The organism is Halomonas sp. M20, from assembly GCF_020622265.1.
In the GTDB taxonomy this organism is placed as follows: Bacteria; Pseudomonadota; Gammaproteobacteria; order Pseudomonadales; family Halomonadaceae; genus Modicisalibacter.
This window is the reverse complement of the sequence record NZ_JACNMQ010000002.1, coordinates 630,985-688,655: the sequence shown is the minus strand read 5'-3', so window position 1 is coordinate 688,655 and position 57,671 is coordinate 630,985. Positions and strand designations below refer to the sequence as shown.

Sequence of the window (57,671 nt, the reverse complement as noted above, 5' to 3'; positions counted from 1 at the left end):
GGTGTGTAACCATGTCAGCTTCATGGATGCCCTGGTGCTGGGAGGGGCCTGCCCCAGGCCTTTGCGCTTTCTGATGGATCGGCCGATTTATGAGTCACCCTGGCTGAACTGGTTCTTTCGTATCGCCGGGGCCATTCCGGTAGATTCGGATCGACGCGATCCCGGCGGAGTTCGAAGAGCCCTGGATGAGGTGAGTCTGGCCTTGCGCAATGGCGAGGTGGTCATGCTGTTTCCGGAGGGGCGGCTGACCAGGACTGGCGACATTGGTCGTTTTCGTCGCGGTATCGATATCATTTTATCCCGGGACGCGGTGCCGGTGGTGCCGGCGGCTCTGGCCGGCTTGTGGGGCTCCTGGACCTCCAATTGCGGCGGCCCGGCCTTGGGCAAGCCCCCGCGCCGCTTTCGCGCCCGAGTGGTACTGGCCTTCGGCGCCCCGGTGTCCGCGGAGCAGGCGAACAGCAGCGTTCTCGAGTCGAAGGTGCGCGAACTCAAGGAGGCTGCCGAAGAGCAGCTGCTAGGGCATCCTCCACAGGATCATTGTCGACTTGGTGGCTAGGCTCGCGCTCGGCGCACGTGCTGCCAGCAGCGGGCGGAGGTGATCAGGTTATCCTTGACCTGCAGGATTTCCATGCGGGCCGTGCCCAGCTGTAGACAGGCCGGCGCGTCGGGAAAGGACTCCAGGTGTTCGAGAATCAGCCCATTCAGGGTCTTGGGCCCGTTGGTGGGCAGCTGCCAGCCAAGCGCCTTGTTGATCTCTCGTATGTTTGCCGTGCCCTCGATCACATAGCTGCCGTCGTCTTGCAGATAAAAGTCCTGGTGCATGCCGGCGACATCGGTGGTGAATTCGCCGACGATCTCCTCGAGGATGTCCTCCAGGGTTACCAGGCCCTCCACGTCACCATACTCATCCACGACGATGCCGATACGACGCTTGTGCTGCTGAAAGTTGAGCAGCTGGGTGTGCAAGGGCGTGGATTCCGGGATGAAGTAAGGTTCCCGCGCCTCTTGAACGATGGCCGCCTTGGTGACTTCGGATTTCGACAGGAAACGAGCGGCATTGCGCAAATGCAGGATGCCGATGATGTTGTTGATATCGCCTTTGTAAACCGGTACCCGGGTGTGCTGACTGGAGCGGATCTGCGCCAGGATCTCTTCCAGGCCATCGTCGAGATCGATACCCGAGACTTCATGGCGTGGCACCATGATGTCGTTGACGGTGACGTTTTCGAGATCGAGGATCGATAGCAGCATCGCCTGGTGGCGACGAGGGATCATGGCTCCCGCCTCGTGAACCACGGTGCGCAGTTCGTCCCGGGTCAGGTTATCTGCACCGCCTTGAATATTGCGTACGCCCAGCAGGCGCAGCAACCCATTGGAAATGGCGTTGACCAGCCATACTAGCGGGTAAAGAATCTTGAGCAGAGGCTCTAAAGCCAGAGAACTTGGATAGGCGATACGCTCGGGTTTGATCGCGGCATAGGTCTTGGGCGTTACTTCCGCAAAGATCAGCACCACGATGGTGAGCAGCAGAGTGGCCACCGCAGGCCCGGACACTTCACCGAAGAAGTGAATGGCGATGATGGTGGCGATGGAAGCAGCCAGGTTGTTGACGAAGTTGTTGCCTATCAGGATGACGCCGATGAGGCGGTCCGGGCGACTGAGTAGACGCAACACACGCTTTGCCGCCTTCTCGCCGCTTTTAGCCTGATGGCTCAGGCGATAGCGATTGATCGACATCATGCCAGTCTCGGAACTGGAGAAGTAAGCAGAAAGGCAGATGAGTAAAAAAAGTAGTCCGAACAGCAGTCCCAGGGGGATGTCGTCGCTCAAGGTTTGAAAATCCTAAATCGCGTATCAGGCTTGTTTGTAGGGAATCAGCGCCCACGCTGTCAAGACATGGTTTTATCGATAGCGGTGTCAGACGATATCGAACACCACTTGAAGAGCGATCTTGCTACCGAAATAGGCCAGCAGTAAAAGCGCGCAGCCCCCCAGCGTCCAGCGCGCTGCGCGAACACCCCGCCAGCCCAGCAAGTGGTGTCCCGCGAGAAGCAGTGCAAAGATGATCCAGGCGGCAATGGAAAGTACCGTCTTGTGCACCAGGTGCTGGGCGAACATGTTGTCGAGGAAAGCCATACCGCTGATCAACGAGGCGGTGAGCAGCAGCATACCGGCCCAGATAAACTCGAATAGAAGCCGTTCCATGGTGCCCAGGGGTGGCAGTACCTGCACGATTCCTCGGGTACGATGACTGCGCAGCGCCTGATTCTGGCGTGCTAGAAAAAGGGCCAATACCCCGGCAATGATGAATAGTGAAAAGGCCAATGCCGACGTGAGTATGTGCAGCAGAATGCCAGGAGAAGCGTTGACCTGCTGATTGGCGGAAGGAAGTCCGATCAGCAGCATGATGGTAAGAGCCGCCAGTGGAAAGAGGGCTGCAGCAGCACTTAGCACGGGTTTGACGACGCTGACCGCCAGTAGCAGCACGGCAATCAGCCAGCTTAACAATGAGGCACTGGTAAATAAGCCCAGGTCGAGCATATCGGCGTCGCTGAGGCTGACCGCCACGACAACGCCATGGCAAACGACCGCCAGCAGCCCGATACTGCGAACTAGCGCCGGTCGTTGCGGCACCCGCCGCAGCAGCGCCAGCCCCTGCCAGGAGCCGGCGCCAAGATAGAAGACGATAGCGAGTAGTGCGAAAGGAAGCGCCTGCATTGTTAGGCTCTGATATCCTCGACTGGAAAGTAAGCGTAAGAAAAAGAATCGCGTAGCGTAACTATACAGAATCGCCGGGTTAGCGCCCAGTGATTCGACATCAGGATGTAGAGTCACGCTCATGCATGGATGGAGACCGAGAGCATGAGTACGTATAATCATGCCCAGCAATCGTGTGCGACTGCCCGGGGGTAAGGCGTCTGGGAGATTCGATTCAGCGCACCTTGGCAACCAACGCCGGAGAGTTCCATGTTTGAAAATCTGTCAGAGCGTCTATCGCGCACGCTCAAATCGGTGACCGGTCAAGCCAAGCTGACCGAAGACAATATCAAGGATACCCTGCGCGAGGTGCGTCGTGCGCTGCTCGAAGCCGACGTGGCACTGCCGGTGGTCAAGGCGTTCATCGAGCGCGTACGGGAGCGCGCCGTAGGGCAGGAGGTTTCGCGCAGCCTGTCCCCGGGTCAGCAGTTCGTCAAGATCGTCCAGCAGGAGCTGGAAGCGATCATGGGCGAGGCCAATGAAGGACTTACCCTCAAGGGCTCGCCTGCGGTGATTTTGATGGCGGGTCTGCAAGGGGCGGGCAAGACCACCTCCGTGGCCAAGCTGGCGCGCTATCTCAAGGAGCGCGAAAAAAAGAAAGTGCTGGTGGTTTCCGCGGACGTTTATCGTCCTGCAGCCATCGATCAGCTCGAAACCCTGGCCCGGGAAGTCGCCGTCGACTTCTTCCCCTCCAGCAGCGACCAGCGCCCGGTGGCCATCGCCGAAGCCGCGCTCAAGCACGCCAAGATTCAGTTCCATGACGTAGTCATCGTCGACACCGCCGGTCGATTGCATATCGATGGCGACATGATGAACGAGATCCAGGCGTTGCATAAGGCGATCACTCCGCAAGAGACCTTGTTCGTCGTGGATGCCATGACGGGTCAGGATGCCGCCAATACCGCCAAGGCCTTCCACGAAGCGCTGCCCTTGAGCGGCGTGATTCTGACCAAGGCGGACGGCGATGCCCGGGGCGGTGCTGCCTTGTCGGTGCGTCATATTACCGGCAAGCCGATCAAGTTCATGGGCATGGGCGAGAAGGTCGACGCCCTGGAGCCTTTTCACCCGGATCGGGTGGCATCCCGCATCCTGGGTATGGGCGATGTGCTGTCGCTGATCGAAGAGGCCGAGCGCACCGTCGACAAGGACAAGGCGGAAAAGCTTGCCAAGAAGTTCAAGAAGGGCGATGGCTTCGATCTCGAGGATTTTCGCGATCAGTTGCAGCAGCTCAAGAAGATGGGCGGCATGGGCGGCATGATGGCCAAGCTCCCAGGTATGGGGCAGATGGCCGAGGCGGCGCAGAGCGCTGGTGCCGAAAAGGAGTTCGGCAAGCTCGAGTCCCTGATCAATTCGATGACCCCGAAGGAGCGTCGCAAGCCGGATATCATCAATGGCTCACGTAAGCGTCGGATCGCCGCCGGTGCGGGGTTGCAGGTGCCGGATCTCAATCGTCTGCTCAAGCAGCACAAGCAGATGCAGAAGATGATGAAGAAAGTCGGCAAGAAGGGTGGCATGCAGAAGATGATGCGCAGCATGTCCGGCATGATGCCGCCTGGCATGGGTGGAGGGCCTGGCGGCATGGGGGGTCCCGGTGGTATGGGCGGCCCCGGCGGAATGGGTGGCGGCGGTTTCCCTCGGCGCTGATTCTGGATCGCCGTCAGGAAAAGGTTCCCAACGCAGGCGGACTTCCGTAGAATGTCGCGTCTTCATGGCGAGCTGTGGCTTCTTGCAGCTTGCGGCTGCATTCGCAGTGATGAATCTGTCACGTTTAAAACATCGAAATCAACCGAAGGACTGATAACGCAATGGTTACCATTCGTTTGGCACGGGGTGGCGCCAAGAAGCGTCCCTTCTATCATCTGACCGTCAGCGATTCACGCAAGTCTCGCGACGGCCGTTTCATCGAGCGCGTCGGCTTCTTCAATCCGGTCGCTCGTGGTCAGGAAGAGCGTCTGCGGGTCGACTTGGATCGCGTCAGCCACTGGCAAAGCCTGGGTGCTCAGACATCCGAGCGTGTTGCCGAGCTGCTCAAGGAAGCACGCAAGCAGCAGACCGCGGCCCAAGCTACCGCGTAAGAGAATCATCGTCATGTCGGATGACACAGCGATCAAGCCTGAAGGCGTCGTTTCAGATGACCATGTGGTGCTGGGTAAGCTGACCAGCCCCTATGGTGTGAAAGGGTGGTTCAAGGTGTATTCGTACACCAGTCCGATGGAGGGCATCCTCGACTACGCCGATTGGGTGCTTGAACATCGCGGACAAAGAACGACTCGACGATTGATCCAGGGTCGCCGGCAAGGCAAGGGACTGGTCGCCAGTCTGGAGGGAATCGATTCCAAGGAGCAGGCGGAATCCCTGGCGGGTGCGCAGGTGCTATTGCCCAAGCAGACACTGCCGGAACTCTCCCCCGATGATTATTACTGGTATCAGCTGGAAGGTTTGCGGGTAGTGACCCTCGAGGGTCTCGATCTTGGTCGTGTGGACTATTTGTTCGAGACCGGCGCCAACGATGTGTTGGTCGTGAAAGGGGACGCCGATAGCATCGATGACAAGGAACGGCTGCTGCCCTTTCTGCCCGATGGCGTCGTCCGCGAGACGGATCTAGCCGCCGGCAAGATGACAGTGGACTGGGATCCTGACTTCTAAGGATTCGCCGTGTGGATTGGTGTCGTTACCCTGTTTCCAGAGATGTTTGGCGCCCTGACCGAGCACGGTGTTACCGGGCGGGCGGTCAAGCAAGAGTTGCTGACGCTGGACTTCTGGAACCCCCGGGATTTCGCCACGGATCGTCATCGTACGGTGGATGATCGCCCTTATGGGGGCGGCCCGGGCATGCTGATGAAGGTCGATACCTTGCGTGCGGCAATTCACGCTGCCAGGGCCGAAGGAGAGAAGCGCTTCGGTACGTCACCCAAGGTGATTTATCTGTCGCCTCAAGGGCGTCCACTGGATCAGGCAGGCGTACGGCAACTGGCCGTCAGTGGTCCGCTGGTGGTGGTGGCAGGGCGTTATGAAGGCATCGATGAGCGGGTCGTCGAAAGCGAGATCGATGAAGAGTGGTCGATCGGCGACTATGTACTCAGCGGCGGAGAGCTGCCGGCCATGGTGCTGATCGATGCGGCTGCAAGACTGGTCCCCGGCGTATTGGGGCATGAGGCTTCCGCAGTCGAGGACTCGTTTGCCGACGGGTTGCTGGATTGCCCGCATTACACCCGTCCGGAAGTGATCGACGGACGGCAGGTGCCGGAGGTTCTGCTGAGCGGCAATCATGCGGCCATCAGGCGCTGGCGCCTGAAGCAGTCCTTGGGGCGCACCTGGCTCAGGCGTCCTGATTTGTTGAAGAGCCAAACGTTGAACGCTGAACAGCAACGCTTGCTGGAGGAGTTCATCGAAGAGTACGCCGATAAGGCGGAGGGGCGTAGCGACTGACGTCGGACCGACATCGATCCGATTTCTTTGAAGCGCTGCGCGTCACCCATATTGTCGTTCCCGCGTCATTGGGCGCCGGGATCACATGCCAGACGGTACTGCCTTAAAGCGCTATCTTTCGAGAGCAGGCCGCGTGGTCAATATCAGTCAAGGAGTCGTAACATGAGTGGCAAGAACAAGGTGATCCAGGCGCTCGAAGCCGAGCAGATGGAAAAGACCATCCCGACCTTTTCTCCGGGCGACACCGTGGTCGTTCAAGTCAAGGTGGTCGAAGGCAGTCGCGAGCGTCTTCAGGCGTTTGAGGGCGTGGTGATCGGCAAGCGCAGCCGCGGTCTGAACTCCGCTTTCACCGTGCGCAAGATTTCTCATGGTGTAGGCGTCGAGCGTACTTTCCAGACCTACAGCCCCGTGGTAGCCGCCATCGACGTCAAGCGTCGCGGTGACGTACGTCAGGCCAAGCTGTACTACCTTCGCGAGCGCAGCGGCAAGTCTGCACGCATCAAGGAAAAGCTGGGCTGAATTGTCCGGTTATCCGGTGAAACGAAACCCCGCTACCGCGCTTCCTCGCGGTGCGGGGTTTCGCTGTCTCTAGCCAGGGTTTATCACGAGCCTCATGAGCGAGCTACCCCGCGATAGCGGTTTGATCGATGCCTTTTTGGATGCGCTCTGGCTGGAGCGTGGCGCCAGCGAGCATACCCTGACGAGCTACCGCCATGATCTGGAAGCCTGGGGGCGTCATTTGATGACCCTCGAGCGGCAGCTGCTGGTGCCAGGGAGCGATGCCCTGCCGGACTGGTTGAGTGCTCGACGCGAAGAGGGCTACAAGCTGCGCAGCAATGCGCGACTGCTCTCCACGCTGCGCGGTTTCTATCGTTGGCTGCTGGCCCAAGGCACTATCGGCAGTGATCCCCTCAACGAGGTGCGCCTGCCTCGATTCAAGACGACACTCCCTGATACTCTCGATGAAGAGGAAGTGGAACGCCTATTGGCCGCGCCGGATACCGGCACGGCACTGGGGCTTCGCGATCGCGCCATGCTGGAAGTGCTATATGGCTGCGGCCTTCGGGTCACGGAGTTGATCAGCTTGCGTTTGGATAGCGTCAACCTTCGCCAAGGCGTGGTGCGAGTGCTGGGCAAGGGCGACAAGGAGCGGCTGGTGCCCTTGGGCGAAGAGGCCCAGCTCTGGATAGAACGCTATCTGCGCAGCGGGCGCAGCGAACTGATGACGGACATTCGCCGCTTGCCCTTGTTTCCCGGCCGCCAGGATGGCTTCATGACGCGTCAGACGTTCTGGTATCGAATCAAGCATTACGCACAGCTGGCGGCTATTGACAAACCGTTGTCGCCGCATACCTTGCGCCATGCCTTCGCTACCCATCTGCTCAATCATGGCGCCAATCTACGGGTCGTTCAGCTACTGCTTGGACACAGTGACCTGGCGACGACACAGATTTATACTCACGTGGCTCAAGCGCGCTTGGAGGCGCTGCATGCCGAACATCATCCCCGAGGTTGAGTAATGAGACGATTTTGCAAGACGCTGATGGGCGCACTGCTGGTGGTTGCCGGCTTGCACGTGGCCCTGGCCGAGACGGATACCCAAGCACTACAGCAGGGCTTGACCATCAACGGTGAGAAAGCGCCGGTAACGTCCGTCAAACAAACGCCCCTGGAGGGTATTCTGGAAGTTCGCCTCGAGAGCGGCGAGACGCTCTACAGCGATAGCGAAGGCAAGCACTTCGTCGTCGGCGATCTGTTCGTCAATGGCGAACAGGGTCTGGTCAACTTGACCCAGCAGGCCCGGGACAAGGATCGCATTGAGCGCCTGGCCAAGGTGCCACAGAAAGACAAGGTGATTTTTCGTGGCGAAAAGACACCCAAGGCCACTCTCATGATATTTACCGACGTGACCTGCCCTTATTGTCGCAAGCTTCACGAGGAAGTGCCGCGTTTGAACGAGATGGACGTCGCGGTAGAGTACCTTGCGTTTCCGCGCAGCGGCCTGAAATCAGAAGGCGCGCGCCTCATGTCCCAGGTATGGTGTGCCTCCAATCCCTCTGAAGCGATGAGCGCCGTCAAGCGTGGTGAGACCCTGGATCTCGCCGCGGATTGCGACAACCTCGTTGCCGACCAGTATCATCTGGGTCGGGAACTGGGCGTCCAGGGAACCCCGGCCATCGTACTACCCGATGGACGTATGATTCCCGGTTACGTCCCTGCCGATCGGCTGGCGAAAATATTGAATATCGAAGGGTAGATCGGGCGACGCGAAGCATACAAACGCAGGCCATTCAAAAGAACAGCGCAAGCCATACCAGAGAAAGGAGTACGACGTTGAAACCGGTAAGAGTGGGGATCTGTGGGCTAGGTACGGTTGGCGGCGGCACCTTCAATGTGCTGACGCGCAATGCCGAGGACATCGTTCGCCGGACAGGGCGCCCGATCGTCGTTGAGCAGATTGGAGCGCGGCGTGCAAACCCCGACTGCGATACTACCGGGGTCAACGTCACCGATGATATCTTCGAGGTTGCTCGCAACCCTGATATCGAGGTGCTGGTCGAGCTGATTGGCGGTTACGACGTGGCCCGTGAGCTGGTGCTGACCGCCATCGAGCACGGCAAGCATGTGGTCACTGCCAACAAGGCGCTGATTGCGGTCTACGGTAACGAAATATTCGAGGCAGCCCACGAAAAAGGAGTGATCGTTGCTTTTGAGGCCGCTGTGGCCGGCGGTATTCCGGTCATCAAGTCATTGCGTGAAGGCCTGGGTGCCAACCGCATTCAATGGCTGGCGGGCATCATCAACGGTACCGGCAACTATATCCTGACCCACATGCGGGACGAAGGCCGCGCGTTTGAGGACGTGCTCGCCGAGGCTCAGGCCCTGGGCTATGCGGAATCGGACCCCACCTTCGATGTGGAAGGCATCGACGCGGCTCACAAGCTCACCATTCTTGCGTCCATCGCCTACGGTGTGCCATTGCAGTTCGACAAGGCCTACACCGAGGGCATCGCCCGGATTACCGCCGACGACGTCGAACAGGCGGACAACCTTGGCTATATCATCAAGCATCTGGGTATCTCCAAGCGCACCGACAAGGGGCTTGAGTTGCGGGTGCATCCCACGCTGATCCCCAAGCAGCGTCTGCTTGCGAGCGTGCATGGCGTCAAGAACGCCATTGCGATCATGGGCGATGCGGTGGGACCCACCCTTTATTACGGCGCCGGCGCTGGCGCCGAGCCGACTGCCTCGGCGGTAGTGGCGGATCTGCTCGACGTTGCACGTAACATCAATACGGCCCATCACGACCGCGTTCCCTACCTGGCCTTCGGTGGCATCCTCGACGGTGACGAAGAGCTGCCGATCATGCCCATGGAGGACATCGTCACCGCCTATTACCTGCGCCTGCTGGCAGTGGATCGCCCCGGCGTGCTGGCCCGGGTGGCTACGATTCTCTCCGAACAGGAAATATCCATCGAAGCGATCATCCAGAAGGAAGCCACCGAGGGTGAGCTGGTGCCGATCATTCTGTTGACCCATCGCACTCAAGAAAAAAATATGAACGAGGCGATTCGTCAGCTCGAGTCGTTGGTGGACGTAGCGGGCACGGTGACACGGATTCGAGTCGAATCCCTGGACGAACAGGAATAAGTCGCCATGAATACCGGGCTGCAAAGCGGCCATGTCTTGAAGCGGCGCCAGGGATAAGGAACAAGCGGAGCGTCTTTTTCAGGGATGAAAAAGCCGAGCGCCCAGGGAAAGGGTTCATAGCGTCTCCGCGTTTTCTATCCCTGGGATAGTCGCGAAAGACGTTGAAAGGATAAGACAATGCGCTATATCAGCACTCGTGGGCAGGCGCCCGCACTGAGTTTCGAAGAGGTGGTGCTTACCGGCATGGCCAGTGACGGCGGTCTCTATGTGCCGGAAACGGTGCCTCGGTTTTCGGCGGACGAACTTGCCGATATGGCAGGGCTCTCCTACGCCGAGATCGCCTTTCGGGTAATGAAGCCCTTCGTCAATGGCGAGATCGACGACGATACCTTCCGGGATATTGTGCGTGATGCCTATGCCACCTTTAGTCACGCCGCCGTGGTGCCGCTCAATCAGCTCGATACCAATCATTTTCTGCTCGAGCTGTTTCATGGCCCGACCCTTGCCTTCAAGGATGTCGCCCTGCAGCTGCTCGGGCGGATTCTGGATCATTTCCTGAAAAAAAGCGGCGAGCGGGCGGTGATCATGGGAGCTACCTCCGGGGATACCGGCTCCGCGGCCATCGAGGGCTGTCGCCACTGCGACAATCTCGATATCTTCATTTTGCACCCCTACAACCGGGTTTCCGAGGTGCAGCGCCGCCAGATGACCTCGGTGCTCGCCGATAACGTCTTCAATATCGCCATCGAAGGCAACTTCGACGACGCCCAGGCCATGGTCAAGGCCAGCTTCGCGGACCAAACGTTCTTGAAGGGCACTCGGCTGGTGGCGGTCAATTCGATCAACTGGGCGCGCATCATGGCCCAGATCGTCTATTACGTTGCCGCCGGTGTCGCCCTTGGCGCCCCCCAGCGCCAAATGAGTTTCTGCGTTCCCTCGGCCAATTTCGGCAACGTCTTTGCCGGCTACATGGCCTACAAGATGGGGTTGCCGGTCAAGCAGTTCGTCATCGCAACCAATGCCAACGACATTCTGCACCGGACGCTTGCCGACAACGACTTCTCCAAGCGCGATCTCGAAGCGACTCTGGCGCCCTCCATGGATATCGTGGTGTCGTCGAACTTCGAGCGGCTGTTGTTCGACGCCTACGATCAGGACGGTGACGCGGTGCGCGAGCTGCTCGAACGCTTTCAGAGTGAGCCCACGGCCTTGGCCGAGGCGCCCCTGGCCAGATTGCATGAGCTGTTCGTCAGCCACAGCGTCGACGACGAGACGATTCTCGAGGTGATCCGAGAGGCGCACCACCGCACCAAGGAACTGCTCGATCCGCATACCGCGACCGGTTACCGCGCCGCCGAGGTATGCCACGATGACAGGGCAACCCCCATGGTGACCCTGGCGACGGCCCATCCAGCCAAGTTCGCCGAGGCCGTGGTCAAGGCCGGTTTTTCCGGCGTGCTACTGCCGGCGCATATGGACGACCTGCTCGAACGCGAAGAGCGCTATAGCGTGTTGCCGGCGGAGCTCGAAGCGGTGCAAGCGTTTGTAGCCGAAAATCGTCGCTAGAGGCGATCAGTAATACGATGTTGAAGCAGGAGAGCGTGTGACCGTCGAGGTTAGCGAACGTCCATTGGCTGATCTCATCCGCCGGCGCATTCAGCCGCGACAGCGAGACGAGGCGCTCTACCAGCGCGCTTTGGCGTCAGGCCTTTCCGAGTTGCAGGCGCGGGTGCTGGCGGGTCGCCTGAGCGGCTATGCCGGCGAATTGGCGCCGCTTACTGCGCCCAGCCTGCGCAACCTCGAACACCCGGAAAAGCTGGCGGATGCTCGCCGCAGTGCGGAGCGCATCGCTCAGGCGGTTACCGAGGGCGAGCATATCGGCATCCTCACGGATTACGATGTGGACGGCATCACCTCCCATGTGGTGATCCTGCGCACCCTCAACGAGCTGTTTGGCGTGCCCTCCCACAAACTGCATAGTCTGATCGGACATCGCATCAACGATGGCTACGGTATCAGCCTGCCGCTGGTTGAACGGACGCTGGCGCTATCGCCGCGCCCCAGCCTGGTGATCACTGCGGATTGCGGTTCCTCGGACGAGCCACGCATCGCCCGGCTTCGCGAAGCGGGCATCGACGTCGTCGTCACTGATCACCATGCGCTGCCTTTGGAAGGGCCGCCGGTTTCAGCCTACGCCACGGTCAACCCGACACGGAACGACTGCAGCTTCCCCGACCATACCATTGCCGGTTGCATGGTGGCCTGGCTGGTCATGTCATTGACTCGGGCCGTGCTGATCGAACTCGGCGTGCTTTCATCATCAACACCCAAGCTCTCGCCCTGGCTCTCCTATGTGGCGCTCGGCACCGTGGCGGATTGCGTGTCCCTGGGGGGCAGCGCCATCAATCGCGCCGTGGTCACTCAGGGCCTGACGCTGATTAACCGTATGGAAGCCGCCTGCTGGCGGGCGATGGCTGAACGTCTGGGCGCCGATAGCGTACCCTTCGATGCTGAGACCCTGGCCTTTCAGATGGGACCGCGCATCAATGCCCGTTCGCGGCTCGACGACCCCTACGCGGCGCTGCATTTCATGCTCGCCGCCGACGAGGCCAGCGCCCGAACACATCTCGAAGTGCTTGATCAGGACAATCAATCCCGCAAGGCCATCGAGCTGGACATGGTCGACACCGCTCGCACCTTGGCAATGGATGATCTGGCCCAGGGAGAGCAGGTGCTGGTGGTTTTTCTCGAGGACGGGCATGCCGGCGTGCAGGGCATCGTTGCCTCGCGACTGGTGCAGGCTTTCGGTCGACCGGCCTTTGTGCTCACCCCGGCGGCGGCACCGGGTATGTTGACCGGCTCCGGGCGCTCCATTGAAGGATTGCATCTGCGCGATGCCCTGCAACGTGCCCATGAGTTGGGCCCCCAGGCTCTGCCGCGCTTCGGTGGACATCGCGGTGCGGCGGGCATTGGCGTACCAAAGGATGCATTTCATGCCTTTCAGAGTGCGCTGCGTCAGGCGGTCAGTGAGCAGCTTGGCGATCGGGAACTCTACCCGTGTATCTTCACCGACGGCGAATTGCGGGCCCAGCAGTTATCGCTGAATACTCTGGATGAGCTCGAAGGCCTGGCGCCTTACGGGCGGGAATTTGATGCGCCGCTGTTCGAAGGGGAATTCATGGTCGAGAATCTGCGTGTGGTGGGCACCGACGGCACACACCTGATGCTTGAGCTGTCGAATGGCGGTATCAGCTCTCGCGCGATCTGGTTTCGTGCCTTGTCACCAGGTGAGGCACCGCCCTTCGGTTTGGGAGCGCGATTGCATTGCGCCTATAAACTCTCGCGCAATCGCTGGAAAGGGCGGGAGTCGTTGCAGTTGATGATCGAGCATGCCGATATAGTTCAATAATTAGGCCATAGCCCGGGTGTCGCCAGCTCCAGAAGATGCCCGTCCGGGTCACGGAAGTACAGGCTTTCGCCACCCTTGGGCCAATGGGTGCGCCCTTCGATCTCGATGCCTTGAGTTTCCAACTGCTGCTCCCAGGCATCGAGTTGATCCGCAGCGATAGCGAAAGCCATGTGGATGCGTCCACTGCCGTCGTGGGGCGGAATAGTGCCCATATCTTTTGGCAGTACCACTGTTTCCGAGGTGGCGCCTTCGAGAAACAGCAGTAGCACGCTTTTACCGCCGGCATCATAGGCGGTGAAGCGATGATCCGCAGTAAAAGCCTCAAGCCCCATCACCTTCTCGAAGAAACGTCGGGCCTTGCCCATGTCCGTGACATAGAGTGCGGTTTCCAGTACGCCGTCGAGTCGCGGCATCGTGATCCCCCTTGTCTGATTGTCAGTCTGGCTCTCAGGCTAGCAAAATCCCGGGTTCAATGCTTAGTGGGATGGGCTAGTCCTGCCAGAAGCATTCAGTCAGGGGTGTTCACCGATTTTGCTATTCCCTATGAGAGAAAACTTTGTAATAAACACTTCAGCTTTTATGCCGCTTGACCGATAAGTCTGGTTAATAAGGCTTATGTGTAGGAGATCCTGCATGGCGCAGGTACTCGAATGGATGGTTGAGGGTAGTGAAGGCGAATCCGAGCGGCTGGCAACCCTTCATGAATACGGCATTCTCGATACTGAGGCCGAAGAGAGCTTCGATGCAATCACGCGCTTGGCAGCATTGATCTGCGAGGTGCCTATTGCACTCATTTCCCTAGTGGACGAGAAGCGTCAGTGGTTCAAGAGCCAGGTAGGACTTGAGGTACGGGAAACGCCTCGTGATCAGGCTTTTTGCGCCCATACCATCGAGCGTGAAAGTCTTATGGAGGTGATGGATGCTTCGCGCGATCCACGCTTCACGGACAATCCATTGGTCATAGGTGAGCCCCATATCCGCTTTTATGCCGGAGTACCGCTGACCGCCGCCAATGATTGTCGACTCGGCACACTATGCGTCATTGATAACACACCGAGACAACTCGATGACCGGCAGCGTCAGGCTCTGGAAGAGTTGGCATGTCTTGTGACAAGTTTGCTCGAAATAAACGCCGAAAAACGCGTCGCCCAAGCGAACCATGCAATGCTCGACAGCCTGCTTGAGGCGCTACCGGAAGGGGTCGTGGCCAGCAATGCAAGCGGTGAACTCAGCTTGTTCAATCTGCAGGCCAGAACCTGGCACGCGAGCGTCCCTTCCTATTCGACGCCTGAAAAATGGGTCAACCAGTTTAATCTATGCGAAGCGGATGGCGAAACTCCACTAGCCGAAGAGCGAATCCCGCTCAAGCGCGCCTGGAACGGTGAATGGGTACGCAATCAGGAAATCTGCATCAAGACGGTTGATCAAGCGCCCCGCCATGTGATTTGCAACGGGCAGGTTTTTCACTCCCCGAAAGGTGTACGGGCCGGCGCGGTCGTGGCCATGCATGACATTACCGAAAAACGCCAGATAGACCGGACATTGCGTGAAGAGCGTCGGCGGTTGGAGCTGATTCTGCAGGGTACCCAGGCGGGCACCTGGGAGTGGAACGTGCAGACCGGGGTCACTTGCCTCAACGAGCGCTGGGCGGAGATCGTAGGCTACTCCCTGGAAGAGCTTGACCCCACTACAGTGGAGACCTGGATATCACTGGCTCATCCAGAGGACATCGCCTTGGCCTTGCTCATGTGCAAGCGTCATATCAGCGGTGAGCTACCGGCCTACGATATTCAGTACCGTATGAAGCATAAGAATGGACAGTGGGTGTGGGTGCACGATCGGGGGCGCCTGGTCGAATGGGATACCAAAGGCAAGCCTCTTGTCATGGCCGGAACCCATATGGATATTACTGCCCGCAAAAAAGCCGAGCAGGAGAGCGCAGAGGTTCGCACCCACCTTCAAGCAGTGGTCGATGCGGCGACAGAAGTCGCCATCATCGCCACGGATCTCGAGGGGCGAATCACGCTGTTCAATTCCGGTGCCGAAGGGCTATTGGGCTATTTTGCCGAGGAAGTCGTAGGCCATTTCACGGTGCTGGACTTTCATCATGACGACGAGATCAGTCAACGCGCTGCCGAACTCTCAAGAGCGTTAGATGAACCCATCGAAGGCTTTGCAGCACTAACCGTCAATCCGAGCCGAGGTATCAGCGAGCGCCGCGACTGGACCTATGTTTGCCATGATGGAAGCCATCGAAGGATACATCTTGTAGTCAGCGCAATTCACGACGTTGTGGGGAATATCACCGGATATCTAGGCGTCGCTATCGATCGTAGCCAATTGCAGTCGATGGAAGAAGCGTTACAGATCAGCGAATCCCAGTTTCGCGGTGCCTTCGAAACTGCTCGGCAGGGCATGGCCCTTGTATCGTTGGAGGGTAATTTTCTTGAGGTAAATCGTGCCCTCTGCGACATGCTGGATTACTCGCGAGAGGAGTTGCTGACAACCGACTTCCCGACCTTGACTCATCCGGACGATCTGGCCGCGGATTTGGCCTCGGTAGCACAATTGATTGATGGGGATATTGCGAACTATCAGCTGAGCAAGCGTTATATCACGAGTAGTGGCAATACTATCTGGGCGCAGCTGTCGGTATCGCTGGTCCGTGATTCCGCCGGGGAGCCCCAGTATTTCGTGGCTCAAATTCAGGATATCACCGAGCAGCGCAAGCTCGAGCAATTAAAGCGGGAGTTCGTTGCCGTCGTCAGTCATGAACTGCGTACCCCATTGACCTCCATCAAGGGGGCGTTGGATCTGATCAATGCAGGTGCGGTAGGAGTCGCACCCCCGGCCATGGCCGAGATGCTCTCTCTTGCCCAGCGCAATACGCAGCGTTTAGGGCAATTGGTCAACGATCTACTTGACTGGGAAAAGCTCGACGCCGACAAGATGGCCTTCGACATGCAAAGGCACTTGCTGCGTCCACTTCTGGAAGAAGCTGTCGCCATCAATCTTGGCTATGCGGCCCAATACGACGTTCAACTCGAGCTGGTCGGCGAGAGGCAAGCCAGCATCGAGATCGACAGCCTGCGTTTCGGCCAGGTGATGTCCAACCTGCTATCCAACGCCATCAAGTTCTCGTCCAGAGGCGGCCTCGTCCAGGTGTGCTATCGAGTCGAAGATGATCATGTGTGGATCGATGTCATCGATCAGGGCCACGGTATTCCCAGCGAGTTCCATTCCAAGGTTTTCCAGCATTTTGCCCAGGCCAAGGCGGACGATACGCGCCCTCAAAGCGGCACGGGGTTGGGACTGGCAATTACCAAACAATATATCGAGCAGATGAGTGGGTCGATTGGTTTTCGATCGATGGCCGATCAAGGCACCACGTTCTGGTTGTTGTTGCCCTTGGCATCGGATGATCCAGCGCATGCCGCGCAGGCAATGTGTGATCAAGGCGAGAGAAAATAAGCATGGCAAATAATATCGAGAATACCGCTGCACCATTCGCGCAATCTCCTCCTGAGCAGGATTTGGCAGCACCCATCACAGCAACATTTCAACGGGTGCTACATGTGGAAGATGACGAGTCGATCATCGCCATTACACGAGTGGCACTTGAAACTCTAGGTGGGTTGTCGGTGCTGAGCTGCTCCTATGGTGAGCAAGCCATCGAACAGGCGCCGGCCTATGCCCCCGACCTGCTACTCCTGGACGTCATGATGCCGGACATGGACGGACCAACGACACTGATCGAGCTGTCCAAGGTGTTGGACGTCTCCAGGAGGCCGGTGGTGTTCATGACCGCCAAGACGGAAGAAGCCGATCATCAGCGCTATTTCGACCTGAATGCGAGTGCCGTCATCGTCAAGCCGTTCGATCCGGTTGGACTGGCAGCAAGGCTCGGGACGATCTGGGAAGACTTTCAGAAGCAGGAAAATAATCCATGAGGCAGAAAAGTAACCAGCGATTACTACAGCTACGCCAGGAGTATGGTGTGTGGCTGAAAGAGGAGATCGCGTCGCTGCGTGAGAGCGCCCATTGCGATAGGAGTAGTAACGCCTGGGCAGACATACGCTTGCGGCTTCATCGGCTGGCCGGGGCGGCGGGCACCTTCGGCTTCGGGGAGGTGGGCACGGCCTGTCGAACGCTCGAGCGCCAGTTGGAAGAGGCTCTGGTGTCCCGGGATGCAAGTTCCTTTGAAGCGGTCGCTACAAGTCTGCAAGCACTATCTAGCCCGGCAGGGATCGAGTTATCCCCGACCGGCGCCGAAGCCGTGCAAGGGCGCGGAATAGCGGCGGTGTCGCATCTAAAACCTCATAAGCTTGGCCATCATGTCGTCTACATACTAGAAGAAGACAAGGCGCTATCGCAGCAGTTGTGCCATGCGCTCTCGGGCCTTGACTACCGAATCCAGAAGTTTGCGGCGCAAGAATCCTTGGAGCAGGCCTGCGAACAGCAGTGTCCAGATGCCCTGGTGTTACCCCTGCATCTTGCAGGAGCAAGCACGACAGACAAGCCAGCGGATAATATGGCGGATGGCGTGGCGATCGGCGAGGCGATCCAGCAGCGCATGGGGACGTCCATCCCCCTATTCCTGACGGACGTTTCATCGGACTTCGAACTTCAGTTACGCGCCGTGCGTGCCGAGGTTGAAGGCTTCTTCACGCTACCACGAGACAAGATGAGACTCGTCGAGTCATTGGACAATCGCCTGCGTCCGGATCGGCTCGCTTCGCTGCGCATCATGATGGTGGATGATGACGAGGCCCTGCTTGATCATTATCAATCGGTACTCGAGAACGCAGGATTCTCGGTCATGACGCTTGCGCGCCCCAAAGAGGTGCTGAGCGCCATGGAGCGCTTCGTGCCGGACATTCTGGTGCTGGATGTGCGAATGCCGCAGTGCAAAGGGCCTGAGCTTGCTCAGATGGTACGCTATCATCCACGCTGGTTGCAGGTGTCGATCGTCTATCTATCCGCCGGTGGCGATGTGGATGCCCAGCTTTCGGCAATGACCAAGGCAGGAGATGATTTCCTGGTCAAGCCGATCGCCGCGAACGTCCTGGTTGCTTCGATAGCTGCTTGCGCTCGCCGAGCCAGGGCGTTGGCCGGTGCTTTGGCGCGGGATGGGCTGACAGGACTGCTCAAGCATGCGGATATCAAGGAACGACTAGCCTCTTCTCTTGCCCAGGCCAGGCGTAGGCGATTGCCACTGTGCGGGGTCATGCTGGATATCGATTTCTTCAAGCGGGTCAACGACACCCATGGCCACCTGGCCGGCGACGAGGTGATTCGGGTGCTAGCGGATCTCTTGCGCCATCGCTTGCGCGAAACGGACTTGATCGGACGCTATGGTGGTGAAGAGTTTCTAATCGTGCTGCATGATACGACCAGCGCCCAAACCGTCAAGATCATCGACGGATTACGCGAGGACTTCAGCAAACTTGGCTTTGACGCCAACGGCACATCTTTTTCCTGCACGTTCAGCGCCGGGGTGATGGAGGCGGATTCCGTTCATGATACAGATGGCCTGATCAAGGCTGCGGATCGATGCCTTTATCAGGCCAAGAATGAAGGGCGTAATCGGGTAGTTACCGATCTTGCCTGTTGGGATCAGGGGGAGACGGCAATGAACCAAAATGCTCATGCCTGAAAGCCGGCGGTCGCTGGCTTTCAGGCAGGCGATATCGATGCTGGGTGTGATTGTATAGGCCTATTTATCCATATCCTGGTTACGCAGGCCCAACTGATCTCCCCAGAACCACCAGACGATCAGCGCAATCACTGCCAAGCCACCTAGATTGACGAGCCAGCTCATGACATAACCTCCTGGTGTGTTTGCTGGGAGGGTTCTTGCACCGCTCCTTTTTCCTGGGCAGAAGTCTTGAACAGCCGCAGCCGATTGGCGTTGCTGACCACGGTCACGGAAGAGAGCGACATGGCGGCCCCGGCAATCATCGGCGAGAGCAAAGCGCCGGTGAAGGGATACAGGACGCCCGCGGCGATGGGGATGCACAGAGCGTTGTAGCCGAAGGCGCCCCAGAGGTTCTGTTTGATGTTCTTTATCGTGGCCCGACTCAATTCGATGGCATCGGCGATGCCGTGCAAGGAGCCGCGCATCAGCGTGATACCGGCGCTCTCGATGGCCACGTCTGTGCCTTGGCCAATCGCAAACCCCACGTCCGCCCGAGCCAGGGCCGGTGCGTCGTTGATGCCGTCGCCGACCATGCCAACTACTTTGCCGCTGCCTTGGAGGCGTTCGATTTCCGCGTGCTTGTCTTCCGGCATCAACTCTGCCCGGTAGTGGTCGATTCCCACTTCCCGGGCGATGGCGGCGGCGGTATGGGGGTTGTCCCCGGTGAGCATGACGATCTTGAGACCATCTTCCTGCAAGCGCTTGACCGCCGCGACGGTATCAGAACGCAGCGGGTCGCTGACGCCGAAGAGTGCAATCAGACGCTCATCCTTGGCGAGATAGATGACCGTGCGGGCTTGATCTTCAAGACGCCGTGCTACGCCATTGCCGGACTTCAGATCGATTCCCGCTTCACTCAACAGCTTGGCGTTACCCAAGCGCAGAATGTTTCCATCTTGAGTTCGTGCGGTGACGCCGCGCCCGGTGACGCTCTCGAAGGCATCGATGGAAGCGGTGGTTGCGCCTTCCGACTGTGCATGTTCCATCAGTGCGGCCGCCAGAGGATGCTCGGAGCCTTGCTCCAGTGCCGCTACCAGGCCCAGCGCGTCCAGTTTCTCGCCTTCCAGAATTTCGGCATCCGTGACCTGGGGTTTGCCTTCCGTCAGGGTGCCGGTCTTGTCCACCACCAGGGTGGTAAGTCGGCTTGCGGTCTGCAGCGCCTCGCCGCTTCTTACCAGCACGCCCATTTCTGCTGCCTTGCCCACGCCGATCATGGTGGAGATCGGAGTGGCCAAGCCCAAGGCGCAAGGGCAGGCGATGATCAGTACCGTAGTGGCGGTAACCAGCATATGGGTTAGCGCTGGCGCCGGGCCAACGTTGAACCAGATCAGCGCGGTGATCACGGCGATGATCATTACGCTGGGCACGAAGATGGCGGATACCTGATCTGCCAGCTTGCCGATGGGCGGGCGCGAGTTCTGAGCCTTCGCCACCTGTTCGGTGATGCGCCCCAGACGAGTGTCGTCGCCGACATGGGTCGCGCGATACACCAGGCCACCCCGGCCGTTGACCGTGCCGGCGCTGACCTCGCTGCCTTCCTGCTTGGAGACCGGTTCGGGTTCCCCGGTGAGCATGGATTCGTCGATATAGCTCGAGCCTTCGGTCACTTCGCCATCCACCGGTAGCCGCTCTCCAGGGCGCACGCGAAGCTGATCGCCTTGGCGCACTTCGTCAAGCGGGATCTCCTGCTCATGGCCATCGCGAATCACTCGAGCGGTCTTGCTCTGCAGATCCAGCAGGCGCTTCAGTGCATCGCTGGTGCGCCCACGGGCCTTCAGCTCCATGGCCTGACCCAGTAGGATTAAACCAATGACCATGGCCGAGGCTTCAAAGTAGACCCCCTGGGCGACCTCCGGCAGCCAGTCGGAAAACAGCACCACCACCATGGAGTAGAGCCAGGCAGTGCCGGTGCCCAGGGCAATCAAGGTATCCATGTTGGCCTGATGCTGGGTGAACGTCTTCCAGGCATTGACGAAGAAGTGCCGTCCGGGCCCCACCAGCACCCCGAGACTCAGCGCGCCGACCACCAGCCAGAACAGTTTGCCCCAGCCTTGGGGAAGAGGATGGTAGATGAACATCAGCACCATCAGCGGCACACCCAGACCAAGGGCGAGAGCACTACCACGCAGGCGTTTCTTGTACTCCCGGGCATCCTGTTCCTGCTTGGTCTGCTGAGCCTGACGCAGATCCTCGATGGCGCTGGCGCCGTAGCCGACGTCTTCCACCGCCTTGACCAACCGATCGAGAGGGGCGTCGCCACTCACCTCCGCAGTGTGGTTGCCGAAATTGACCTGGGCATGAGTGACCCCCGGTGTCGCCTTGAGCGCCTTCTGCACGGTATTGACGCAGCCCGCGCAGGTCATGCCGGAAATCGCCAGTCGCTGATCGATGCCGGTAGTCTCCGCTGCGTTAGCCGCGGGGGTGGCCTCGACGTCGGTGGAAGATACGGCCTTATCCTCTTCGCTCTCTTCTTCGACACCGGTCGTGTCGCGTTCCCGAGGCGGGTGGCCGGCTTCCTCGAGCAGCGCATCGACACGCTGCTCGTCGAGGCGGCTTGCGATCTCGACCCGCTTGTCATCCGGAAAGCCTGTGACTTCTGCAGTCTCATCCTCGGCTTGCAGGGTACGGCGAATCTTGCTCACGCAGCCCTGGCAGTTGATGCTGGGTACGTAGCGATCCAGCACAGCAGTAGTCATACACCCTCCTTGTGAGGCGCTTTAGTGGAAGCATGCGGAGAAGAGTCGGGAAAGCTTTCTATCAAGCGGCACAGGCTGTGCCCATCCGGGGTGCCATCCGGCATGTCCTGCCAGGTCGTCAGCGCCTGCTCCATACGCTCAGCCAGCGCCTGAAGCTCGATGATGCGCGCTTGAATTTCCGGTAGCCGCTGAGCCAAAAGGTCCCGTACCAGGGGGCAGGGTGAATCGCCGTGATCCGCATGATCGAGAATCTCGCCGATCTCCCGCACGCTGAACCCCAATGTGCGGGCACGCTGGATGAAACGCAGCCGGTTGAGTGAATCACTGTCGTAAAGCTGATAGCCGTTTTCCGGGTCGCGGCTCGGTTGCAACAGTCCTTCACGGGTATAGTGACGCACCGTTTCGGCGGTTACGCCTGCGTTCCTGGCCAGTTCGCTGACCTTCATGATCTATCTCCGCACCAAGCTGACATACCAACAGTGTAAAACCTGTGTGTTACCCAATGGTCAAGATACGGGAGCATGCGCGGTTGTTGAAGACAAGTCGCTGAGGCAAGAATTGAGGCACTACGACTAATTGCTAGTCTCGCAAGTGATTGAAACGTACGTTTGACCTTGACTTGTTCAAGGCGATCAGTCAAAACGCTTAAAGTATCTCGTCATTTGCCGATAATACGATAAGAACCTACGCTTTCATGGGAACAGGACGCGCGCAATGCATAACAAGATCAACAAGCTCACTCTCGCTATCGCGACAGCTGCCACAGCATTTTCATCGCACCTCATGGCCGGGGGCTTCCAGCTCAACGAACAAAGCGTCAGCGGCCAGGGGTATGGCCACGCGGGGCGTAGCTCAAACGTTCAGGATGCCACTATCGTCTTCGGCAACCCGGCGGGCATGTCGTTTCTCGATCGGGCTCAGATAAGTGCTGGTGGCACTTTCCTGGATGTCAGTTCGGATATCGACAATGCGCAGGCCACCCAAACGAGTCCCGCCTTTGGGGGGGCGACATTGCCGGTTCAAGGCACCAACGATGGCGATATGGTGCCGAGCAAATTCATTCCCTATGCCTTCTATGCCCAGCCGATCGATGAGCGGCTGGCCTTCGGTTTCGGTGTTTACGCGCCTTTCGGTTCCAACACGGATTACGAGGACTCCTTTCAAGGACGCAACCAGGGCAACTATACGGAAGTAAGAGTCGTCAGCGCTCAGCCGACGCTCTCCTATCGTTTCAACGATCAGTGGTCCGTCGGTGCTGGTGTCACTTACAACCGGGTCGATGGCGAGCTGCAGCGTCAAGTGCCGCTGGTTACCCCACTGGGCCGAACCGAAGCGGATTCCCGGGTAGAGGGTGACGACGAGGCCTGGGGCTACAATCTCGGTGTTATCTATCGCCCGGTGCCGGAAACCACGCTGGGACTGACCTATCGCTCCAAGGTGGATTACACCCTCGAGGGTGATTTCAAGGCGGACGTAAAAGGGCTGCCGATCAGTGTCAGAGACGACGCGGAACTTGATCTGACCACGCCGGAGACGGTCAATTTCTCCATTACCCAGCAGATGAGCGATAACTTCAAGCTGATGCTGGGCGCATCCTGGTCGCGCTGGAGCCGTTTCGAGCGCATCCTGGTGACCGGCGAAGCGCGTGGAGAAGTGACCAATGAAGAGCAGAGCTATTCGAATGCCTGGGCCTACGCCGTGGGCGGTGAGTATCAGCTCAACCCGGCGTGGGTGCTGCGTGCCGGTCTGAGTATCGACCAGACACCGACCCAGGACGACACCCGCAGCGTACGTATTCCCTCGGATGATCGGCGCATCTTCTCATTGGGAGCCGGCTGGACACCCATTGCCGACCTGACCTTCGATGTTGCCTACTCCTACTTGACCGAGCGGGGCACTTTGATCGAACAGACCAAGACCGACAGCTTCGGCGGCTCGCCTGCGGTTACGTCCAACTACCGCGCGGATTACAAGAACGAAGCCCACGGCTTTGGCGCCCAGGCGACCTATCGCTTCTAACCAGTCGCGGGAACTCACCAATACCCAAACCCGGCCTCAGCCGGGTTTGGCTTGCTTGCCTATCCTATCCTTTAGGCTGTTTCAAGCCGCATCGTTCATGAAGGCCGCTCGCATCAGTTCCCGGGTATAGGGCTCTTGGGGATTGTCGAACAGCGCCTCGGTCGTGCCCTGCTCGACGACCCTCCCTTCCTTCATTACCAGCACGCTGTCCGCCAGGGCGCGCACCACCGCCAGATCGTGACTGATGAATAGGTAGGTCAGGTCGTGCCTGCGCTGCAGTTCGCGCAGCAGTTCGATTACCGTGGCCTGCACCGAGCGATCCAGGGCCGAGGTGGGCTCGTCGAGCAGCAAGAACTCCGGCTTCAATACCAGCGCCCGGGCGATGGCGATGCGCTGGCGCTGACCGCCGGAAAACTCATGCGGGTAGCGCTTGCGCATGGCCGGGTCCAAGGCCACTTCCTTGAGCGCCTCCTGTACGCGCTGATCTCGCTCGGCGCGCTTGAGTTCGGGGTGATGCACCCGCAGGCCTTCGCCAATGATCTCGCCTACGGTCAGCCGCGGTGACAATGAACCGAAGGGGTCCTGGAACACCACCTGCATGCGCTTGCGCAAAGGGCGCATGGCCGCGGGCTCCAAGTGGGCAATGTCACTGTCGTCAAAACGAATCTCGCCGCGGCTCTTGAGCAGGCGCAGAAGCGCTCGGCCCAAGGTCGACTTGCCGGAGCCGGATTCGCCAACGATGCCCAGGGTCTGTCCGCGCTTCAAGGTAATGTCGATGCCACGCACCGCTTCGAAATAGTCGTTGTGCCCGAACCAGCGGCGCTTGGTGGTGAAGCGTACCTGGACATGACTGGCCTCGAGCAGCACGGGGCTATCTTCAGGCACCGGTGCCTTGCTGCCACTGGGCTCCGCGTCGATCAAGGCGCGGGTGTAGGCATGTTTTGGATTGGCGAAAACCTCTTTTGTGGTGCCTTGTTCGAGCAGTTCGCCTTGGCGCATCACGCAGACCCGGTCGGCGAAGTGGCGCACGATGCCCAGATCATGGGTGATGAACAGGATCGCCATGCCATAGCGCTGCTGCAACTCCTTGAGCAGGCTGAGAATCTGCGCCTGCACGGTGACGTCCAGGGCGGTGGTGGGCTCATCCGCGATCAGCAGTTCCGGCTCGCAGGCCAGCGCCATGGCGATCATCACCCGCTGGCGCTGGCCCCCGGAAAGCTCATAAGGATAGCTCTTCACCCGCCGGGCGGGCTCCGGTATGCCCACCTGTTCGAGCAGTTCGACTACCCGCGTTTGCACGCGCTTACCGCGCAGACCCCGGTGCAGGCGCAGCACCTCCGCGATCTGATCGCCGATACGATGCAGCGGATTGAGCGACGTCATGGGCTCCTGGAAGATCGTGGCAATACGGTCACCTCTGAGCGCACGCATGCGCTGGTTGGAGGCCTCGAGCAGGTTCTCGCCGTGAAAGCGGATCGCGCCGCGAATGCCGGCAAGCTCCGGCAGCAAGCGTAGTATGGCGGTGTTGGTCACGGACTTGCCGGAACCGGATTCGCCGACCAGCGCCAGGGTCTCGCCCTCCTTGATGCTCAGGCTGACATTCTTGACCGCTGCCACATCGCCATCCGGCAGATGAAAGTCAACGCACAGATCGTCAATTTCGAGTAGTGATGTCATAACAGAGTCCTAGAGGCGATCGAAAAACCGACGAACGCAGGCATTTTCCGTTTCTTTAACGAGTTTTAGGATCGAGGGCATCACGCAAGCCGTCGCCCAGGAAGTTCAGGCAGAACAGCGTCAGCGCCAGGAATACCGCCGGGACCAGCAACATCCAGGGCGCACTTTGCATCATGTCCGTGCCTTCGCTGATCAGCACACCCCAGCTGGTCAGAGGTTCCTGCACGCCGAGACCAAGAAATGAGAGAAAACTCTCCAGCAGTATCACCTTGGGCACGGTAAGGGTGACGTAGATGATCACAGGTCCAATGGCATTGGGAATCATGTGCCGGGTGATGATGGCGCGGTTGCTGACCCCGAGTGCGTGGGCGGCTTCGACGAACTCCCGACGTTTGAGCCCCAAGGTCTGACCGCGCACGATGCGCGCCATATCGAGCCACTCCACCGCGCCGATGGCGGCGTAGATCAGGAAGATATTGCGCCCGAACACCACCATCAGCAGGATCACCAGGAACATGAAGGGCAGGGAATACATGATGTCGACAAAGCGCATCATCAGGTTATCGGTGCGCCCACCTGTGTAGCCGGCGATGGCGCCGTAAAGCACGCCGATCACTAGGCTGACCAGGGTGGCGACCAGGGCTACCGAAAGCGACACCCGGCCGCCGTAGAGAGTGCGAGCCAGCAGATCCCGGCCGTTGGCATCGGTGCCGAGAAAATGACTGCCTTCCAGAGTGGGCGCTACGTTGAAGGCGTTCCAGTCCACTTCCGCCAGGCCCCAGGGCAGCAGATAGGGGCCGATGAGGCAGGCAAGGGCAATGGCGATCAGAAGCCACAGGCTGGCCATGGCCGCCTTGTTCTGCTTGAGTCGCCGCCAGGCCTCCCGACCCAGGCTCTGGCCTTTTTCACCCCCCGTGCTTGGGTCGGGTTGGCTGGGCGGATTGGGACTGCCCGCGGGTAGATTCTCGCCGCTGTAGGGGGTGGTGTCAGTGGTCATGGGCATCAGTCGTCATAGCGGATTTGCGGATCGAGCACCGAGTAGAGCAGGTCCACGATCAGATTGAGCAGCACGATCAGGGCGCCGTAGAACACCACCGTACCCATTACCAGGGTGTAGTCGCGATTGAGCGCTGCCTGGACGAAATAGCGCCCGATGCCGGGGATGCCGAAGATCTGCTCGATGACCACGGAACCGGTGATGATGCCGGCAATGGCAGGCCCCAGATAGGAAAGCACCGGCAGAAGCGCCGGTTGCAGCGCATGGCGCAGGATCACCTTGGATTCGGAGAGCCCCTTGGCCCGGGCGGTACGAATGAAGTGGCTGCCTAGCACCTCGATCATGGAAGCGCGCATCATGCGCGCAATATAGGCGATCTGCTGAATCGACAGGGCGATCACCGGCAGCACCATGTTCTGCCAGGCGCCCCCGTTCCAGCCTCCTACCGGCAGCCAGGCGAGGGTGACGCCGAAGACCAGCGCAAGGAGTGGGGCGATGACGAAGTTAGGTACGGCGATACCCGCCAAGGCCGTGCCCATTACCGCATAGTCCACGGCGGTATTGCGCTTCAGAGCAGCGATCACTCCGAGAGGTAAACCAATCATCAGGGCCAGCAGGATCGCCCAGAAGCCAAGCTCCAGGCTGACCGGGAACCCCTGAGCGATCAGATCGGTGACGGAGAAATCCTTGTACTTGAAGGAGGGCCCGAAGTCTCCCTGCAAAAGGTTGCCCATGTAGCGCAGGTACTGCATGGGCAGCGGTTCGTCGAGATGATAGGCGGCCATCAGGTTGGCCTCGATCTCCGGTGGCAGCTGGCGCTCACCATCGAAAGGGCCGCCCGGTGCGATACGCATCAAGAAAAACGAGATAGTGATGACGATCAGCAGGGTCGGAATCGCCATCAGCAGGCGCTTGAGAATATAGCTCAACATAAGGCGAGCTCTTGCACTGCCGAGCAGTGCCGGCAGCATTCATGACAGCGGTAACAATGGGTCAAGGGGCTACTCCTCGATAGTGATATAGCGAAGCGGATGCACGTCCATGGGGGTTGTCTGCCAGCCGCCGATGCGCGGCGACACCAGATGAACGCTGACGTAGTCGTACAGGGGCAGCAGCGCATAGTCATCGAGCAGATGCTGCTGCGCTTGGGTCATCAGGTCGGCGCGCTTGTCTTCATCGAGCTCTTTTGTGCTCTGTTCCACCAGGGCGTCGTAGCGATCGTTCTGATAGCCGCTGCTCTTGCGCGCTGAGCCCCCGGCGGCATAGGCATTGAGAAAATCATAAGGGTCGTTGACCGTTGCCATCATGCCGTAGCGGGCCACCTGGAACTGGCCCTGATTAATGCTCGAGTAGTGCACCGCGGCCTCTGAATTGATCAGCTCCACGTTGACGCCCAGCTCTCGCCACATGGCTGCCACCGCCACGGCGATCTTCTTGTGATCCTCCAGGGTGTTGTAGCGCAGCGTCAGCTCGAGCGGTCGCTCCGGGCCGTATCCCGCCTCTTTCATCAACTGTTTGGCTCGGACCAGGCGCTTGTCCATCGGCCAGTCGGCGAAGACCATCGCACCGCGAGTGCCACCGGCGGTGGTGCGGGGCACGTACCAGTAGGATGAGTTCTGGCCCATGCCCAGAATCTGCTGGGAGATCACGTCCCGGCGCACCACCAGGTTGAGCGCCTCGCGAATGCGTTTGGCGGCGAGTGGCTGGCCCTCGCGCACATTGAACATGTAGAAGTACTGGGCCACCAAGGGGCCGACTTGCAGGGCATCGCCGAGGTTGTCCTCTGCCCAGGAAAAGCGCGACGAAGGAACGCTGGAATAGGCAATGTCCAGCGCGTCGGTGCGAAAGCGATTCAGCGCCGAACCGGCGTCCTCGATGGGGTAAAACACCGCGTCGTCCAGGGCCACGTCTTTGGCGGCGTAGAAGCGAGGGTTCTTGGCGACGCGAATGCGCTCCTGGGGGAGCCACTCTTCGAGGATGAAGGCGCCGCTCGAGAGCATGCGCCCGGGTTCGGTCCAGTCGTCGCCCTGGGTTTTGAGGGCGTGCTGCGGCAGGGGCGCGGCTTCACTCATCGCCAATGCCTGCAGAAAATAGGCGGTGGGTTCGCTTAGATGAATGACCAGGGTGCGATCGTCAATGGCTTCCACCCCGAGAGTAGACGGATCGGCCTGGCCGGTGTTGACCTTGCGGGCATTGCGAATCGCGTAATAGAGCGTGGCGTTGTGATTGGCGGTAGTCGGCGTCAGCAGCCGGCGAAGGGCAAAAACCGCGTCACCAGCGGTAATCGGCTCACCGTCGGACCATTTGGCGACGCGCAGCTTGAAGGTGTAGGTTCTGCCGTCGTCGCTGATCTGCCAGGACTTGGCCAAGCCCGGCACCAGGCTGCCGTCCGCGGCGTAGTCGATCAGACGATCGAACAGCGCCCGGGTGATGCGAGTCTCCCAATTGCCGTTGACCTTCTGCGGGTCCAGGGTGCCGGGCTCCGCGCCGTTGCCGATCTCAAGCGTCGCGCCTTGGGCAGCGCTTGAGATCGCAAGGACCAACACGGCCGGCGATAACAATAGCCGGCGTGCTTGTCGGTAGAGAGCCATCACTCCTCGATGCTAATCCAGCGAGAGGGATGGTCGTCGGAGACGTTGTCCTCCCAGCCAGTCATCTCAGGGTTAACCAGGTTACGCGAGACGTAGTAGAGCAGGGGCACCAGAGCGTAATCGTCTAGGGCGAGCTGCTCTGCTTGCTCCAAGATCTTTTTGCGCTCATCTGCGCCCAGAGTGGTGGAAGCCTTTTCCAGCAGAGCATCAAACTCCGGATTGGAATAGGCGCCGTAGTTGTTGCCGACGCCGCTTTTGAGCAGCGTCAGGAAGTTTTCCGCATCGTTGTAGTCGGCGATCCAGCCGGCTCGCGCCACGTCGAAGTCGCCTTGGGCAATGGTCTGGTAGTGCACCGTGGCTTCCGAGTTGACCATCTCGACGTTGATCCCGAGTGGGCGCCACATGGCGGCCATGGCTACGGCGATCTTCTTGTGCTCATCCGAGGTGTTGTAACGCAGGCGCAGATTGAGAGGATTGCTCGGCCCGTAGCCCGCCTCTTCGAGCAGCTGCTTGGCTTTTGCCATGCGCGCGTCCTTGTCCTCGCCCAGCGCCATGCTCTGCACATCGTAGTTGTCCGTGCCCTTGGGCACGAAGGACTGCGACGGCAGAAAGGTACTGGCCATGATCTGCTTGGAGATCACGTTGCGCCGCGCTGCCAGATTCAGCGCCTCGCGCACCCGCTTGTCCGCGGTAGGGCGGCCTTCGCGGTGATTGAGCACGTAGTAGTAGGAGCCCAGATAGGGCGCCATGCGAGTGGCGTCCGGAAGATTGTCCTTCAGCCACTGATAGCGGCTCGACGGGTAGTCGCGCAGAATATCGAATTCCCCGGCGCGAAAGCGCGAGATGCCGGCGTTGCGATCTTCCGTGGTGTGATAGTTGACCTGCTCGAGAGTTACCTCATCCGCGTCGTAGTACTGCGGGTTCTTGACTGCGGTGATACGCGACTGGGACACCCATGCGGTGGGTTTGAAGGCGCCGTTGGTAGCGATGTTGTCGAGTTTTACCCACTGCTTGCCATACTTCTCGGCGGTGTGCTTCGGCGCTGGATAGGCAGTGTAGTGGGTCAAGAGCTGAATGAAGTAGGGCGTCGGCGAATTGAGGGTGACTTCAAATGTCCTGCCATCATTGAGGGATTTCACACCCAAGGTATCGAGAGGTTCGTCACCGACGTTGACCGCTTTCGCATTGACGACCGGGTAGAGCATGTAGGCGTACTTGGAGGCGTTTTCCGGGTCGAGCATGTTGCGCCAGCCGAATACGAAGTCCTCGGCGGTGACCGGCTCGCCGTCGGACCATTTGGCGCCGTCGCGCATCTGGAAGGTATAGGTCTTGCCGTCATCGGAGACTTTCCAGTCCGTTGCCATGCCCGGCAGGATTTCGCCGTCCGGCGCTTTCTTGACCAGGCCTTCGTAAACGTCCATCAGTACCTGGGACTCCCACACCCCGCCGGAAACCTGGGAAGCATCGAAGGAGGCAAGCTCGCCCATGACGCCAATATCCAGGGTCTGGGCCTGCAGCGTGGTGGCAAGCAGGCTGGTTGAGAGTGTTAGAACGCTCAATAGGGAACGGCGGAAATTCGGCATCGTGTCATCCTTGTGCAGGTCGGCCAAAAAGCGGTCGGCGTCGGGCTTGTACTGAATAGACCAGGCTTTCTAATCTTCCCTTTTCAGAAACATACTTGTCTAGGATGAATGCGCCACAGCGTATTCCACTATCGTAGTAGATCGCTGGCAGTAAAAATGACTGCCAGCGATTGGCGGCAGCAGGTCGAGCAGCACACAAGACGGCTCGCAGGATGACGCTACAGCGTCGGTTGGCTACAATAAGCGGCTTTTGCCTCTCTTCATTATTTCACGCAGCACACGAAAACAGGATCATCATGCAAGAGATCAATCCGATCACTAACCTCATCAAGGACCTGTCCGAACGGACAGACATCCTGAGGGGGTATCTTTGACTATGCCGAGAAGAAAGATCGGCTAGAGGAAGTCACCCGGGAGCTCGAAAATCCGAATGTCTGGAACGATCCGGACTACGCCCAGAAGCTGGGCAAGGAGCGCGCCAGCCTGGAGCAGATCGTGGCCACCATCGATGAGCTCGATCAAGGGCTCAAGGACAATGCGGAACTGCTCGAACTTGCGGTGATGGAAGAGGATGAAGGCACCGTCGAGGAGGTCAACAAGGAGCTTGCCCAGCTCGAAGCGGCCCTGGAGAAACTCGAGTTTCGCCGCATGTTTTCCGGTGAGATGGACGCCAACAACGCCTACCTGGACATTCAGGCCGGTTCCGGCGGCACCGAGGCCCAGGATTGGGGCAACATGCTGCTGCGCATGTATCTGCGCTGGGCGGAGCATCACGGTTTCAAGGCCGATATCGTCGAGCTTTCCGGCGGTGAAGTGGCAGGCATCAAGTCCGCGACCATCCATATTCAGGGCGACTATGCCTTCGGCTGGTTGCGCACCGAGACCGGGGTGCATCGTCTGGTACGCAAGAGCCCCTTCGATTCCGGTGGGCGCCGACACACCTCCTTTGCGTCGGTATTCCTGTCGCCGGAGATCGACGACAGTTTCGAGGTCGAGATCAACCCGGCGGATCTGCGTACCGATACCTATCGCTCCAGCGGCGCCGGCGGCCAGCATGTCAATACCACGGATTCCGCGGTGCGTATCACCCACGAGCCCACCGGGATCGTGGTGGCCTGCCAGAGTCAGCGCAGCCAGCACGCCAACCGGGATTTCGCCATGAAGCAGCTCAAGGCGAGATTGTGGGAGCACGAGATGGAGAAGCGCAATGCCGCCAAGCAGCAGGCGGAGGACAGCAAGGCGGACATCGGCTGGGGCAGCCAGATTCGCTCCTACGTGCTGGACGATCAGCGCATCAAGGATCTGCGCACCGGCGTGCAGTCGAGCAATTGTGACAAGGTGCTCGACGGCGATCTGGATCAGTTTATCGTGGCCAGCTTGAAACAGGGACTATAGGCACAGTAATGGCAAATCAAGATACCTCCCAACAGGATGAAAACCATCTGATCGCGGAGCGTCGGGCCAAGCTGGCGGCCCGTCGCGAGCAGGCTGCCGAGCAAGGCGACAGCGCTTTTCCCAACGACTTTCGCCGCGACAGCTTGGCGTCCGAGCTGCAGGCGGAGCTGGGTGAACTCGATAAGACGGAGCTTGAAAGTCGCGGTCGCCAGGCTGCAGTGGCCGGGCGTATTCTCAGAAAACGCGGCCCGTTTCTAGTGATTCAGGACGTCTCGGGGCAGATTCAGCTCTATGTCGACAAGAAAGGGCTGCCGAACGATGTGCTCGAAGATATAAAAAGCTGGGATATCGGCGACATCGTCGCGGCGCGCGGGCCGGTTCATAAATCCGGCAAGGGCGATCTGTATGTGATGATGGTCGAGGCGAAGCTGCTGACCAAGAGCCTGCGCCCGCTGCCGGATAAGTTTCATGGCCTCACCGACATGGAAGCGCGCTACCGCCAGCGCTATGTGGATCTGATAATGAACCCGGAGTCGCGCCGGGCGTTTGAAGTGCGGGCCGGCGTGGTCTCGGCGATCCGCCGATTCTTCGAGGCCCGCGGCTTCATGGAAGTCGAGACCCCCATGCTGCAAGCCATTCCCGGCGGCGCGGTGGCCCGTCCTTTCGTTACCCATCACAACGCGCTGGACATGGACATGTACCTGCGCATCGCCCCGGAGTTGTATCTCAAGCGCCTGGTGGTGGGCGGCTTCGAGCGGGTGTTCGAGATCAATCGCAACTTCCGTAACGAAGGTCTGTCCACGCGGCACAACCCTGAGTTCACCATGCTGGAGTTCTACTGGGCCTATGCGGACTATCGGGATCTGCTCGATCTCACCGAGGAGATGATCCGTCAGGTTGCCCGGGAGGTGTTGGATACCAGCGTATTGACCTATCAAGGCACCGAATACGATCTGGGTCAGCCGTTCAAGCGGTTGACGATGCGTCAGGCAATTCTCGAGCACGGCGGGCAGCTGGAACAGCCCATCGGCGAGAGTGATATCGACCTTTTCGATGGCGCCAAGGCGACCGCCGAGCGCCTGGGAATCAAGGTCAAGGAGGGGTGGGGGCTAGGCAAGCTGCAGACCGAGATATTCGAGGAGGTCGCCGAGCCGAAACTCGATCAGCCGACCTTCATTATCGAGTATCCTGCCGAGGTCAGCCCATTGGCACGGCGCAATGACGCTAACCCCTTCGTTACGGATCGCTTCGAGTTCTTTGTTGGCGGGCGCGAGATAGCTAACGGCTTCTCGGAGCTCAACGACGCGGAAGATCAGGCGGAGCGCTTCAAGGCCCAAGTGGCAGAGAAAGACGCCGGCGATCTGGAGGCCATGTATTACGACGCTGACTACGTGCGTGCGCTCGAGTACGGACTGCCACCCACTGCGGGCGAGGGCATCGGCATCGATCGGCTGGTGATGCTGTTCACCGATAGTCCATCGATTCGGGATGTTTTGCTGTTTCCGGCCATGCGCCCCGAGGTGGAGTAAAAGAACTGCGCTTCGGCCATGTGTTGTTGTGAAGAGATTTCCCTTGCTCGTGTACAAACCCGTACACTCCGCCGGTAAATTTCTTCACGCCTAGCCTGGCCTTTGCTCGCTTCTTTCCGCGGGGTGGCGCTAGCTTGGGGCAGTACTGTCCCAAGCTGACAAGATTGCGCCTTTTCAACGATGGTAACCATCCACACTTACGCCCATAATGAGCGTCGTTCCGATGTTGCCTAGGTCGAGGAGAGTCCGATGAAACTGCTCAACCGCTCAGCCCTGAGCGTCAAGCCCACGCAAGCGTTCGTCGACTGGATCAACTCGCTGGAACCCACGGTGGGCGACGATGATCTGACCCTCGACGACATCGATCGGGAAAGTACCGTCTATTTGATTCCCGAGATGGATAGCCCGGAAGCGCTTTCCGCTTTTGTGCGGGAACGCCATAGGGAAATTCTCGAAAGCGAGCTGCGAGCCTGGGAAGAAGACGAGCGGCAATGGCCGGAAACCCATGACTGGTCATTGTTTCAGCGCTTTCTCCGGGTCGAGTACAGCTTCCTGTCCGTCGATCTTGATGATGAAACACCGCTGGAAATTGCAGAAATAGACGACGTGCTGCTACTGGATGCGGATCAGGGGTAACGGCATCGGCTAACCTGCTTTTTAGCGACGACTTCCGGGCCCGGCTTTGCCGGGCTTTCTTATAGGATGAAATGACTTTTCGAAACGCGCGCGAGCAGGAGCTGGCATCGCCTGGTCTGGAGTGAGGCGTTACAATGATCGCCATCCTGACGCAAAACATTGAATGGACGAACGGAGGCCAATTCATGAGTGTTCAGACACGTATTGAAGACAAGCTCAAGTCTCTCGACCCCGACTATCTTGAGGTCGAGAACGAAAGCCACATGCACAGCGTGCCGCCCAACTCCGAAACCCATTTCAAGGTGACTCTGGCCTCGCAGCGTTTCGCTGGCCTGATGCCGGTCAAACGCCATCAGCAGATCTACGGCGTTCTGGCGGACGAGCTGGCGGGGCCAGTGCACGCACTGGCGCTACATTTGTATACCCCTCAGGAGTGGGTTGCCCGGGGTGGTGCCAGCCCCGACTCCCCCAACTGTCGGGGCGGTGGTCGCTAGTGAGCGAAGAGCCGCAGCGTTCGCAATATCTCGAGGCCATGGGCTTGACCGCCTGGATAAGTCGTTATCGACTGCCCAATGCGGCGCCAACGATGCAGTGTGAATGGCTCGAGCCCGAAACGCCGCCGAGCCAACCACCGGCCCAGCGCTTGCAGGCGTTGCTCGGGAAGGGTTCTCGCGAGGAGAGGCCGCTTGAAAGAAATCAGGATCATCCGATTTCTTCCGCTGCATCGCCCTCGAGTAACGCCTCATCCTCCTCTCTCTCTACGGCGACGCCTTCAGGCCAGGCCAGACGAGCCCGGGCACTGCTGGATGACAACGGCTATGAGGGGCATGGCAACGAAGGTGGTAATGAAAGCGCTAGCAACAAGATCCCCCAGACGCGCGCGACCGAACCCGAAGCGTCTGACCGTACTTCTGATACGGATGACCGGCCTGCCCAGATTTCCCTACGTTTTTCATTGCAGATTGCCGCTCTGGATGGTCGTTGGCTGGTAATGCTGCCAGGGCGAGAGTCGGTAGACGCACAGTCCAGGCAGCTACTGGCCAATTTATTGCAGGCGGCGAATATCACACCGGGTACGGCGCTCGACTTCCAAGCCTTCGATTGGCCGATGATGGAAGGCATGCCCGTGGAAGCGCCCTTGGAAGAGGCCCGGGACGGTCTGCGGGCCTTTATCGAAGGCCGCCACCGGCGTGGCTGGAGGCCGGAGTGCCTGTTGCTCTTCGGAGAAGATGCCACACTGGATTCTGTATTGAATCTGCAGGAGCGTCAGTGCCGTCTGCTGAATATTACCGGCTGGCAGGGGCCCTCATTGCAGGCGCTCGCTCAGTCCGCGGAGGCCAAACGAGGGCTATGGCCGATTTTGAGGGAGTGGCACGAGGCTTGGCATCAGGCGGCGCAGGGTGAGCCGGATAGCGATGACGCCTCGTCTTGAGCCGTTGACGTCGCAGTGGTTGCCGTGGGTGATCGCCATCGAAAATGCCGGGCAGCAGCACCCCTGGTCCCGCACGCAGCTTCAGGATGCCTTCGAGGATGAGCGTGCAATCCTGTTGGGGGCTTTCGCGAACGAGGGGCTGGCGGCCTACGCGGTGCTTTATCGGTTGCCCTTCGAGGCGGAGTTGCAGGCGATTACCGTCGATCCCAAGGCTCGTCGACGTGGTATCGCTCGCGCCTTGCTTGGTGAAGTGATTGCGGAAGCGATGCGCTGGGGCAGTGAACGTTTGCTGCTCGAAGTCAGGGCATCGAATCAGGCGGCCCACTCGCTGTATGAGCAGCAGGGGTTCTCGGTGGATGCCCGGCGCCGTGGGTATTATGCGGCTGAACGCGGCATGAAGGCAGGACAGCGCGAAGATGCGCTACTGATGTCGCGCTGTCTTGCTACCGCTAATGGGTCATGAGAAGCTGGTTTCGCTGTTCTCCGTGCTTTCCAGCTCGCGAAACTTCTCCAGCAAGCCGTTCAGGCGCCGTTCCCACTCCTGGTGTTCCTGCTTGAGCCGGGCGTTTTCCTCGCGTAACTCTTCGCTTTCCATCTTCAGCATCTCGAGCGACTCCACCGCGTTGGTGACCTTCTGCTCCAGCTGATTGAAAAGTTCGATGCTCATCCTGTTCTCCTGATGTCTTGCAGTTCTCTGAAGGGGTTTTGTTCGTTCTAAAGGATACTCTGGGGGCGTCCTGCAGCCGTTCAGCCTACGCTGCGGGGGTGGTCTCGGCAAGCGTCTCAAGGTGGCGACGCGGTACGACGGTAGAGCCGGCCATGGCTCTCTCCCGCCACCACTTCGCGGTGCAGTTTCCAGGTTGCCGGTGGTTCTAGTGTCAAGGTTGCTTCGGTCTCCACATAAATCCAGGCCTCGTCGTTCAGCCACCCCTGTCGTTCAAGCAAACCGCAGGCATCACTGGCCAGTCCTTGGCGAAAAGGCGGGTCAAGAAAGACGATGTCGAAAGGCTGCGGCGAGCCGTTCAAAAGTGCTAGCGCATCCCGCGTGATCACTTGCCCGGGGGCGTCCAGGGTTTGCAGGTTCGTCCTGAGAGTATCGGCCACCTTGGCATCCGCCTCGACGAACAGAGCATCTTGCGCACCCCTGGAAAGCGCTTCCAGGCCCAGAGCGCCGGTGCCGGCGAACAGATCAAGTACGCGGCGATCCGCAAGTTCGAAGGCTAGCCAGTTGAATAGTGTTTCCCGCATGCGATTCGGGGTCGGGCGCAGGCCCGGGTGATCCGGCACCGCCAGCAAACGACGCCGGAACTTGCCCCCGATGATGCGTAGCTTGCCGCCTCCCTTGCCATGGGCGTTGGCGGGAGTCATGCGGCTGGAGCGAGGGGGAGAAGAGCGACGGCGATTCATGATCGGCAAATTGTACGAGGGGGCCAGCAAAAGTGATAGTCAAAATGATGACCTTTGACGATAGCCCTTAGCGATAGTCCTTGGCGCCAGTCCACAGCGCTAGTGCACAGTGATAGGATATTGCCATTATTCACCTTTCAAGTGACAGAATTCGCCCATGTTCGGTTTTTTGAAGCGTAAGAAGAAGCAGGACGCCGATCGGCAGGATGCCAAGGATACCTTGGCAGACGGTGCTGAAGAGCGGGTCGACGAGCAGGACGGTGATCGAAGCGCCGAGGCAAGTGCCGCCGCTGAAGCGGTACAGGTGCATGATCCCGCCACCCAGCAGACTACCGCCTATCAGCCGGATGCGCTCGAGCGCGATGCCGCTCGGGAAGCCCTTGACGACGATGAGTTGATCCCCGGCGAGGCGCATAGCGCCCTGGAGGAGATACCCGTCGAAACGCCTCGGGAGAATCTGGCTTACGAGGCATCTCGTCCTGATGAGGTCATTCGTCCATTGGACGAAACCCCCGCCGAAAGCGACATTGCCCCCGGCGCCGATGACGCTGGAGAGGATGAGGCAAAGGCAGCCGTGCTGGCTCAGGCGGCGGCGGAAGCGCATCAGGAGCTGCGCGAGCAAACCGCCATCGATGGCTCGCCTGAGATTCCGGCAGCTGCCGAACAGGATACCGACGTTACCTCATCATCAGTTCAGTCGCCTCCGGTTCAGGAAAAGCCTCCTGCAGAGAAGCAGGGCTGGTTCGCTCGCATCAAGTCAGGACTGGGCAAGACCCGAGCCAACCTGACCGACGGCATCGCCGATCTGTTCATGGGCAAGAAGCAGATCGATGACGAGCTCATGGAGGATCTCGAGACCCAACTGCTGATGGCGGATGTGGGTATCGAAGCCACCAGCGAGATCATCGACCGCCTTTCTGCACGGGTATCGCGCAAGGAGCTCAAGGAACCCCAGGCGCTATATCGTGCGCTGCAGGAAGAACTGACGGATTTGCTGGCGCCGGTGGCAACGCCTCTGACCCTACCGCCCAAGGGCGAGGGGCCTTTCGTCATCCTGATGGTGGGGGTCAACGGTGTGGGCAAGACCACCACCATCGGCAAGTTGACCAAGCGTTTCCAGGCGGAAGGGCGCAGCGTGATGCTGGCCGCTGGCGATACCTTTCGCGCCGCAGCGGTGGAGCAGTTGAAGGTCTGGGGTGAGCGCAACAAGGTGCCGGTGGTGGCCCAGCATACCGGCGCCGACAGCGCCTCGGTAATCTACGATGCCCTGGCGGCCGCCAAGGCGCGCAAGGTCGATGTGCTGATCGCCGATACCGCGGGGCGGCTGCATAACAAGGGCCACCTGATGGAGGAGCTCAAGAAGGTGCGCCGGGTGATGGCGAAGCTGGACGAGTCCGCGCCTCAGGAGGTGATGCTGGTACTGGATGCGGGTACCGGCCAGAATGCCCTTGCCCAGGTCAGCACCTTCGATGAAGCAATCCCGGTGACCGGTATTACTCTGACCAAGCTCGATGGCACTGCCAAGGGGGGCATCATCTTCGCCCTGGCCAAACAGAAAGCCACACCGATCCGTTTCATCGGCGTGGGTGAAACCCTCGACGATCTGCGCCCCTTCGCGGCCCAGGATTTCGTGGCGGCGCTGTTTTCTCGCGAAGACGAGAATGCTGGATGATACGTTTCGAGCATGTCGGCAAGCGTTATGGCGGGCGTTTCGATGCGCTGGCCAACATCGATTTTCGCATTCGGCGGGGTGAGATGGCCTTTCTCACCGGCCATTCCGGTGCCGGAAAGAGCTCGTTGCTGCGCCTTCTCATGCGGCTCGAGCGCCCCACCCGGGGAAGGATACTGGTTGCCGGCCACGACATCGACCGGCTGCACACCAGCCAGATTCCGTTCTATCGCCGCCAGATCGGCGTGGTCTTCCAGGATCACCAGCTGCTATTCGACCGGAACGTTTTTGCCAACGTGGCGCTTCCCTTGCAGATTCAGGGGCTGGAGCCTCATGAGGCGGCTCGGCGTGTGCGTGCCGCGCTGGACAAGGTGGGTCTGCTGCATCGTGAAAGGGCGCTGCCCATCGAGCTTTCCGGCGGTGAGCAACAGCGTATCGGCATCGCCCGAGCGGTGGTCAACAAGCCGGCGCTGCTGCTGGCGGATGAGCCCACCGGCAATCTGGACCCACAGCTGTCCGCCGATATCATGCGCCTGTTCGAAGATTTCAATCGCATCGGCACCACAATCATGATTGCAAGTCACGATCTGGCCCTGATCGCCCGGTTGCATCATCGGGTCTTGAAGCTTAGCGAGGGTCGTCTGATCGGTGACGATGCTACAGTCGAGGAGACTTCATGAGCGCCGACAGAACGCCTTCGCCGAACCAGCGCCGGCCACGGCAAGGGTCTTCGTCAGCACGCCAGCCGGATACCCGGCAGAAGAAACCAAGGCGAGGTGCCCGCAGCCAGCACACCGGCATGAATAGTCAGTTGCGGGCCTGGGGTCGCCATCACCGCGCCATGGCGCTGGATAGTGTGCAGCGGTTGATGCGACGGCCCCTGGGTAGCTTGATGACCATGCTGGCCATCGGCATCGCCTTGATTCTGCCCTGCGCATTGTGGCTGACCCTGGACAGTGCTCGATTGCTGGATGCAGGGCTCGAGGAAAGCGCGAGCCTGACGGTGTATCTCGATACCACCATGGAAGAAAGCGAGGCCATGCAAATGGCCAGCTCGTTACGCGAGCACCCCGGGGTGGCGGCTGCACGCTTGGTAACTGCGGCGGAAGGCATGGTCGAGTTTGAACAGGCGCTGGGTCTCGAAGATGCCTTGATGCGTCTCGGCACGAATCCGCTGCCGGCCAGTATCGTGGTTGCGCCACTCGATACGTCGCCCCAGGCAGTACATGAGTTGAGTGAACGCCTGGCAGAGGTTCCAAGGGTTGATGAAGTTCGTCTCGACCTGGCCTGGCTCGAACGATTGCGTCGTCTGGCGGAGTTGGGGCAACGCTTGACCCTGGCGTTGGGCGTGCTGTTCGGCTTCGGCGTATTGTTGATCGTTGGCAATACCATTCGTCTATCCGTCGAGAATCGTCGTCAGGAGATCGAAGTGGTCACCTTGATCGGTGCAACCCATGCTTTCGTACGCCGGCCATTTCTCTATAGTGGCGCCTGGTACGGCCTTGGCGGTGGCCTGCTGGCCTGGCTATTATTGGGTGTAGGCGGGCAATGGCTGTCGGCGCCGGTACAGGCGTTGGCCCAAAGCTATGGTGCCCATTTCACGGTGCCGGGGCTCGACTGGCAAGGCTCGGCAGCACTGCTTGTTTCGAGTATACTATTGGGCTGGCTAGGCGGCTGGGTGGCGGTGAATCGTCATCTCAAAGAGATAAGACCGCGTTGAGGTGGCTGGGTTGAAACGTACCGGTCGCACTCTTTTCAACGGGGAACTTCGTTTATCATTTGCGGTCTTAGTGACAGCGTACTATGTTAGGAGTCTAACGATTATTCTAGCAAATCAATGTTGGTTTCCTTTTCTCAAGGCAACATGGAGACATTCTGCATGAGCACCAGTCTTCAGCCTATTGGCCAGCTTTCACCCGGCCAGGACCTGAATGGTTACATCCGCGCGGTCAACGGTATTGCCGTACTCACTGCGGATGAAGAACGAGAGCTCGGCTTTCGTCTGTACGATCACAACGATCTGGAAGCTGCTCGGCGTTTGGTCATGTCGCACCTGCGATTCGTGGTACATATTGCCCGCAGCTATTCCGGCTATGGTCTGCCTCAGGCGGATTTGATTCAAGAAGGCAATGTCGGGCTCATGAAGGCGGTCAAGCGCTTCGATCCGCACCAGGGAGTGCGTCTGGTTTCCTTTGCAGTGCACTGGATCAAGGCCGAGATACACGAGTTCGTGTTGCGCAACTGGCGTATCGTCAAAGTTGCCACCACCAAGGCTCAGCGCAAGCTGTTCTTCAACCTGCGCAGCGCGAAAAAGCGTCTTGCCTGGCTCAATGTCGATGAAGTGGATGCAATCGCCAAGGATCTCAACGTCAAGCCCGAGGTGGTGCGTGAGATGGAAGGGCGCTTGTCCGCCTTCGATGCCGGCTTCGATGCTTCCCCTTCCGAAGAAGAGGATCAAGGCTATCAAGCACCGGCGCACTATCTCGATGACGAGCGCTTCGATCCGGCGGTACAGCTTGAAGACAACGATTGGGAAGAGGATTCCACCCGTCGTTTGCAAACAGCGCTGGCGAGCCTGGATGAGCGCTCCCAGGATATTTTGCGCAGCCGTTGGTTGACGGACAACAAAGCCACGCTTCATGAGCTTGCCGACACCTATGGTGTTTCTGCCGAACGTATTCGCCAGCTCGAAAAGAACGCCATGAAGAAGATTCGGCAGCAGCTGGGCGACGCTTTGGTAGCCTGATAGACTGTTCAGACGTATCTAGAATGCCCCTGGCCAACCCGGCAGGGGCATTTTTCATGCTTTGAAGGAAAAGCCGTTCAGTTTATCAGGGCGAAGGTGATGAGGCGGTAGTCGATATCAGCAGCTCTCTGGATATCAATTGCCATTGCTCGTCCCAGTTCGAGGTAGGCAGCCGCTTGAAATCGCTGCGCACATACTGCCCGATTCGTCCTTCGGCGAAGGCCAGCAGAAGATTGGCGGCGGAGGAAACAAGCAGTGTCGGGCGCAAGCCCTCGCGAAGCTCGGCTTCGCGCAAAATCTGCTTCAACTGGGTTTCCAGACGCTCGAACAGCTGGTTCATACGCGCTCGCAGTCGTGCGGTCTCGCCGATCAGGGCGTCGCCAGTGAGCAGTCGACACAGCCCTGGGTTCTTCTCGGCAAAGCCTAGCAGCAACTTGAGAATGTGCTGGCAGCGTGACAAGGCATCCGGGGTCTCGTGGAGTATGAGTCGAATGCGTTCGAACAGGCTTTCCTCGATGAACTCGATCAGGCCTTCGAACATGCGCGCCTTGCTGGGAAAATGCCGATACAAGGCGGCTTCGGAAACGCCGACCTGGCGGGCCAGTGAAGCAGTAGTGATACGTTTGCCGCTGTCTTCTTCCAGCATTAGTGCCAGTGCCTGAAGGATCTGGTCTCGCCGGCTCTGCTTGGAGTTGGTTGACTGCGTCATGATTTTTTCTAATAGTATTTTGGTTTGGATGGCTATGAAATTGACGGGTTGGCATCGTCCGTGATCAGCGTTCCCACCCCTGCGTTGGTAAAGATTTCCAGCAACGTTGCATGAGGCACGCGACCATCGATGATGTGAGAGCTGACCACGCCGCCTTTGACGGCATCCAGCGCGCAGCGGATCTTGGGCAGCATGCCGCCATGGATGGTGCCATCCGCAATCAGAGCGTCCACTTGCTCCGTGGTCAAACCGGTCAGCACTGTGCCATCGCGATCCATGAGTCCGGCAACATTGGTCAACAGCATCAGCTTTTCAGCGTTCAGCGCCTCCGCCACCTTGCCCGCCACCAGATCCGCATTGATGTTGTAGCTGCGCCCCTGTCCATCCACTCCGATCGGTGCGATCACGGGTATGAAATGTCGTGCGGTAAGCATCTCGATCAGTTCCGTGGAGACATGCTCCACTTCGCCGACGTGGCCGATGTCGATGATTTCCGGAGCGGTCATTTCCGGACTTTGATGGTGCACCTTCAGTTGCCGGGCGCGGATCAGACCGCTGTCCTTGCCGGTCAGGCCGATGGCCTTGCCCCCGCACTGATTGATCAGGTTGACGATACCCTTGTTGACCAGGCCGCCCAGAACCATTTCAACTACATCCATGGTTTCCGCATCCGTTACCCGCATACCGTTGACGAAGCGCGACTCGATCTTGAGCTTGCTCAGCAGGTCGCCGATCTGCGGGCCGCCGCCATGGACCACCACGGGATTGATGCCGACCTCCTTCATCAACACCATGTCCCGGGCAAAGGAGTCGACGAGAGTCTGCTCGGTCATGGCGTTACCGCCATACTTGACCACGACGGTCTTGCCGGAAAAGCGCTGAATGTAGGGCAGAGCCTCGGACAGGATCTCGACAACCTGACGCGGATCACGGGACTGTTGAGTCATGGGGTCGCAGCCTTTTTTGCAGGTGAAACAGCTGAAATGGTAACCATAATGAAAGAGGCCGGCATCAAAGCCGGCCTTTCAGGAACAAGCGGCTGTCAGAAAGGAATATCGGCGTCCGGGGCAACCTGCTTGAGGGCATGACGGAAACTGTTTTGAATACGCTCCAACGCTTCCTGGTTCTTGCCCTCGAAACGCAGCACCAGCATGGGGGTGGTGTTGGAGGCGCGGCACAACCCCCAGCCATCAGAATAGTCCACGCGAATGCCGTCCAGCGTCGTTTTGACGCCGTCGTCACCGAAGTCGCCCTCCTTAGCCAGACGCTCGACGATGTCGAACTTGTTGTCGTCGGTCACTTCGACATTGATTTCCGGGGTGCCCAGATCCTGGGGGTAGCGATCGAAGAAGGTATCCGCGTCGTCATTCTGCTTGGAGAGAATTTCCAATAGACGCGCAGCGCCGTAGAGGCCGTCATCGAAGCCGTACCAGCGCTCCTGAAAGAAGATATGACCGCTCATCTCCCCGGCTAACTGAGCGCCGGTCTCCTTCATGCGGGCCTTGATCAGCGAATGGCCGGTGCGCCACATCTCCGGCGTACCGCCGGCGTTTTCGATCACCTGGGCCAGATTGCCGGTGCACTTGACGTCGAAGATCACCTTGGCGCCCGGGTTGCGGCTCAACATGTCTTCGGAAAAGGCCATCATCAGCCGGTCAGGATAGATCACCTCGCCTTTGGGCGTGACCACGCCCAGGCGATCGCCGTCACCGTCGAAGGCCAGGCCGATATCGGCGCCGGTTTCCTTGACGCTGGCAATGACGTCCTGAAGATTCTCCAGCTTGCCCGGGTCCGGATGGTGATTGGGGAAGGTGCCGTCGATGTCATCGAAAAGTTTGATCGTCTCGACACCGAGGCGTTCGATCAGCTTGGGGCCTAGTTCGCCGGCCACACCGTTGCCGCAGTCCACCACCGCCTTGAGTTTGCGCTCGAGAGTGACGTCACCAAGGATGCGATCGAGATAGGCGTCCCGCATGTCTTCTTCTCGAATCGTGCCCTGGCCGCTTTCCAGATCGTCGTTCTGGATGCGCTCATACAGCGCGGTGATGGCATCGCCGGATAGGGTCACACCGTCGAGCACGATCTTGAAGCCGTTGTAGTCCGGCGGGTTGTGGCTGCCGGTGACCATGACGCCGGAGGCGGTGCCGTCGAGTACATACGTGGCGAAATAGAGCACCGGCGTCGGCACCATGCCGATATCGATCACGTTCTGACCGGCAGCAGTCAGGCCGCGCGCCAGAGCGTCCTTCAGCTTGGGGCCGGAAAGACGTCCGTCCCGCGCCACTACCACCGTGGATTCGCCCCGGGCGGCGGCTTCACTGCCGATGGCGCGGCCGATCAATTCGACGCTCTCTTCGGTCAGGGTGTCATCGACGATGCCGCGAATATCGTAGGCACGAAAGATGGAAGGTGTTATCTGGGTCATGGCGTCTTCCTTGAGTAAGTTAGAGAGTTGATTGAAGAAAGCGGGTCGAAACCTGTAGATCGAAAGCGAATAAGGATGTGCAAGCTAGTGACGCCCGGAGTGGCCGAACCCACCCGCGCCCCGTTTGCTTGCCGCGAAATCCTCCACCACCTCGAGTTCGGCCTGGACGATGGGAACGAGCACGTACTGAGCCAGGCGTTCACCGGGTTCGAGCACGAACGGCGTCTGGCCGCGATTCCACACCGAGATCATCAGCTCGCCCTGATAATCGGAGTCGATCAGTCCCACCAGATTACCCAGCACGATGCCGTGCTTATGGCCAAGCCCCGAACGCGGCAGAATCATGCCGGCAAGCCTCGGGTCGGCGATATGAATAGCCAACCCCGTGCGTACCAGTTCGCACTCCCCCGGGGCGAGTTCGAGAGGTGCATCGAGCAGCGCGCGCAGATCCATGCCGGCGCTGCCCTGGGTCGCGTAATGGGGTAGCGGGTAGTCGTGTACTCGTTCGTCGAGAACCCTGACGGCGAGTCGAGGGCTAGCGGTGGTCGATGGTGCTTTTTCGCTCATTAAGTGACCTGTGAAGAGGTGCAAGAGGGTTGTTCGTCGGTGGCGTTCAGGCGCTTTATAGCCGTGTCGATGATCCTGGCGGCAAGGGTCGTCTTGGGCTGTGGCGCCAGATCAAGACGCCCCGGCTCGATCTCGCTCCCGTGCCATAGTAGCAGAGCAGCGTTTTCGTCGGCGCCGAACCCCAGTCCTGCCTGGCTGACATCGTTGGCCACGATCATATCCAGCTGCTTGCGGGTCAACTTGTCCAGGGCATAGCGCTCGAGATCCTGGGTTTCCGCAGCGAATCCGACGACGAAAGGCCGAGAATTGACAGCGCTTTGCGCAATCGTGGCGATAATATCCGGATTCTTGATAAGTCGCAGGGTCAAGGCGTCTTCGTCGGTGCTCTTCTTGATCTTGTGTTCGGCGACCTGCTCGGCGCGATAATCCGCCACTGCGGCGCAGCCAATGAAGATGTCGCTATCGACAGCGGCCTTTTGCGCCGCTGTGAGCATCTCCTGGGCTGACTCGACGTCGATGCGCTCGACCCCCGACGGTGTTTCGAGTACCACCGGGCCGCTGATCAATCGCACGCGGGCACCCCGGTCGACAGCTGCTTGCGCCAGGGCAAAGCCCATTTTGCCGGAACTGTGATTGGAGAGATAGCGTACCGGATCCAACGGTTCCCGGGTCGGCCCGGCGGTGATGGTGATGGTCAATCCACTGGCATCACCCGTACGAGAACCCGCAACGAAAGACGCTTGGGGCGATGGAGATTTAGAAGTCGGAGCGTCTTCGGACTTCATAGAAAACGGCGCGGCTCCGGGCGCCTTAGAAAGCGGTTCCATAGAAAGCAGCGCATTCACGATCGCCTCGGGTTCCAGCATTCGCCCCGGACCCACATCGCCGCAGGCCTGATCGCCGGCGTCCGGGCCCAGTAGATGCCAGCCGTAATCTTGCAGACGACGAGCGTTCTCCAGAGTGGCCGGATGACGCCACATAGCCTGGTTCATGGCGGGGGCCATGACCCACCGGGCATCGTTTGCCAGGCATAGGGTCGTCAAAAGATCGTCCGCCTGACCCTGGGCCAGGCGCGCCATCAAATCCGCGGTGGCCGGGGCGATCAGGATCAGCTCCGCCCAGCGGGCAAGCTCGATATGCCCCATGCCGGCTTCCGCCTCGGGGTCGAGCAGCGAGGTGCGTACCGCCTCGCCGGTCAGCGCCTGCAAGGTCAGCGGCGTGATGAAGGCCTGGGCGCCTTCGGTCATGACGACGCGCACCTCGGCCCCGGCTTTTTTGAGCAGTCGTGCCAGCTGCGCACTCTTGTAGGCCGCGATACCACCGCTGATGCCCAGCAGGATACGCGTTCCCATCAGCGATACGTGTGTGCGTTGCGACATGCCTGGCTACCCTTGAACAGCAAAGCGCTATTTTACCATTGCATGGCCAATGATGGTTACCCGCCAACCCGCGGAGCGAGTCATTTGCGACATTCCAGCATCGTCATGGGAACCGCATGCACGAACCGATCCTGACTGCCGACGAAGACCGTACGGTTGATGACCACAGGGCCGCCGGGCGCCAGAGCCACATTCTTGCCACCGCTAGTCGAGCCGCCGACCTTGAGTTTGCCGGCACGACGCCCGTTGTCGCATACCGGTGTCCTGCCTTCCTCGGTATTCAATAGGTGCAAGAAGCCATCGGTGTCGCCGAAGATGACCTTGTCATCGACGATGGCCGGCGCGCCCTTGATCTTGGCCCCTACCGGATACTCCCAACGTTGCTCGCCGCTTTTCAAATCGTAGGAAAAGAATGACAAGGTGTAGGGGCTGCCCACGTAGACGCTATCTCCGGCAATGGCCGGCGCGCCAGAGGTGTTGTTGTCCTGCTGGGGGCCGCTGCCGAGCAGATCGGTCCAGAGCAGATCCCCGGATTTTGCATCAAAGGCATAGATGAAATGGAAATAGCCGCGATGGCTTGAATACTGCTGCTTCTGTTCTTCGGAAAGCCAGTCCGACGCCATCATGGCGGTGATGACCACGACGCCGTCTTTTGATACCGCCGGTGGCACATCGGTGAAGGTCGCTTTCTGCTCGTATTTCCAGAGAGTCTCCTGACGTTCAAGATCCACCGCCAGCACTGAGTTGAGCGATCCCACGTAGAGCACGCCGTCCTTGATCGTCGGTGAGGACATGCTCACCCAGCCCGGCAGGTCGAGCGTCCACAAGCGCTCGCCGCTCTCCGGTGCCAAGGCAATGAGTTTGCCGCCGCCGGTGGTGGCGTATAGCGTGTCTTCCCAAAGAATTGGCGTGGTCATGACCTCGCCCACGGTTTCGTGTTTCCACAGTGTCGTACCGTCTTCCGGGTTCACCGCCATCACGCCGCTGTCGCCGGTGCCTCGCAAGTTTTTATTCTGAAAGGCGCGGTTGCCGTAGCCGACGAAAATACGGCCATCGGACTGGATCATGTCCGAGTGAATCCAGTTGGGCGTATGTCGATACCAGGGGTAGTCGTCGTTCCAGGCTACCTTGCCGCTGGGCAGGTCGAACCGGAACATGCCGCCGGTGGCGTGGTTGCCGACGTACAAGGCGTCGCCCACCACCACCGGGGTTGCCCGCACCTGGTCGCCGGTACGAAACGTCATGCGAGGTAGTGGTTCGCCACCGTTGTCGAAGACGGCGTTGTTACGGGCATTCAGCCGGTACTGGGTCCATTCGGTTGGGCCCAGGGTGTCTTTCTCTGCTGCCAGGCTCGGCATCGTCAACAAGCAGCCGATGAGGGTTGGCAAGAATAAAAACGTTCGCTTCATGATTTTTTCTCTCGGGTTGGGTTGATTCCAGCCCCTGCGTAGAAACCGAACAACCGCCAGTCTAGTTCAAATAGCCGTTTAAAGAGCAACGCTCGCCATTCTTGACGAACCCTTATAATCACCAACATAGCAGTAGTTCACATAAGAAAAACGCAGGGAATATGAATGTCGATTCGTCATTGGCCCGAGGGTGAGCGCCCCCGGGAAAAACTGTTGTCGTTGGGTTCTTCCGCGCTGTCGGATGCGGAGCTGCTGGCGATCTTTCTGCGCGTGGGTGTGAAGGGGCGTTCCGCGGTGGATCTGGCCCGGGATTTATTGAGCGGTTTCGGCGGGCTGCGCCAGCTGCTCGAGGCAGACAAGACGCGGTTCTGCGCTGAGCACGGCCTGGGGGAAGCCAAGTTCGTGCAGCTGCAGGCGGTGCTCGAGTTGTCTCGGCGGCATTTGGCATGTCAGCTTGAGCGGGGCGGCGCTTTGACGTCGCCGGCGTTGGTGCGTGCCTATCTGGTGGCGCAGATGCGCCATCTTGGCCATGAAGAGTTTGCCGCCCTGTTCCTCGATACCCAGCACCGGGTAATCCGCTTCGAATCGCTGTTTCGTGGCACTTTGGACAGCGCTTCGGTCTATCCGCGAGAAGTTGCCAAGCGTGCGCTCGAGTTGGGCGCTGGTGCCATTATCTTCGCTCACAATCATCCGTCCGGAGTGGCGGAGCCCAGCGATGCGGACCGGCGCATCACCCGTCGGCTTGTCGAGGCTTTGGAGTTGTTCGAGATTCGGGTGCTGGATCATTTCGTCGTGGGCGATGGAGAGGTGGTATCCTTCGCCGAGCGCGGCTGGCTGTAGATGGCGGACTGGCTGCGCTCGGGCAGGCGTTGTTAAAAACCAGCTTGGAATACTCATTTGCTAAAGCAAACTCCGTTTCCACGCTGATTTTTGCCTAGCCTGACCTTCGCTCGCTCAGTCCATGCGGCGTTAGTGGGTTGTTTCTTGTGACATGAATTGTTGCCGTTTTTCGCGCTGTCTGGTATAAAGTGCACCCTTTGAATTCTTGGGTTGACTTGATTGAAGTTAGGGGGCGGAAAGCAGTCGCTGCCATTCTCTCTTGCGGTTTGCCCGACAGGTTTTGAACAACTCGCCCAGCGGTTGGAGGCTTTCAATGTCCAAAGTATGTCAGGTTACCGGCAAGCGTCCGGTGACTGGAAATAACGTATCCCACTCTCAGCGCAAGACGCGTCGTCGTTTCGAGCCCAACTTGCATACTCACCGTTTCTGGGTGGAGTCCGAGAAGCGCTTCGTCAAGCTGCGCCTCTCCTCCAAGGGTATGCGCATTATCGATAAGAAGGGTATCGATGAGGTGCTCGGCGATCTTCGCAAACGCGGCGAGCGCTTCTAGTTCAAGAGTAATCCAGGAGAACACGGGTCATGCGTGACAAGATCAGAATGATATCAAGCGCCGGTACCGGCCATTTCTATACCACCGACAAGAACAAGCGCAACACACCGGACAAGCTCGAATTCAAGAAATTCGATCCGGTGGTTCGCAAGCACGTGATGTACAAGGAAGGCAAGATCAAGTAATCAGGTCCTGTTGCTTCCCTGAAAAGACCCGGCATTGCCGGGTCTTTTCGTCTCCGGCCATTTTTTCGTTCCCGATCGTTCGCTGAGAATCTTTCGTGCCCGAACTTCCCGAAGTCGAAACCACTCGCCGCGGCATCGCTCCTTACATCGAAGGACGCGAGATTCGCGAAGTCATCCTGCGCAATAGCCGTCTGCGCACACCGGTGCCGGGTGACCTGCCGGATACTCTGATCGGCCAGCGTATCGGCGAACTGGGGCGACGAGCCAAGTATCTGTTAATTCCTCTAGTCGATTCTGAAAGCCAGACGCGCTCGCTGATCTGGCATCTGGGTATGTCCGGCAGCCTGCGCATCGCGCGTATCGGTGATCCGCCGAAGAAACACGATCATATCGATGTCGTGGTCGAAGGCGGCGCCATTTTGCGCTACCACGACCCTCGCCGATTCGGTTTCGTCGATTGGTTGCAAGGCGGCGTGCAAGAAGATCCCCGCTTGAAACGTCTCGGCCCCGAGCCGCTGTCACCCGATTTTGGCGATGATCTTTTGTACCGGTTATCCCGGGGGCGCAGGATGGCGGTGAAGCCATTTCTGATGGATAACGCCGTGGTCGTTGGCGTGGGGAACATCTATGCCAGCGAGGCGCTGTACCTTGCCGGTATCGACCCCCGGCGCGCGGCGGGTCGCATTTCCCGGGAACGCTACAGGCGTTTGACCGGAGCAATTAGAGAGGTGCTTGCCGCCGCCATTGCTCAAGGGGGCACTACGCTACGGGATTTTGTCAGCGGCATCGGTGAACCCGGCTACTTCGCTCAGCGTCTCAATGTTTATGGGCGAGCGGGGCAGGCCTGCCGTCGCTGCGGCGACGAACTACGTCTGGTGACCCTGGGGCAGCGGGCAAGCGTGTTCTGTCCTGGCTGCCAAAAATGATCATTCGCTATTTATTATGAGACGACCTACGTAAAAATGGTGCGTCTTGCCTATTCTCTTCTCAACTCTATTGTCACTCTCCGGGCAGGTTAGAATGCCCGCCCGACCCCTGGTTTGCTGGAGCCTTTCATGTCCGAACGCCTGCGCCTGAAGAAGAACGCCGATCGCCGCCTGAAGGCTGGCCATCTATGGCTCTATTCCAATGAGATCGATATCGACGAGACGCCGCTGAAGGGCATCGAGCCTGGCGCGCAAGCGGTGGTGGAAGCCGCCAATGGCAAGGCGATGGGCATCGCCTACGTCAACCCTCATTCGCTGATCTGCGCCCGGGTGGTTTCCCGGGATGCCAATGTGCGCCTGGATCGCTCCTTGCTGGTGCACCGTTTTAATCAGGCGCTGGCATTGCGTAAGCGCTTGTTCGAGAAACCTTTCTACCGGCTCGTGTACGGTGAGGGCGATCTGCTGCCGGGTCTGATCGTCGATCGGTTCGACGATGTGCTGGTGGTTCAGCTCAATACCCTGGGCATGGAACATCTGGGCGAAGAGGTCGTGGCGGCACTGGACAAGGTGCTTTCACCGCGTGCCATCGTATTCAAGAACGATACCTCCGGCCGGCGTCTCGAACAGCTCGATCATCAGGTGGAGGTGGTAAAGGGCACCTTGCCGGAGCAGGTGCTACTGGAAGAGAACGGGGTGCGTTTCGTCGTGCCAGTGTTGGATGGACAAAAGACGGGTTGGTTCTTCGATCACCGCGCCAATCGCAGCTGGCTCAATCATCTGGTCGCCGGCAAACGGGTGCTGGATGTATTCAGCTACGTGGGGGGCTGGGGAGTGCAGGCCGCCGCCCACGGCGCCAGTGAGGTGCTATGCGTGGATAGCTCCGCCGACGCCTTGGCCCAGGTCGCCGAGAATGCCGAACTCAACGGTCTCGTCGAACAGGTGGCGGTGGCCGAGGCGGACGCTTTCGAAGCGTTGTCAGCCCTCAAGGCCGAGGGCGAGCAGTTCGATGTGATCGTCCTCGATCCGCCCGCCTTCATCAGAAAGCGCAAGGACATTCCCAACGGGGAGCGGGCCTATTCGCGACTCAATCGCGAGGCGATACGCCTGCTTGGCCGTGATGGGTTGCTGCTGAGCGCTTCCTGCTCCATGCACCTGGCCCAGGAGCGTCTGATCGAGTGCGTGCGCGGCGCGGTGCGCCATCAGGATCGCCACGGTCAGGTGATTTATCAGGGCGGACAAGGGCCGGATCATCCGGTACATCCTGCCATTCCCGAGACGGCCTATTTGAAGGCACTGGGTGTGCGAGTCTTCCGCGATTGAACATAGGGTACGTTCGGGTCTTTCGCCACAGCAACGCCTTGCTGGTCGGCCATGTACGTAATGTGCTGGAGAGTGCCGGCCTGCCTTGCGAACTGCGTAACATGACCCTGGGAGGCGCTGCGGGTGAGCTGCCTCTGGGGGAGTGTGAGCCCGAGATATGGGTGGCGGTGCATAATCGCGCACGTGCCGAGATGCTGATCGAAGAAGCGCTGAACGGACCTCGAGAGCCGGCCCAGGTATGGCGCTGCCCCCAATGCGACGAGCTTCTGGAAGGTGTGTTCGATACTTGCTGGCAGTGTGGCAAGGCAAAACCCGCTGGGTAGGGTGCGACTTTGTCGTGAGTTCCTGGCTGTGCTGTACTGGACTGATCAAAAAGCCTTACCAACAATTCTAAGCAGGAGGTGCCATGAAGATAGCCGTCCCCAAGGAAATCAAGAATCACGAATACCGCGTCGCCCTGACCCCGACCGGGGTGCGGGAGTTGACCGAGCGCGGCCATCAGGTGGTGGTGCAGACCTCGGCCGGAGATGGATCGGGATTTCCCGATGCGGACTACGAAGCTGCCGGTGCCTCCCTCGAAGCCGATGTGGACACGCTCTGGCGCGATGCCGAGCTGATTCTCAAAGTAAAAGAGCCGCAAAGTGAAGAGGTTGCGCGTCTTGACGAAGGGCAGACACTGTTCACCTATCTGCATCTGGCGGCCGAAGAGACGTTGACCAAGGAGCTGATGGCGACCGGGGCGACCTGTATCGCCTACGAAACCATTACCGATGGCCAGGGTGGGCTGCCCTTGCTGGCGCCCATGAGTCGTGTTGCCGGCCGCATGGCGGTGCAGGCCGGGGCGCACTGCCTGGAGAAAGCTCAGGGCGGCTCAGGAATACTGCTGCCCGGCGTGCCCGGGGTGGCGCCGGCTAAAGTGGCGGTCATCGGGGGTGGCGTGGTCGGTGAAAACGCTGCTCGCATGGCGCTGGGCCTGGGGGCGGACGTGACCGTACTCGATAAATCGTTACCCCGCCTCGAGGCTCTCGATCACCGTTATCAGGGGCGCCTGCATACCGTTTACTCCACCACCGACGCGCTGGAAAAAGCGATCAAAGGATCCGATCTGATCATTGGCGCGGTACTGGTTCCGGGCGCTGCCGCCCCCAAGCTGATTACACGAAAGCAGCTGCCAGATATGCATCCCGGCAGCGTGCTGGTGGATGTAGCCATCGATCAAGGCGGTTGCTTCGAGACCAGCAAGCCGACTACGCACGATGAGCCGACCTATATCGTCGATGGCGTGGTGCACTATTGCGTGGCCAATATGCCCGGTGCGGTAGCGCGTACGTCGACCCAGGCGCTGACCAACGCCACCATACCTTTCATCACGGCCTTGGCAGACAAGGGGTGGAAGCGGGCACTTGCAGAGGATAAACACTTCCTGTCTGGCCTCAATGTACATGCTGGTCAGGTGACCCATCCGGCGGTGGCGGAAGCCTTCGGGATGGATAGGGTCGATCCTCACACGATCATCGACTAAGCCTGAGTTAAGCCTGAAAAGCACTGCGACCTCGGTAGGCGATCGAGGTCGCAGTCGCGTCGAAAACCTCTCGCGTTGTACACTGGGCGTATTTGCCAACGACCAAGCAGATACGCCATCCCCATGCAAAAGACCCGCGTTCTTACCGGTATCACCACCAGTGGTACACCGCATCTCGGCAACTATGTCGGCGCCATCAAGCCGGCCATCGAGGCAAGCCAGGATCCCAACGTTCAGTCCTATTACTTCCTCGCTGACCTGCATTCACTGATCAAGTGCCAGGATCCCAAGCGGGTACAGGAATCTCGTCTCGAAATCGCCGCCACCTGGCTGGCGCTGGGGCTGGATACGGACAATGCCATCTTCTATCGCCAGTCGGACATCCCGGAGATCCCAGAGCTGACCTGGATGCTGTCCTGCGTTTGTGCCAAGGGGCTGATGAACCGCGCCCATGCCTACAAGGCGGCGGTGGCGGACAACGAGTCCGCTGGGCAGCAGGATCTGGACAAGGGTGTGACCATGGGACTGTTCGGTTACCCGGTGCTGATGGCCGCGGATATTCTGATGTTCAATGCCAATAAGGTGCCGGTGGGGCGGGATCAGATCCAGCACATCGAGATGGCGCGAGACATGGCCGGTCGTTTCAATCATCTCTACAAGGGGCAGTATTTCACGTTGCCCGAGGCGGTGGTGGACGGGCGAGTTCAGGTGCTCGGCGGGCTCGATGGGCGCAAGATGTCGAAGAGCTACAATAATACCATCCCGTTGTTCGTTTCCGAGAAGAAGCTTCTCAAGCTGGTGCGCAAGATCAAGACCAACTCGCTGGAGCCAGGTGAGCCCAAGAATCCGGAAAGCTGCACGCTGTTTCAGATCTACTCCGCCTTCGCCACGCAAGAAGAGGGTGCGGATATGCGCCGGCGCTATCTCGAAGGTATTGGCTGGGGCGAAGCCAAGGATGCGCTTTTCGACTACCTCAACATGCACCTGCGCGAGCCCCGGGAACGATACCTGGCACTGATGGAGGACCCGGGCCATATCGAAGCCGTGCTGCAGAAAGGGGCCGAGCGCGCCCGGGCCGAGGCGGCGCCTTTCATGGATCGGTTGCGTCACGTCGTGGGCCTAGGACGCTTCATCTAGAATAAATGCCTGCACGCGCGAATTGCTGCGTTGCGCGGTACTGGTGCGCCAGCCCGGTCGAGACTCGCCTAACCCCATGTTATGTCTCGTCTTCTGCGTTCCGTGCGCCTTGCAGCGTAGCGACGCCCGCTTATCTCGTTCGGCGATTTATTCGGTACTTCCCCATTTAATTATTTTTTATTCTATTTAGGAATAGATGTACTGTTTTAAATACTTTTTTAAAAGAGGGTGAGTTCGTTAATCTAGGACGACTAGCAAACAGGCTATTTGTTCTCAGGGACTCACCATGCGCGAACTTGTACTTACCGAGGAGCATCCTCACCAACTTCCCTTCCCGGCATTGGCCGCCATTGCGGCGGCCGTCGCCATCCTGGCGGTTGGCGCCACCTTTGGCGCGCGGCTGGCTGTGCTGATGCTGGTCGGCGGTGCTCTGGGAGCGGTGCTTTATCATGCCGCCTTTGGTTTTACCGGGGCCTGGCGGGTGTTCATCAGTGAGCGTCGCGGACGCGGGCTGCGGGCGCAGATGGTCATGCTGGCCATTGCCGTGGTGCTGTTCTTTCCCGCGCTCGGAGCAGGAACGCTATTTGGTACGCCGGTTTCCGGCTATGTGGCGCCCATTGGTATCTCGGTGTTGGTGGGGGCCTTTTTGTTCGGCCTCGGTATGCAGCTTGGTGGTGGCTGCGCTTCCGGTACCTTGTTTACCGTGGGCGGTGGCAATGCCCGCATGGTGATTACCTTGGTGTTCTTCATCATTGGCTCATTGATTGGCACGGCGCATTTCAGCTGGTGGACGAGCCTGCCAGCCTTTGAGCCGACCTCACTGGTCGAGGTGTTCGGTGCCGGGGGTGGCATTGCCATCAGTCTGTTGGCATTCGCGGCGATTGCCGCGCTGACCGTAATGCTAGAGAAGCGGCGTCATGGCCAGCTCGAACAGGCGCCGCGTATCGAGCCAGGCGGTTCGCGATGGTTACGCGGCCCCTGGCCGCTGCTATACGGCGCCGTGGCCCTGGCACTGCTCAACTTCCTTACGCTTGCATTGGCAGGTCGCCCTTGGGGAATTACCTCGGCTTTTGCGCTATGGGGCGCCAAGGGCTTCGAGGCGCTAGGAGGCGATGTCAGCGGCTGGGGCTATTGGCAGACGCCGGGTAACGCCGCGGCCCTGAAAGCCAGCGTATGGTCGGATACCACCACAATGATGAATATCGGCATCATTATCGGTGCCGGGACCGCGGCATCCCTGGCCGGCAAGTTCGCCCCCAGGTTTCATATTCCGCTGCGCTCGATCATCGCCGCGGTCATTGGGGGCTTGCTGCTCGGATACGGGGCGCGCTTGGCGTTTGGCTGCAACATTGGCGCTTACTTCGGCGGTATCGCTTCCGGCAGCCTGCACGGCTGGCTGTGGCTGGTGGCGGCCTTCGCCGGCAATATGCTGGGGGTAAAACTACGACCCCTGTTCTTCGCGGGTCCGGCTCGACCCTGGGTGCGCAGCAACTAGTCGGTGTACTCTCCCTGAAGAGACACCTCGGCCTTCATGCCCGGGGTGTTTTTTTTTGCAGCGACGAAAGAGGGTGTTATCACTGACGCCTGGGCGCAGGCCGAAAACGACAGGGCGTGTTATCTTTAGGATATAAGACAGCTCTCAACTGCCAGGATCAAGATGTTCTGGCGGTCACAAATCTGATCTCCCTGATTGGTGAACGTAGTTAAAAACCTAATTTAAAAGAGCCGAGCCATGAGCGAGCAAGCTAAACGCCCCCTTTATATCCCTTATGCCGGTCCATCCTTGCTCGAGATGCCACTGCTCAACAAAGGCAGTGCTTTCTCACCCGAGGAGCGTATCGACTTCAATCTGGTCGGCTTGCTTCCCCACGATGTTGAAACAATCGAGGAGCAGACCGAACGCGCCTATTGTCAGTATCGTCAGTGCCAGAGTGATCTCGACCGGCATATCTATCTGCGCGCCATCCAGGATGACAACGAGACAATGTTCTTCCGTCTGCTCGAGAGCCATCTCGAGGAGATGCTGCCGATCATCTATACGCCGACGGTCGGGGAGGCCTGCGAAGAGTTCTCCAATATCTACCGTAACCATCGGGGTATCTTCGTTTCCTATCCCGATCGTCATTACATGGACGATATTCTTCATAGTGCCACCAAGAACAGGGTCAAGGTCATCGTGGTAACCGATGGCGAGCGCATTCTGGGGTTGGGGGATCAGGGCATCGGCGGCATGGGCATTCCGATCGGCAAGCTGGCGCTGTATACCGCCTGCGGCGGTATCAGTCCGGCCTACACCTTGCCGATCATGCTGGACGTAGGTACCAACAATCAGGCGCTGCTGGACGACCCGATGTATATGGGTTGGCGCCACCCACGCATCAGCAAGGAAGAGTACGCTGAGTTCATCGAACTGTTCATTGCCTCGGTCAAGCGCCGTTGGCCGAATGTGCTGCTGCAATTCGAGGATTTCGCTCAGGCTAACGCCATGCCGCTGCTCGAGCGTTATCGGGACAAGCTGTGCTGTTTCAACGACGACATCCAGGGGACCGCCTCTGTTTGCGTAGGTACGCTATTGGCGGCCAGCAAAGCGCGAGATGTAAACGTCAGCGATCAACGCATCGCCTTCGTGGGCGCAGGCTCCGCGGGTTGCGGTATTGCCGAACAGATCATCGTTGCCATGATGGAAGAGGGCTTGAGCGACGCCGAGGCGCGTAAGCGTATCTACATGATCGATCGTCACGGCCTGTTGACCGACGACATGGAGGGCTTGTATGAATTCCAGAGACGCCTGGCGCACTCAAGAAGCGAGGTGGCGAACTGGTCGGGTACCGAGCTGCTCGATGTGGTCGAAAACGCGGGGCTTACGGTGTTGATCGGCGTATCGGGTCAGAAGGGCCTGTTCACCGAGACGATCATTCGCGCACTGCATGCAAACTGCCCCAATCCGCTGGTCATGCCCCTGTCGAATCCGACCTCCCGGGTGGAGGCGATCCCTCAGAACATTCTCGACTGGACCAATGGCGAGGCGCTGGTAGCCACCGGCAGCCCCTTTCCCCCGGCACAAGTAGGTGAACGGCGGGTTGCCATCGCCCAATGCAACAACGCTTACATCTTCCCTGGGGTCGGTCTTGGGGTCGTGGCGTCCGGGGCAAAGCGAGTGACGGATACCATGTTGATGGCCGCCTCCAATGCCCTGGCCAACAATGCTCCCATTGTCGTGAAGGGCGAGGGTGCGCTGCTGCCGTCCTTGGGTGACATTCGCGAAGTGAGCATGCTGATTGCCTTCGATGTGGCCAAGCAGGCCCAGGAAGAAGGTATTGCGCTGCGTTCCAGCGATGAGGCGCTGCGTGAGGTCATCGAACGCAACTTCTGGTATCCGCG

The 57,671-nt window shown here is 59.3% G+C and carries 53 protein-coding genes (2 of these 53 only partly in view); 35 read left to right on the top strand and 18 right to left on the bottom strand.

From position 1 onward, the window contains the following. Nucleotides 1–556 carry the 3' portion of an MFS transporter gene (locus H7850_RS08745; RefSeq protein ID WP_227369134.1) on the top strand. It extends 1,361 nt beyond the left edge of the window, so 556 of the gene's 1,917 nt are visible here — the last part of the coding sequence; its start codon lies off the left edge, out of view; its stop codon occupies nt 554–556. On the opposite strand, the gene H7850_RS08740 is transcribed toward H7850_RS08745, so the two are convergent. Then, nucleotides 553–1,830 (bottom strand): HlyC/CorC family transporter, encoded by a 1,278-nt coding sequence (locus H7850_RS08740; protein ID WP_227369133.1) that lies wholly within the window; start codon nt 1,828–1,830, stop codon nt 553–555. The genes H7850_RS08745 and H7850_RS08740 overlap by 4 nt on opposite strands. 87 nt (nt 1,831–1,917) lie before the next feature. Continuing rightward, a complete protein-coding gene (locus H7850_RS08735; protein ID WP_227369132.1) occupies nt 1,918–2,718 on the bottom strand; it encodes an inner membrane protein YpjD in 801 nt (266 codons plus the stop codon). Between the two features lie 249 nt (nt 2,719–2,967). Between H7850_RS08735 and ffh the strand changes: the two genes are divergently transcribed. The 10 genes from ffh to recJ all read left to right on the top strand — a co-directional run bounded on the left by ffh (nt 2,968) and on the right by recJ (nt 13,246). Continuing rightward, nucleotides 2,968–4,401, top strand: a complete 1,434-nt coding sequence (ffh, locus tag H7850_RS08730; RefSeq protein WP_227369131.1) for a signal recognition particle protein — start codon at nt 2,968–2,970, stop codon at nt 4,399–4,401. A 161-nt stretch (nt 4,402–4,562) separates the two neighbouring features. Next, nucleotides 4,563–4,832 (top strand): 30S ribosomal protein S16, encoded by a 270-nt coding sequence (rpsP, locus tag H7850_RS08725; RefSeq protein ID WP_227369130.1) that lies wholly within the window; start codon nt 4,563–4,565, stop codon nt 4,830–4,832. Nucleotides 4,833–4,845: 13 nt separating this feature from the next. Further along, entirely contained in the window at nt 4,846–5,403 is a 558-nt protein-coding gene (gene rimM / locus H7850_RS08720) for a ribosome maturation factor RimM (protein WP_227369129.1), read from the top strand. Nucleotides 5,404–5,412: 9 nt separating this feature from the next. Then, on the top strand, nt 5,413–6,186 hold the full coding sequence (gene trmD / locus H7850_RS08715; RefSeq protein ID WP_227369128.1) for a tRNA (guanosine(37)-N1)-methyltransferase TrmD: 774 nt from the start codon (nt 5,413–5,415) through the stop codon (nt 6,184–6,186). Between the two features lie 162 nt (nt 6,187–6,348). After that, complete coding sequence (rplS, locus tag H7850_RS08710) at nt 6,349–6,705, top strand: 50S ribosomal protein L19 (RefSeq protein ID WP_048308743.1); 357 nt, start codon at nt 6,349–6,351, stop codon at nt 6,703–6,705. A gap of 94 nt (nt 6,706–6,799) precedes the next feature. Then, complete coding sequence (gene xerD, locus H7850_RS08705) at nt 6,800–7,702, top strand: site-specific tyrosine recombinase XerD (RefSeq protein WP_227369127.1); 903 nt, start codon at nt 6,800–6,802, stop codon at nt 7,700–7,702. Nucleotides 7,703–7,705: 3 nt separating this feature from the next. Beyond that, entirely contained in the window at nt 7,706–8,443 is a 738-nt protein-coding gene (locus tag H7850_RS08700) for a DsbC family protein (RefSeq protein ID WP_227369126.1), read from the top strand. 77 nt (nt 8,444–8,520) lie between these two features. Then, nucleotides 8,521–9,837 carry a homoserine dehydrogenase gene (locus tag H7850_RS08695; RefSeq protein WP_227369125.1) on the top strand — a complete coding sequence of 439 codons (1,317 nt, stop codon included), beginning with the start codon at nt 8,521–8,523 and terminating at the stop codon, nt 9,835–9,837. A 177-nt stretch (nt 9,838–10,014) separates the two neighbouring features. Continuing rightward, nucleotides 10,015–11,403 (top strand): threonine synthase, encoded by a 1,389-nt coding sequence (gene thrC, locus H7850_RS08690; RefSeq protein WP_227369124.1) that lies wholly within the window; start codon nt 10,015–10,017, stop codon nt 11,401–11,403. A 37-nt stretch (nt 11,404–11,440) separates the two neighbouring features. Beyond that, nucleotides 11,441–13,246, top strand: a complete 1,806-nt coding sequence (recJ, locus tag H7850_RS08685) for a single-stranded-DNA-specific exonuclease RecJ (RefSeq protein ID WP_227369123.1) — start codon at nt 11,441–11,443, stop codon at nt 13,244–13,246. Here the strand turns inward: recJ and H7850_RS08680 are convergent. Continuing rightward, complete coding sequence (locus H7850_RS08680; RefSeq protein WP_227369122.1) at nt 13,240–13,659, bottom strand: VOC family protein; 420 nt, start codon at nt 13,657–13,659, stop codon at nt 13,240–13,242. The two genes, recJ and H7850_RS08680, sit on opposite strands and share 7 nt — an antisense overlap. Before the next feature lie 220 nt (nt 13,660–13,879). On the opposite strand from H7850_RS08680, the gene H7850_RS08675 reads away from it, so the two are divergent. From H7850_RS08675 to H7850_RS08665, 3 genes are read left to right on the top strand one after another with little or no spacing between them, the layout of a single operon-like run. Beyond that, entirely contained in the window at nt 13,880–16,717 is a 2,838-nt protein-coding gene (locus tag H7850_RS08675; RefSeq protein WP_227369121.1) for a PAS domain S-box protein, read from the top strand. Between the two features lie 2 nt (nt 16,718–16,719). Beyond that, nucleotides 16,720–17,196, top strand: a complete 477-nt coding sequence (locus H7850_RS08670; RefSeq protein WP_227369120.1) for a response regulator — start codon at nt 16,720–16,722, stop codon at nt 17,194–17,196. Then, nucleotides 17,193–18,902 (top strand): diguanylate cyclase, encoded by a 1,710-nt coding sequence (locus H7850_RS08665; RefSeq protein WP_227369119.1) that lies wholly within the window; start codon nt 17,193–17,195, stop codon nt 18,900–18,902. The genes H7850_RS08670 and H7850_RS08665 overlap by 4 nt, the downstream gene beginning before the upstream one ends. A 161-nt stretch (nt 18,903–19,063) precedes the next feature. Here H7850_RS08665 and H7850_RS08660 read toward each other — a convergent pair whose 3' ends face one another. Together H7850_RS08660 and H7850_RS08655 are read right to left on the bottom strand one after the other, a co-directional pair. Further along, nucleotides 19,064–21,640 (bottom strand): heavy metal translocating P-type ATPase, encoded by a 2,577-nt coding sequence (locus H7850_RS08660; RefSeq protein WP_227369118.1) that lies wholly within the window; start codon nt 21,638–21,640, stop codon nt 19,064–19,066. Further along, nucleotides 21,637–22,086, bottom strand: a complete 450-nt coding sequence (locus H7850_RS08655; protein ID WP_227369117.1) for a MerR family transcriptional regulator — start codon at nt 22,084–22,086, stop codon at nt 21,637–21,639. The genes H7850_RS08660 and H7850_RS08655 overlap by 4 nt, the downstream gene beginning before the upstream one ends. Nucleotides 22,087–22,354: 268 nt before the next feature. On the opposite strand from H7850_RS08655, the gene H7850_RS08650 reads away from it, so the two are divergent. Next, nucleotides 22,355–23,659: an OmpP1/FadL family transporter gene (locus tag H7850_RS08650; RefSeq protein ID WP_227369116.1), complete on the top strand. Its 1,305-nt coding sequence runs from the start codon at nt 22,355–22,357 to the stop codon at nt 23,657–23,659. 81 nt (nt 23,660–23,740) lie between these two features. On the opposite strand, the gene H7850_RS08645 is transcribed toward H7850_RS08650, so the two are convergent. The 5 genes from H7850_RS08645 to H7850_RS08625 form a co-directional block, all read right to left on the bottom strand. After that, nucleotides 23,741–25,336 (bottom strand): ABC transporter ATP-binding protein, encoded by a 1,596-nt coding sequence (locus H7850_RS08645; protein WP_227369115.1) that lies wholly within the window; start codon nt 25,334–25,336, stop codon nt 23,741–23,743. A gap of 55 nt (nt 25,337–25,391) precedes the next feature. Next, a complete protein-coding gene (locus tag H7850_RS08640; RefSeq protein ID WP_227369114.1) occupies nt 25,392–26,333 on the bottom strand; it encodes an ABC transporter permease in 942 nt (313 codons plus the stop codon). Between the two features lie 5 nt (nt 26,334–26,338). Next, the gene (oppB, locus tag H7850_RS08635) at nt 26,339–27,265 is read right to left on the bottom strand and encodes an oligopeptide ABC transporter permease OppB (protein ID WP_227369113.1); all 927 of its coding nucleotides are present in this window, start codon (nt 27,263–27,265) and stop codon (nt 26,339–26,341) included. A gap of 69 nt (nt 27,266–27,334) precedes the next feature. Continuing rightward, entirely contained in the window at nt 27,335–28,924 is a 1,590-nt protein-coding gene (locus H7850_RS08630; RefSeq protein WP_227369112.1) for a peptide ABC transporter substrate-binding protein, read from the bottom strand. Next, nucleotides 28,924–30,507, bottom strand: a complete 1,584-nt coding sequence (locus H7850_RS08625; protein WP_227369111.1) for a peptide ABC transporter substrate-binding protein — start codon at nt 30,505–30,507, stop codon at nt 28,924–28,926. The genes H7850_RS08630 and H7850_RS08625 overlap by 1 nt, the downstream gene beginning before the upstream one ends. A gap of 296 nt (nt 30,508–30,803) precedes the next feature. On the opposite strand from H7850_RS08625, the gene prfB reads away from it, so the two are divergent. The 6 genes from prfB to rimI all read left to right on the top strand — a co-directional run bounded on the left by prfB (nt 30,804) and on the right by rimI (nt 35,962). Beyond that, nucleotides 30,804–31,902 (top strand): peptide chain release factor 2 gene (prfB, locus tag H7850_RS08620; protein ID WP_227369110.1). Its coding sequence is split into 2 segments (ribosomal slippage): nt 30,804–30,878 and nt 30,880–31,902, totalling 1,098 coding nucleotides; the frame shifts between segments, so codons are not numbered across the junction. Nucleotides 31,903–31,910: 8 nt separating this feature from the next. After that, nucleotides 31,911–33,431, top strand: coding sequence for a lysine--tRNA ligase (gene lysS, locus H7850_RS08615; RefSeq protein WP_227369109.1), 1,521 nt, complete (start codon nt 31,911–31,913; stop codon nt 33,429–33,431). Nucleotides 33,432–33,680: 249 nt separating this feature from the next. Continuing rightward, the gene (locus H7850_RS08610) at nt 33,681–34,067 is read left to right on the top strand and encodes a hypothetical protein (protein WP_227369108.1); all 387 of its coding nucleotides are present in this window, start codon (nt 33,681–33,683) and stop codon (nt 34,065–34,067) included. 185 nt (nt 34,068–34,252) lie between these two features. Continuing rightward, complete coding sequence (locus H7850_RS08605) at nt 34,253–34,561, top strand: BolA family protein (protein ID WP_227369107.1); 309 nt, start codon at nt 34,253–34,255, stop codon at nt 34,559–34,561. Continuing rightward, complete coding sequence (locus tag H7850_RS08600) at nt 34,561–35,499, top strand: hypothetical protein (protein ID WP_227369106.1); 939 nt, start codon at nt 34,561–34,563, stop codon at nt 35,497–35,499. Before H7850_RS08605 ends, H7850_RS08600 begins: the two co-directional genes overlap by 1 nt. Beyond that, on the top strand, nt 35,483–35,962 hold the full coding sequence (rimI, locus tag H7850_RS08595) for a ribosomal protein S18-alanine N-acetyltransferase (RefSeq protein WP_227369105.1): 480 nt from the start codon (nt 35,483–35,485) through the stop codon (nt 35,960–35,962). Before H7850_RS08600 ends, rimI begins: the two co-directional genes overlap by 17 nt. On the opposite strand, the gene zapB is transcribed toward rimI, so the two are convergent. Continuing rightward, nucleotides 35,957–36,166: a cell division protein ZapB gene (gene zapB / locus H7850_RS08590; protein ID WP_227369104.1), complete on the bottom strand. Its 210-nt coding sequence runs from the start codon at nt 36,164–36,166 to the stop codon at nt 35,957–35,959. The two genes, rimI and zapB, sit on opposite strands and share 6 nt — an antisense overlap. Before the next feature lie 116 nt (nt 36,167–36,282). Further along, nucleotides 36,283–36,906: a 16S rRNA (guanine(966)-N(2))-methyltransferase RsmD gene (gene rsmD, locus H7850_RS08585; RefSeq protein ID WP_227369103.1), complete on the bottom strand. Its 624-nt coding sequence runs from the start codon at nt 36,904–36,906 to the stop codon at nt 36,283–36,285. Nucleotides 36,907–37,063: 157 nt separating this feature from the next. Between rsmD and ftsY the strand changes: the two genes are divergently transcribed. The 4 genes from ftsY to rpoH all read left to right on the top strand — a co-directional run bounded on the left by ftsY (nt 37,064) and on the right by rpoH (nt 41,321). After that, complete coding sequence (gene ftsY, locus H7850_RS08580; RefSeq protein ID WP_227369102.1) at nt 37,064–38,578, top strand: signal recognition particle-docking protein FtsY; 1,515 nt, start codon at nt 37,064–37,066, stop codon at nt 38,576–38,578. After that, a complete protein-coding gene (gene ftsE / locus H7850_RS08575; RefSeq protein ID WP_227369101.1) occupies nt 38,575–39,255 on the top strand; it encodes a cell division ATP-binding protein FtsE in 681 nt (226 codons plus the stop codon). Before ftsY ends, ftsE begins: the two co-directional genes overlap by 4 nt. Next, nucleotides 39,252–40,295: a permease-like cell division protein FtsX gene (gene ftsX / locus H7850_RS08570; protein WP_227369100.1), complete on the top strand. Its 1,044-nt coding sequence runs from the start codon at nt 39,252–39,254 to the stop codon at nt 40,293–40,295. Before ftsE ends, ftsX begins: the two co-directional genes overlap by 4 nt. A gap of 159 nt (nt 40,296–40,454) precedes the next feature. Continuing rightward, nucleotides 40,455–41,321, top strand: coding sequence for an RNA polymerase sigma factor RpoH (gene rpoH / locus H7850_RS08565; RefSeq protein ID WP_227369099.1), 867 nt, complete (start codon nt 40,455–40,457; stop codon nt 41,319–41,321). Nucleotides 41,322–41,406: 85 nt separating this feature from the next. Here the strand turns inward: rpoH and slmA are convergent, their stop codons facing one another. From slmA to H7850_RS08535, 6 genes are all read right to left on the bottom strand, one after another. Further along, entirely contained in the window at nt 41,407–42,030 is a 624-nt protein-coding gene (slmA, locus tag H7850_RS08560) for a nucleoid occlusion factor SlmA (protein ID WP_227369098.1), read from the bottom strand. 32 nt (nt 42,031–42,062) lie between these two features. Continuing rightward, nucleotides 42,063–42,977, bottom strand: a complete 915-nt coding sequence (gene argB / locus H7850_RS08555) for an acetylglutamate kinase (RefSeq protein WP_227369097.1) — start codon at nt 42,975–42,977, stop codon at nt 42,063–42,065. Nucleotides 42,978–43,072: 95 nt separating this feature from the next. Further along, nucleotides 43,073–44,455: a phosphomannomutase/phosphoglucomutase gene (locus H7850_RS08550; protein ID WP_227369096.1), complete on the bottom strand. Its 1,383-nt coding sequence runs from the start codon at nt 44,453–44,455 to the stop codon at nt 43,073–43,075. 84 nt (nt 44,456–44,539) lie between these two features. Then, nucleotides 44,540–45,022: a dUTP diphosphatase gene (gene dut / locus H7850_RS08545; RefSeq protein ID WP_227369095.1), complete on the bottom strand. Its 483-nt coding sequence runs from the start codon at nt 45,020–45,022 to the stop codon at nt 44,540–44,542. Further along, nucleotides 45,022–46,401, bottom strand: a complete 1,380-nt coding sequence (coaBC, locus tag H7850_RS08540) for a bifunctional phosphopantothenoylcysteine decarboxylase/phosphopantothenate--cysteine ligase CoaBC (protein ID WP_227369094.1) — start codon at nt 46,399–46,401, stop codon at nt 45,022–45,024. The genes dut and coaBC overlap by 1 nt, the downstream gene beginning before the upstream one ends. Nucleotides 46,402–46,481: 80 nt before the next feature. Further along, on the bottom strand, nt 46,482–47,810 hold the full coding sequence (locus H7850_RS08535; RefSeq protein ID WP_227369093.1) for a PQQ-binding-like beta-propeller repeat protein: 1,329 nt from the start codon (nt 47,808–47,810) through the stop codon (nt 46,482–46,484). Nucleotides 47,811–47,975: 165 nt separating this feature from the next. On the opposite strand from H7850_RS08535, the gene radC reads away from it, so the two are divergent. The 10 genes from radC to H7850_RS08485 all read left to right on the top strand — a co-directional run. Then, nucleotides 47,976–48,650, top strand: coding sequence for a RadC family protein (radC, locus tag H7850_RS08530; RefSeq protein WP_227369092.1), 675 nt, complete (start codon nt 47,976–47,978; stop codon nt 48,648–48,650). A gap of 313 nt (nt 48,651–48,963) precedes the next feature. Continuing rightward, nucleotides 48,964–49,200: a 50S ribosomal protein L28 gene (gene rpmB / locus H7850_RS08525; RefSeq protein WP_048306332.1), complete on the top strand. Its 237-nt coding sequence runs from the start codon at nt 48,964–48,966 to the stop codon at nt 49,198–49,200. Nucleotides 49,201–49,229: 29 nt separating this feature from the next. Continuing rightward, nucleotides 49,230–49,385: a 50S ribosomal protein L33 gene (rpmG, locus tag H7850_RS08520; protein WP_048306333.1), complete on the top strand. Its 156-nt coding sequence runs from the start codon at nt 49,230–49,232 to the stop codon at nt 49,383–49,385. 95 nt (nt 49,386–49,480) lie between these two features. Beyond that, the gene (gene mutM, locus H7850_RS08515; RefSeq protein WP_227369091.1) at nt 49,481–50,311 is read left to right on the top strand and encodes a bifunctional DNA-formamidopyrimidine glycosylase/DNA-(apurinic or apyrimidinic site) lyase; all 831 of its coding nucleotides are present in this window, start codon (nt 49,481–49,483) and stop codon (nt 50,309–50,311) included. A gap of 129 nt (nt 50,312–50,440) precedes the next feature. Then, the gene (locus H7850_RS08510; RefSeq protein WP_227369090.1) at nt 50,441–51,631 is read left to right on the top strand and encodes a class I SAM-dependent rRNA methyltransferase; all 1,191 of its coding nucleotides are present in this window, start codon (nt 50,441–50,443) and stop codon (nt 51,629–51,631) included. Further along, complete coding sequence (locus H7850_RS08505; RefSeq protein WP_227369089.1) at nt 51,628–51,954, top strand: DUF2007 domain-containing protein; 327 nt, start codon at nt 51,628–51,630, stop codon at nt 51,952–51,954. The genes H7850_RS08510 and H7850_RS08505 overlap by 4 nt, the downstream gene beginning before the upstream one ends. An 83-nt stretch (nt 51,955–52,037) precedes the next feature. Then, nucleotides 52,038–53,153, top strand: a complete 1,116-nt coding sequence (gene ald, locus H7850_RS08500; RefSeq protein WP_227369088.1) for an alanine dehydrogenase — start codon at nt 52,038–52,040, stop codon at nt 53,151–53,153. Between the two features lie 123 nt (nt 53,154–53,276). Continuing rightward, entirely contained in the window at nt 53,277–54,290 is a 1,014-nt protein-coding gene (gene trpS, locus H7850_RS08495; RefSeq protein ID WP_227369087.1) for a tryptophan--tRNA ligase, read from the top strand. A gap of 286 nt (nt 54,291–54,576) precedes the next feature. Then, nucleotides 54,577–55,785, top strand: coding sequence for a YeeE/YedE family protein (locus tag H7850_RS08490; RefSeq protein ID WP_227369086.1), 1,209 nt, complete (start codon nt 54,577–54,579; stop codon nt 55,783–55,785). A 237-nt stretch (nt 55,786–56,022) separates the two neighbouring features. Next, a protein-coding gene (locus H7850_RS08485; RefSeq protein WP_227369085.1) for an NAD-dependent malic enzyme crosses the window boundary here: on the top strand, nt 56,023–57,671 show its 5' portion. It continues 31 nt past the right edge of the window; only the first 1,649 of its 1,680 coding nucleotides appear in the window; the start codon lies at nt 56,023–56,025; its stop codon lies beyond the right edge, outside the window.

Coding starts and splice junctions, on each gene's coding strand:
- H7850_RS08735 (WP_227369132.1), bottom strand. CDS start 2,718: ATGCAGGCGCTTCCTTTCGCACTACTCGCTATCGTCTTCTATCTTGGC.
- ffh (WP_227369131.1), top strand. CDS start 2,968: ATGTTTGAAAATCTGTCAGAGCGTCTATCGCGCACGCTCAAATCGGTG.
- rpsP (WP_227369130.1), top strand. CDS start 4,563: ATGGTTACCATTCGTTTGGCACGGGGTGGCGCCAAGAAGCGTCCCTTC.
- rimM (WP_227369129.1), top strand. CDS start 4,846: ATGTCGGATGACACAGCGATCAAGCCTGAAGGCGTCGTTTCAGATGAC.
- rplS (WP_048308743.1), top strand. CDS start 6,349: ATGAGTGGCAAGAACAAGGTGATCCAGGCGCTCGAAGCCGAGCAGATG.
- xerD (WP_227369127.1), top strand. CDS start 6,800: ATGAGCGAGCTACCCCGCGATAGCGGTTTGATCGATGCCTTTTTGGAT.
- H7850_RS08700 (WP_227369126.1), top strand. CDS start 7,706: ATGAGACGATTTTGCAAGACGCTGATGGGCGCACTGCTGGTGGTTGCC.
- thrC (WP_227369124.1), top strand. CDS start 10,015: ATGCGCTATATCAGCACTCGTGGGCAGGCGCCCGCACTGAGTTTCGAA.
- H7850_RS08680 (WP_227369122.1), bottom strand. CDS start 13,659: ATGCCGCGACTCGACGGCGTACTGGAAACCGCACTCTATGTCACGGAC.
- H7850_RS08675 (WP_227369121.1), top strand. CDS start 13,880: ATGGCGCAGGTACTCGAATGGATGGTTGAGGGTAGTGAAGGCGAATCC.
- H7850_RS08670 (WP_227369120.1), top strand. CDS start 16,720: ATGGCAAATAATATCGAGAATACCGCTGCACCATTCGCGCAATCTCCT.
- H7850_RS08665 (WP_227369119.1), top strand. CDS start 17,193: ATGAGGCAGAAAAGTAACCAGCGATTACTACAGCTACGCCAGGAGTAT.
- H7850_RS08660 (WP_227369118.1), bottom strand. CDS start 21,640: ATGACTACTGCTGTGCTGGATCGCTACGTACCCAGCATCAACTGCCAG.
- H7850_RS08655 (WP_227369117.1), bottom strand. CDS start 22,086: ATGAAGGTCAGCGAACTGGCCAGGAACGCAGGCGTAACCGCCGAAACG.
- H7850_RS08650 (WP_227369116.1), top strand. CDS start 22,355: ATGCATAACAAGATCAACAAGCTCACTCTCGCTATCGCGACAGCTGCC.
- H7850_RS08645 (WP_227369115.1), bottom strand. CDS start 25,336: ATGACATCACTACTCGAAATTGACGATCTGTGCGTTGACTTTCATCTG.
- H7850_RS08640 (WP_227369114.1), bottom strand. CDS start 26,333: ATGACCACTGACACCACCCCCTACAGCGGCGAGAATCTACCCGCGGGC.
- oppB (WP_227369113.1), bottom strand. CDS start 27,265: ATGTTGAGCTATATTCTCAAGCGCCTGCTGATGGCGATTCCGACCCTG.
- H7850_RS08630 (WP_227369112.1), bottom strand. CDS start 28,924: ATGGCTCTCTACCGACAAGCACGCCGGCTATTGTTATCGCCGGCCGTG.
- H7850_RS08625 (WP_227369111.1), bottom strand. CDS start 30,507: ATGCCGAATTTCCGCCGTTCCCTATTGAGCGTTCTAACACTCTCAACC.
- lysS (WP_227369109.1), top strand. CDS start 31,911: ATGGCAAATCAAGATACCTCCCAACAGGATGAAAACCATCTGATCGCG.
- H7850_RS08610 (WP_227369108.1), top strand. CDS start 33,681: ATGAAACTGCTCAACCGCTCAGCCCTGAGCGTCAAGCCCACGCAAGCG.
- H7850_RS08605 (WP_227369107.1), top strand. CDS start 34,253: ATGAGTGTTCAGACACGTATTGAAGACAAGCTCAAGTCTCTCGACCCC.
- rimI (WP_227369105.1), top strand. CDS start 35,483: ATGACGCCTCGTCTTGAGCCGTTGACGTCGCAGTGGTTGCCGTGGGTG.
- zapB (WP_227369104.1), bottom strand. CDS start 36,166: ATGAGCATCGAACTTTTCAATCAGCTGGAGCAGAAGGTCACCAACGCG.
- rsmD (WP_227369103.1), bottom strand. CDS start 36,906: ATGAATCGCCGTCGCTCTTCTCCCCCTCGCTCCAGCCGCATGACTCCC.
- ftsY (WP_227369102.1), top strand. CDS start 37,064: ATGTTCGGTTTTTTGAAGCGTAAGAAGAAGCAGGACGCCGATCGGCAG.
- ftsE (WP_227369101.1), top strand. CDS start 38,575: ATGATACGTTTCGAGCATGTCGGCAAGCGTTATGGCGGGCGTTTCGAT.
- ftsX (WP_227369100.1), top strand. CDS start 39,252: ATGAGCGCCGACAGAACGCCTTCGCCGAACCAGCGCCGGCCACGGCAA.
- rpoH (WP_227369099.1), top strand. CDS start 40,455: ATGAGCACCAGTCTTCAGCCTATTGGCCAGCTTTCACCCGGCCAGGAC.
- slmA (WP_227369098.1), bottom strand. CDS start 42,030: ATGACGCAGTCAACCAACTCCAAGCAGAGCCGGCGAGACCAGATCCTT.
- argB (WP_227369097.1), bottom strand. CDS start 42,977: ATGACTCAACAGTCCCGTGATCCGCGTCAGGTTGTCGAGATCCTGTCC.
- H7850_RS08550 (WP_227369096.1), bottom strand. CDS start 44,455: ATGACCCAGATAACACCTTCCATCTTTCGTGCCTACGATATTCGCGGC.
- dut (WP_227369095.1), bottom strand. CDS start 45,022: ATGAGCGAAAAAGCACCATCGACCACCGCTAGCCCTCGACTCGCCGTC.
- coaBC (WP_227369094.1), bottom strand. CDS start 46,401: ATGTCGCAACGCACACACGTATCGCTGATGGGAACGCGTATCCTGCTG.
- H7850_RS08535 (WP_227369093.1), bottom strand. CDS start 47,810: ATGAAGCGAACGTTTTTATTCTTGCCAACCCTCATCGGCTGCTTGTTG.
- radC (WP_227369092.1), top strand. CDS start 47,976: ATGTCGATTCGTCATTGGCCCGAGGGTGAGCGCCCCCGGGAAAAACTG.
- rpmB (WP_048306332.1), top strand. CDS start 48,964: ATGTCCAAAGTATGTCAGGTTACCGGCAAGCGTCCGGTGACTGGAAAT.
- rpmG (WP_048306333.1), top strand. CDS start 49,230: ATGCGTGACAAGATCAGAATGATATCAAGCGCCGGTACCGGCCATTTC.
- H7850_RS08510 (WP_227369090.1), top strand. CDS start 50,441: ATGTCCGAACGCCTGCGCCTGAAGAAGAACGCCGATCGCCGCCTGAAG.
- ald (WP_227369088.1), top strand. CDS start 52,038: ATGAAGATAGCCGTCCCCAAGGAAATCAAGAATCACGAATACCGCGTC.
- trpS (WP_227369087.1), top strand. CDS start 53,277: ATGCAAAAGACCCGCGTTCTTACCGGTATCACCACCAGTGGTACACCG.
- H7850_RS08490 (WP_227369086.1), top strand. CDS start 54,577: ATGCGCGAACTTGTACTTACCGAGGAGCATCCTCACCAACTTCCCTTC.